The following is a 53,968-nucleotide window of genomic DNA, read 5'->3' on the forward strand; positions in this document are numbered from 1 at the left end:
TTCCTGGCCCATGTTCAGGAACGCGGCGAGTACGAGACCGTGGAAGAAGCGGACCGTGTGGCCCGTGTCGTCCTTGCGCTGCTGCGCGCACTCCGGCCCGGGTCAGGCGGCACCGGCCCGGGTCAGGCGGCAGCAGGCTCGGTGTGCGCCCAGCAGCGCAAGGACGACACGGGCCACACGGTCCGCTTCTTCCACGGTCTCGTACTCGCCGCGTTCCTGAACATGGGCCAGGAACGCTTCCCAGCGCCTCGACATCACGTCACCTCCAGCGGGAGGGGTGAAGGGTCACAGGGGGGTGCGGAGGGCGGGGTGCCGGAGGGATTCGGCTCTCCCCCGCCCTCCTTGACCGGCTGATGCTGGAGGACTCAGCCGGAGATCTGCTTGCGTCCGTCGGTGACGCCGATGTTGATCTTGCGGGGCTTGGCGCGCTCGGCGATCGGGATCCGCAGGGTCAGCACACCCGCGTCGTAGTCGGCCTCGATGCGCTCGGTGTCCAGGGTGTCGGCCAGAACGACCTGCCGGGAGAAGACACCCAGGGGCCGCTCGGAGAGCTCCACCTTCACGGAGTCGGCCTTCGCCGCGGGCCGCCGCTCCGCCTTCACGGTCAGCATGTTCCGCTCGACGTCGATGTCGATCGCTTCGGCGCTCACCCCGGGGAGATCGAGGGCGATCACGTACTGGTCACCCTCGCGGTAGGCGTCCATCGGCATGACCGACGGCTTCGACCAGGTCCCCGACGTACCCGACAGCTGCTGGACGATCCGGTCCATCTCGCGGAACGGGTCAGTGCGCATCAACATCGCGAAACACCTCCAGTTGGTTCGGGCAGAAACTGCCAATGCGCTTCAACGTGCATCCGTTGTAACATGTCATCCAAGCGATGACAAGTAAAGAGTCATCTGGAGGATGACGAGACGACGGAGCATTCCATGACCGAGCCCACCCCGCCGACCACACCGGTTCCCTTCCCCGCCGCCGCGGCGGCACTGAAGGCCATCGACCAGTCCGTAAGGGACGCCCAGCAGCCCTCCGCGCGCACGCCCGCCGCAACGCCGCCCGCGGCCGGATCCGGCCCGGACCCGGCTCTGGCCGCGCTGTTGACGCTGCGCGAGGTCCGCAAACAGCTCGCCGGCTGGGAGAGCGGCCTGATCGAAACCGCCCGCGGCGAAGGGGCGAGCTGGGCCGAGCTTGCCGGACCCCTCGGAGTCGCCAGCCGGCAGGCCGCCGAACGCCGCTACCTGCGCCTGCGCCCCGGGACACCCGGTTCCACCGGCGAAGAACGCGTCCAGGCCACGCGTGACACCCGCGCCGCAGACCGAACCGTCACCGCCTGGGCCCGCGACAACGCAGCCGACCTCCGCCGCCTCGCCGGCCAGATCACCTCCCTCACCCACCTCCCCGCCAGCGCCCAGGACGCCCTCGGCGCCCTGAACCGCGCCCTCGCCGACCACGACGCAGCCCGCCTCCTCCAGCCCCTGGCCGACACCCGGCCCCACCTGCGCCCCGAGGACTCGGCCCTTGCCGATCGCATCGAAGCTCTGGCCCGGCATGCCGACCGGCTCCGCCAGGACAGCCGCGACCAGCGCACCGCCTGACCGCTGGGGGCGGGTCAACGGCAGCGACCGGGGCGGGGCCAGCCTTCATGGGCGCTCATGTCAGGCGGAAGTGACTACCGACGTTCGTGACTCCCCCGGCCCCTGACGGTCGCCCGGCCGAAGAGCGGCCACCCCTCACCCATCGGGGTCAAGGCTTGCGGTCCTGCTCGCCTGCTGCGAGATCGGCAGCCTCTCCGAACATCCCCTGCGCATCGTCCGGGTACATCCGGAGAGCGACCAGCTGCAGGACTGTGGCGCGGGGGGGGCCGGTCTCCGCTACCGCCGCGAGGGCGGCGGCATCATGCTGCACCGGCCCGGCATGCCGGGCCGGATTCAGGTGACCCGGCCCAACCCGCCGCGCCCTTCCTCCCAAGCCGTGCGGTCCGTCGGGAAGACGACGGGGAGGTCGGCAAGGGCCGGCCGAGCCGCGGGGCATTCGGCCGCGGCTGGACCGGCCCGGCACTGTGGGCCTGCATCCGGCTCATGTGCCCACCGCACACGGCGCCTTCTGTGATGAGAACGTGCTCGGTGACCTCTTCGCGGACGATCCGACCTGACCTGCGCTCGTGATGGGCTGGTGCCGTCGGGCGACATGGCCGCGGAGTGACGGCGCCGGCCCGACTGCATGCTCGACGCCTCCGGCCTGTCCGGGCCGGGGGCCCGGAGTCGGTGGGCCGCTCGCGGATCAGCCGCGGCGGGTCTTGCGCCAGCCGAAGGGGCCGGGCAGGTCCATTGAGGTCGTTCGGCGTCCGGTGCTGCTGTGGGTGCGGCGGGGGCCGTGCTTGCCGCCGCCGGTGGTGATCGACCACGACTTGCGGTTGATGTTGAGCCGGACACCGGGCAGGATCCTGAAACTCTTGCGAAATGTCAGCGGCATGTCGTCTCACTCCTCGGTGCGTCTACGGGCGGGCGGCCAACCCTGTCTGCATCCAGACCGGTTGACGTACCGGCCGTATATCCGACGCGCCTCGTTCCATGCGCCCGCCGTCCTGAGTCCGCCATGACTGACGGGGGCCGTCGCCCTGAAGGCCCGTGTCAACCGAGGGCAGCGTGCCGATCCTCGTCACCGGAGTGCGGGGCGAGGGGCAACGCGGTGGGGCAAGCGCCGGGCGTGGCCCGTGGCGACCCGGGTGGACGTGGCACCGCAGTGTGCCGGTGGGAGGGCTGCGAGGCCGGTACGGGTCAGGGCCCCTTCCGTCCACCCGGATTCCCTTCCCCGCCTTCGCGGTGCGTTGAGAGTGGTGATCGCCACCGGAGAGCGAGACGCGAACCCGGTCGGCGCCACCGGAGTACACGACGTCGCGGTCGTGGATCCAGAGTCCGACGCGACTCACCCGGTGCGGACGACCGACCACGACAGCCTGGGACTACAACGCGGGCCGCTGGAACGGCGTCTGGACCCAGATCGCCGCTTCTGGTCTGACGAACGTCACCAGCGTCACCGCCGGTACGACCGTACGTGTGTTTGCCGTCGGCGACGGCCGTGTCTACGGGCGTGACCTCAACACCCAAAACGGTTCCTGGACCAATTGGGGCGAGTTGCCCGGTGGCGCCGTGGGTGTCAAGGACATCGCCGCCGGCCTCGTGGGCAACAACGTCGAACTCCAGATCGTCGGCGTCAACGGCGGGCTGTGGCTCCAGTAACGACGCCGGCCGGTGGAACGACGCCTGGTTCGATGCCGGCGGTACCGGCCTCACCCGGGTGACCAGCACCGCCTCCGGGAAGAACGTCCACGTCCACACCGTCGGCGCCTCGGGCAAGGCCCAGGGATCCACCCTGGTCAGCGGCCCTGGCACGTTCACGGCGTGGAAGGAACTGCCGGGCGGCCTTACGGGTACGGTCGACGTCACGGCGACCAGCAGGTAAGCAAGAACACGGCGGTTCCGGCCCGCGAGAAGCCCGCCCCCGAACAAGCGGGGGCGGGCTCAGGTCGCCTCCGGTGAGGCGGGGGGCGGACCCGTGCGTGATCAACGAGTGCCGGCCCCGGGTCAACACCCCACATCAAACACCGACCCTCACCCATCGACAGACCGCACGCCCCCGTCGTGCCGGTGACGCCATAGCACCGCTGTCGCCCGCCCCACCCGCACCGCGCACCGCACCGCGCGCCGGCCATGGATGACCCTCACGACCCGGCGAGATGTACAACACGGGCGGGAGGGGGTCAGAAGAAGAAGCCGGCCCCACCCACCAGGGCCATGAGACAGCCGATCCCGATGACGGCCCTGCGACTCATGTCCTTCAGCGGGACACCCCCGGGAGCCATGCCCCAGGGCTCACCTTGGTAGGCGTTCTTGTATCGGGTTCCCACCGTGGCGAAGAACAACCCGAACACGATGAGCACCACACTGACTACGACCGGCATCCCACGCTCCTCTCCCGCCAACTTTCCGTGCCGTCGGTGCCGAGAAATCACACTTCTTGCGGGTGGCCACCGTCCCCCTCGACCACCAGGCGGTCGATCCCTGGCTCTTCAGCGCGTTCGGCGATGGTGACGTCGATCCGACCGTCACCGGTCGTATCGAACTGGTAGAGGTCGGCCTTCCCGTCACCGGTGGTATCGGTCATCCAAACATCTGGTTTCCCGTCACCATTGGTGTCAGCACTGAGGACGACATGATGCTCGTCGCCCTGAGTCTCGATCACTGCTCCGCCGGCATCTGTTGTGATGTCCATGGCGACCGGATGCCCCCGAGCGAAAAGACGAAACGAGCACGGGCCGCCCGCCCCGGCGGCGGGCGAGCCGCATAACTGAGCGGGTTCGGGCACCTGCGCCCCACACGGTCCCGTTCCTCCTACTGGTCGGGATCACCGAAGTGCACCACACGGCCCATTAGGCCGCGCGGCAAGCACTGACCGCGGGCGGCGTGCGGCGGGGCCGGTACCGCCCCCGCGGTACCGGCCCCGCCGCATGCTCGCGCTGCCCGCTCGGCTCACGCGGCGGCGGGCTCGGGCCGACGCAGTTCGGCCTGGCCGAAGAGGAGGGCGTACCCGTCGGGAAGCTTCTGGAGGATGCGTGCGAGGAGGTCGGGGCCCGCGAGGCGCGTCACGACGGCGAGGACGGCGCCGGTGTCCCAGCGGGCGACGGCCGGACTGACACCGGTTCGCGCGGCCAGGTCCTTGACGAAGCCCCAGCCGGTGAGGTGTTCGGTGTCGGGGATCTGTGCGGTCAGGGTGAGGGCCGCTTCGGTGGGCAGGCACTGGGCGAGGTCGATGCGTTCGTCGCCGGTGAGCCGGCGGCCGAGGGCGGCCAGGACGTGGTGGACGGCTTCCGCGGCGCGTTCCCGGGTGGGGTAGGCGCCTTCGTAGCGCACGCGTTCCAGCACCTGGTCGAACGTCATGGCGGGGGTGGCTCGGTTCGCTCGAGGCTGGTCGTACATGGCTGCGGTTGCCTTTCTGCGCGAAGGATCCGGGTTCCGGTCGGTGGAGACAGGTGGTCGGGTGGTCGGGTGGTCGGGTGGTCGGGTGAGTCTGGGGGTCAAGTGGTGGGCGGGTGGCCGAGGAGGAGCTCGTAACCCGGCGGCAGCTGGAGCAGGACTTCGCGGGTGAGAGCATCACCCGCGGCGGCGGCCGCGGTGGACAGGACCGCGCCGATGTCCCACAGGGCTGTCGTCTCGGTGGCTCCGTCGATCCAGGCCGCGGTCGCCCGGACGAACCGTTCCGGTGAGAGCGGCTCCGCGGCCTGCAGGGGGTTGAGGAGGATCAGGGCGTAGGTCTCGGGGAGGCGGGCGGCGAGCTCGGCCCGCACCGTGCCGACCAGATGCGCGCCCAGTAGGGCCAGCACGACGCGGGCAACGCGGTCGGCCTCTTCGAGGGTTTCGTACTCGCCGCGTTCCTGGACGTGGGCCAGGAACGCCTCCCTGCGCATCGACATCACGTCACCTCCGGAAAGGAATGAAGGGGTGAAGGGCGAATGGGGGACGGAGGGCGGGGTGCCGGAGGGGGAATCGGTTGTTCCCCGCCCTCCGCTGCCGGCTGGTGCTGGAGGGTCAGCCGGAGATCTGCTTGTGGCCCGCTGCGCCGCCGATGCTGATCTTGCGCGGCTTGGCCCGCTCGGCGATCGGGATGCGCAGGGTCAGGACACCCGCGTCGTAGTCGGCCCGAATGTGTTCGGTGTCCAGGGTGTCGGCCAGCATGACCTGGCGGGAGAAGACGCCCAGGGGACGCTCGGAGAGCTCCACCTTCACGGATTCGGCCTGCGTCGTGGGACGCCGTTCGGCCTTGACCCGCAGCATGTTCCGCTCGACGTCGATGTCGATCGCCTCGGTGCTCACACCGGGAAGGTCGAAGGCGATGACGTACTCGTCGCCCTCACGATAAGCGTCCATGGGCATGACGGACGGCTTCGACCACGTACCCGACGCGCCCGAGAGCTGCTGGGCGATCCGGTCCATCTCGCGGAACGGGTCAGTGCGCATCAACATCGCGAAACACCTCCAGTTGGTTCAGGCAGAAACTGCCAATGCGCTTCAACGTGCTTCCGTTGTAGCATGTCATCGAAGCGATGACAAGCGAGGGAGTCGCACGATGGATGACATCTCAGGAACGATGGACGAAGACCCGCCCGGCGGCCGTCCACCTGTCTCACCGCCGGCTGCGGCCATGGCCCTTCAGGACATTCGCAGCACGATCAGCGAAGCGACCAAAGCCCGCGATGACGGCGACGAAGACCCCGCCTCCCGGGAGGCTCTGGACTCGCTGCGACTCCTGCGGGAGATCCGCGAGGAACTCTCCGGCTGGGAGAGCGGCCTGATCGAGGCCGCGCGGGAAGACGGCGCCAGCTGGGCGGACCTCGCCGGCCCGCTCGGCGTCGCCAGCCGCCAGGCCGCCGAACGCCGCTACCTGCGCCTGCGGCCCGGAACCACCGACACCACCGACACCACCGGGGAGCAACGCGTCCAAGCCGTCCGCGACCGACGGGCCGCCGACCGCACCGTGGCCGCCTGGGCGCAGGAGAACATCGGTGCGCTGCGCCAACTCGCCGGACAGATCATCGGCCTCACCGACCTCCCCGCCGGCTCCGACGGGCGGATCAAGGACCTGACCCATGCCCTGGGAGAGCCCGGAGCCGCCCGCCTCATCGACACCCTGACCGCCACCGGCCTCGACCTGGGCACCGGCACGGGTACCGCGGAGCTCGCCGAACGCGTCGAGAACCTGCGCGAACAGACCCAACGCCTGCGCGACGACAGCGACGAGCAACGCAGAGCGTGACGTCCGCCCCGGACCTGCCGGGGCATCGGCCCCACGCAGCCCCTCGTCCGAGTCGCCGACTCCCCGTCGACCCCGATCAGCAGTGAGGAGCGACTACTCATGATCACCAACCGCGTGCCTGACATCGCCACGGACGGTTTTCCAGTGGAGGTGACCGACCACACGGTCACCGTCCGCGTCAGCGGCGAGATCGACCTCCTGACGGGCGGCGGCCTGCACCGGTCCCTGACCAAGGCACTACGCCACGCCACGGCGAACCGGCCGCTCGTCGTCGACTTCCACCGGGTCACTTTTTGCGACTCCGCCGGACTCAACGCCCTCATCACCGCACGCATCACCGCCGAGAAGAAGAAGGTCGCCATCCGGTTGACCGGCCTCAACCACCAGACCCGCCGTCTCCTGGAGGTGACCGGCGCCCTCCCCCTGTTCACCGTCACTTGAGGTCTGTCCCGCGAAGGGCTTCGGCCTCAGGGTGTCGGCCCAAATTCTCTGGTGGGTCGCCATCGCCGTCCTCGTCCTGTGGCTGGTCGGCTTCGTGGCTCGCCCCAAGGGCAGCAGTGGCCGCTGGCACCGCTGGTAGCCGCACGACACACCCCCGCAGCCCCGGACGCTGCATGCGGTGGCCTGGTCCCGGTCGGGAGGCCAGGCCACCGGCATGTCCGCGTGCCGAGCGATCGGCCGGGGTAGGCCTTTCTACGGACGCACATCAGACTGGGGAAACTCGGCTTCCGTGGGCTGGTCGCCCCAGCCATCCGCAAGCAGTCCGCCAGAGTCCGGATTGAACGCCTCCGAACGCACCACCACCACCACCGGCGCGGCGGCGGCGGCTCGACCACTGCTCTGCTCGACGTACGTTCTTCAACACCCACTCGCTGGGGTCAGCCGGTCGGCAGCCCCAAGCCGTAGTACGTGACGTGGTAACCGTCCACGTAGTCGGCCTCCCCGCCGACGATCAGATCGGTCGGCTCGGCCACCCCCACCGCCTTGGCCGTCGCCACCAGCATCTTCGCGAGTGCGTGGCCCTTCGGTTCGCCCGGGCCGCCCGCGTCCACGCACCACACGCGGGCGTCGTCGCCCCAGATCGAAGCCGCGTTCGGATGCTGAGCCACGGTGCCCCACCCGAATGCGGCCGCATCGATGCCGTCCGGGGCGAAGCACCGGATGGCCAGCCGGTCGCCGTCGCACGCCACGTCGAACAGGATGGGCGAACCGGCGCCGGTGCGCCCGTAGAACGGCATCCCGATGGTGATGCCGAGAGCATGGGCCTCGGCGGGCAGCACCCCCAGGAAGTCCCCCAGCGAACTGGTGACGGTCTCCCAGCTCCGGGCCCGCCAGCCGCCGGGGAATCCGAGGCCGGCGTTGGCAGGGTCACGATTGCTGCCGAAGAACCCGCTGATGGAGTGCTCCTCGCCGACACCCTGGCGCCAGAACCAGTTCTCCGCGGGGTCCGTGGGCTGAAGGACGAGTTCGGGTCCCGACTTTCCGGCGCGTAGTTCCAGGGTGTTCGGCCTGCCGCGCCAGCGCACGAAGGGGGCGCCCCAGAGCGGTCCGCTGTCGTAGAAGGGGCCCATCTCGCCGTGCGAACCCATGACGGAGGGCTTGCCCAGCGCCGCGACCAATTCCTGCCTGGCGGCGCCGAACGCGGCGGCCTGCGCCGCTGCGTCGCTCTCGACGGTCCCCAGCGGGACCGCGAGCTCCACGTACGACTCGCTGTCGACGTAGCGTTCCTCGTGGGCGCCGACCGGCCGCAGTCGGGCGTTGCCCGACGCCAGGCCCGTGACCAGGACGGGCTGGTCCGAGGCGCCGCTCCAGGCCCAGCCGAGCCTCTCCGCCAGTGCCTTCGTCCCGTCCGGGGTCCAGCCGCCGGCGTCCGCCGCGACGAGTTCCCGGGCGAGATCCGCAATCGATTGTTCTTCCGTACTTCCCCGTTGTGCGTTCACCCGCCCATCCTCCCGTACCCCGAACCGACCGTTTCCGGCGGCGCCGGGCTCCCGATGGGACCTGGCATCGCCTCCGTGGGCGAGGGGAAGTTCGCGGGGTGCGTCGATCGCCCACGTCCGGCACGGTGTATCGGGCATCAGGCCGCCCGGCGTACCGTACTGTCATACGGAGGGGGCAACCATGGCTGAGCAGGGCGGCAGTGCGTCGGGGAACCTCGACGATGCCTCGGGAGTCGGGGTCATTCGTGTCGTGGGGGACCTCGACCAGGACACCGCGTCCGTCCAGGGACTCGACGCCTCGCTGTGGCGGGCCGTCAGCCACCCCGACGCGCCGCCCGAGATCGTCGTGGACGTCAGCGGCCTGCGGTTCTGCGATTCCACGGGCCTGAACGTGCTGCTACGTGCCAGGGCGAACGCCGTGCTCCGGGGCCGTACGATCCGCCTCGCCGCACCCAACACCCAGCTCGTACGGCTCCTGCAACGGACCGGCGCCATCGTTCTGTTCTCGTTGGGCACCGCGTCCTGACACCGCACCCCTGCGGACGAACGCCGACCGGCCTCGCCCGGGCCGAGCGGTTCAGCCTGCCGCGCGAGAGCCGGCCGACTCGGCCACCGCGTGCTCGCGCCGGTACTCGGCGTTGATGCGCTGGGCCTCTTCGAGTTGGTCTTCGAGGATGACGATCCGGCAGGCCGCCTCGACCGGGGTCCCCTGGTCGACGAGCTCGCGGGCGCGAGCGGCGATGCGCAGCTGATAGCGGGAGTAGCGGCGGTGACCGCCGGGCGAGCGGAGCGGGGTGATCAGGCGGGCTTCGCCGATGGCGCGGAGGAAGCCTTGGGTGGTGCCGAGGAGTTCGGCGGCGCGGCCCATGGTGTAGGCGGGGTAGTCATCGTCGTCGAGACGGCCGTCGAGGATGGTGTCTGCGGTCATGGAACCTCTCTGGTTCAACGCGTGGAGGGGCCCGGGCGCACTCCGCGCCCGGGCCCCGAAGGAACTGTCACACCATCTACCGACCCTGATACTGCGTCGGCCTTTTGTTTCCACGCACCCGACCGGTACTGCGTCGGGGTCGCGGGGATCGCGGTTGCTTGACCGGAGACCACCTCACTCACGATGTCCTGCGGTACCCGGACTCGCGTGGCGTCCGGGCGATCCTGATGGCGCCCAATCCCTCCGTTCATCCCTCTGGATCGATCACTTACCCAACGGGAACTGCTGGTACTACGGGTGCTGCGTACTGCGTACTGCGGGTACTGCTTCACTCGATACCGCTGGTTGAGCAACTGCGGGTACTGCTCGCGGCCTGACCAAGCGCCACGCCTTCGGCAGCCAGCCCCGTCGCCCATCGTGCGTCTGCCCTGGCTTGGAACCCCACTGCCGAACTTCCCGATGCGCGCGCCGCAGCCGACGCCTTCACCGAGGTACTGCTCCCTGCACTGCTGGTACTGCTGCGGTGGCCCCTGATCACTGCGGGCCACCCGGTCCGGTCGTCAGTCCCGTCGCCATCCCGCAACCACTCCGGCTTCGACACTCCACCACCGCACCGCACTGCTGAACTGCACTTACCTGCACTGCGTACTGCTGCCCGGCAGTTCGTCTCTGCCGGGCCTTGCGGTCTCTCTGGCTACGAGAGAAACCATAACCACACCACCAGCCAATGTCTACTCCCGCCACGACAGATTTTCGCGTGCTAGGTGATGAGGAAAATGAGCCCGCTCATATCGACCTCGTTCGGCGGAGGGTCGGGCCGTGACGTTCGGAGCCCGGGGAGGCGCCGCACCGCATCGCGACGGCGCCCCCGTCGTGGGCGGCGGCGACGGCTACGACCACGACCAGCGTGCGCTTCATCTCGCGCGGGTGCTCCGGCCACGGTCCTGCGGGCACAGCCGGCGGTTCCACACCGACTTGCTCCATTCGGGTTCGATGTCGCGACTCGCTCCGGACCACCCCTGCCGCTTGCGCGCCGGGCCGGGCCGCCCCGTCACCTTGTACGTCGACCTTGGTGCGAAGGACGTGCCGTTTCATCTGGTGGGCTGTCGGGGAACGGGACGTCCATGGGTGACTACGACACTTCGATCAGCGTGGCAGTGCCCGCAGCCACGCTCTTCCGCTATCTCGCCGATGTCCAGAACCTTCCCGCGTACATGCCGCGGCTGACCTCCGCCAAGCCCCACGACGGTGACCGGGTCACTGTCACCGCCCACATCGACCCGCCCGGCCAACCGGAGCGAGACGTCACGAGCGAAGCGTGGATTCGCGTGCTGGAGGAAGGCAAGTCTCTGGAATGGGGCGCGCCGGGCCCGCACGACTACCGCGGCCGGCTGCACGTGGCGGCCGGGCACGACGTCGACCACTCGCGGCTTTCGGTGGAACTGCACACCGACCGCGTCGAAGGTGCCCAGGTCGATGACGGGCTCACCGAGGCGCTGCGGGGCATCAAGGAAGCTGTCGAGGCGGCGGAGGCCCAGCGGTAGTCGGTCTCCCTGCCGTCGGTTCTCCCGACAACGCGTCTGCGGAGCGCGAAGGCGACGGAGCAGTAGGAGGTCTCCGCAACCGTCCGCGAGGAGCAGGTCCGATACGACCGGGGCGGGGAACGCCCCCCACGCAGCAAGAAGCAAGGTTCCACTGGATCTCACTCGCAGAAACGAAGGTCACCGAAGTAGTCGATGGATTTCCCTGGGCTTTCGAGCCGATTGCCACGCGCCCCCCAGGCGATGGCTTGAAGATCCATGGTGGGCGGCACTGGATACCTAACAAAACGTTGAAGGTGCAGACCATGTGAACAAGTCCACACGCATGCACCCACGTCGGCCGGGCAGACGGACCCGTCAACCGATGTTTATGACGCACAGACAGGTCTTCCATGCCCCTGTGGCTCACCGCCCTCACCGCCCTCACCGGCTGGGTGCTCCTCGCCGGCGCCCTGGGTCTCCTGCTCGCCCGTCACATCCACCGCACCCCCCGAACCCCGCACCAAACCCAAACGGGACACCACGCCGCCACGCCCCGGGCATGCGTCCAATGCCGGCCACCTACACACGCGGCCGCCGGAATCGAAGCGGCGGCTTAGGAACCGGACGACCCTCGCATGCGCCGGTCAACCCCCGCGCCGGATCCGTATCCCGCCCATCCACAAGCCCGGGGAGCTCACGGCACACGGAGGTGTCAGGCCATGGCGGCGACGCCGACGCCGATTCCGACGGCGGGGCCGGATGGTTCAGCAGGCCGTGGTTCGCCGCTCGGGCTCCTTCTGATCGCGTTCGATCTCGGCGCGTTCCTGCGCGATCTCCCGGGTGAGGAAGAAGTTGAGGACGGTACGGATGGCGGCGATGGCCGCCAACTGGCCGATCTCGGTGAAGCTGGGCGCGACCGCCGTGCGCAGGACGTCCCCCGCCAGCTGGAATTCCAGTCCCAGGACAAGGAAGCGGCCGAGGCTGAGACGGATCTTGTTGAACTCTCCGATGAGGGACCGTCGGCGGAGGCCGGTCGTGGCGAACCGGGTGAAGGCCCAGACGGCGCCCGCGAAGATGATCAGTGCACCGGCCGCCTCGATGATGTGGGCCAGCGCTCCGATCAGCTCTTGCACTCCGGCTTCGGACACGAGTTCCCCTGACAGGTTCATGAGGCTGCTCATACCCCCGTCCGCGCCACTACGCGGGCCGGCCCGAGTGTCTCCCACCACAGGGCGGCGCGCATGAAAGTGCGCCGGTGAAGCATGCGCGGGGGATGGAATGTGTCATGTACGACCAGGGATCGGGCCGGTCGGAGCAGGTTGAGTGCGAGCTGCCGGACGACGCCTGCCAGTTGGCCCTCAAGCAACTGCGGGGCTTGGGCGACGGCGAGTTCGCCTGGGTACGGCTCGCGGACCCCTCGCAGAGCGACCTGGCCCAGTTGACCCAGGAGATGGGCCTGCACCCGTTGGCCGTCGAGGACGCGCTCCACGGAGAGCAACGTCCGAAGGCCGAGCGGTTCGGCGACATGCTGGCGGTAGCGCTGAAGACCCTCCGGTACGTCGACGAGGAGACCGCGGTGGAAACCGGCGACCTCATGATCTTCGTGGGGAGCCGCAGCGTTCTTACCGTCCGCCACGGACCGATCGACCCCTGCCCGGAGGCTGCCCGCAGGCTCGAGGCGGATCCGGACATGCTGCGCCTCGGCCCCTGGGCGGTTCTGCACGCGGTGCTGGACGTCGCCGTCGATGCGTACAGCGACGCGGCCCGGGGGGTCCGCTCCACGCTCAACCGGCTCGAGGACGCGGTGTTCTCCACCTCTCGCGTCGATCACACGCAGGGCATCTACTCCCTCAAGCGGGAGGTGCGCGAGTTCCGCGACGCCGTGCAGCCGCTGGTCCCGGTGGTCCAGGGCCTGCTGGGCGGTCCCGGCAAGGAGGGCCACGGGCCGGAGATCACCCCGTACCTCCGGGACGTGGCCGATCACCTGCACCGCACCGATATCGAGGTGCGCACCCTGGACGAACTGCTGGATTCGGTCCTCGGTGCGCAGCAGGCGCGGGTGGGCACCTGGCAGAACGACGACATGCGGCGGATCTCCGCCTGGGCGGCGATCTTCGCGGTCCCCACGATGGTCGCCGGCGTCTACGGCATGAACTTCGAACACATGCCCGAACTCGGCTGGACCTACGGTTACCCGCTCGCCGTCGGGCTCATGGCGATCGCGGCAGGCGCGCTCTACCGTGCCTTCCGCCGCAACGGCTGGCTGTGAGCAGTCGACTCCAAGCCCACGGCGCACGGCCCCCGCCCGCGTGACGCCCTGTCCCGGCACCTCGCCGGGGGCACAGCGCCGCCCCCGGTCCAGGGAGCCGCCCGGGCCCCAGGCCCCCCGATCCGAAGAACGCGACTACTCGGGCGACCTGACTGACATGAGTGACGCCGCTCGGGAAAGCCGCAGGGTATGACACGTACACCGAATCCGGACCCGGGCCGGAAAGACGAACGCGGCGAGATCGATCGCGAGAGCACGGTCGGGCCGGATCCGCAGGTGGAGGAGCGGGCACCCGACCAGCTCACCGAGCTGCCGAAGCGGTCGTGGAAGGCGGTCCTGCGCGGCACCGTGAAGGAGTTCAAGGACGACGAGCTCGCCGACCGGGCCGCGGCGCTCACCTACTACGGGGTCCTGGCCCTCTTCCCCGCACTCCTCGTGCTGGTCTCCCTGCTGGGCATCGCGGGCGAGTCCGCGACGAAACAGGTCCTGGACAACCTGCAGAAACTCACGCCCGGCTCGGCCCGGGACGTGGTCAGCGACGCGGTGCAGCAGCTCCAGGGCAACGCGGGCGTCGGATCGCTCCTGGCGATCGTCGGCCTGGTTGTCGCGGTCTGGTCGGCGTCCGGCTACATCGCGGCGTTCATCCGCACCTCGAACGCCGTCTACGACATGCCCGAAGGCCGCCCCGTGTGGAAGGTGCTCCCGCTGCGCCTGGCCCTCACCGTCACGCTGATGGTCCTGGCCTGCGCCAGCGCGCTCATCGTCGTGTTCTCCGGCTCCCTCGCCCGGCAGGTGGGAACCGCCCTGGGGATCGGGGACACCGCACTGACCGTGTGGTCGATCGCGAAGTGGCCGGTCCTGGTCCTGCTCGTCACGATCATGATCGCGATCCTGTACTGGGCTGCCCCGAACGCCAAGGGGCGCGGCTTCAAATGGGTCACTCCCGGGAGTTTCCTGGCCCTGCTGATCTGGATGATCGCCTCCGCCGGGTTCGCGTTCTACGTCGCGAACTTCGCTTCGTACAACAAGACGTACGGCACCCTCGCCGGCGTGATCATCTTCCTGGTGTGGTTGTGGATCACCAACCTGGCCATCCTCCTCGGGCTGGAGTTCGACGCCGAGATGGTGCGCCAGCGCGCGATCGCCGGCGGAATGCCCAAGGACGAGGAGCCTTATGTCGAACCCCGTGACACACGCAAGTGGAGCGATGATGACCGCCGCCGCATGGAATGAGGGGCCTGTGGAACGGGCACGGGCGACCAAGCGGCGCAGCCGGGAGATCCTGGCTGCCCTGCGCGGCGGTGATCATCGGCTGACACGCCGGATGGTCGCGTGGGACTCGGCCTGGGCCCGCCTGGTGCTCCCTCCGGTCGAAGAAGCCGCCGAGCACACGAAACTGTGGTGGGCGGCCGCCGCGATCATCGCGGCCGTCGGGGGCCGGCGCGGGCGTGGGGCCGCAGCCGCCGGCATCGCTTCCATGGCGGTGGCGGAGTTGCTGTCGAACGGGGTCGCGAAACAGCTCGTGGAGCGGAGCCGGCCGCCCAAGGAGTGGATTCCGCACGATGACGTCGAGGACCGGCCCGACAGTTCCTCCTTTCCCTCCGGGCACACCGCCGCCGCCGTGGCCTTCACCGCGGCCGTCGCGTCCTGCCGGCCGTGGGCCGGCGCGGCCTGCGCCGTCCCGGCCGTGCTGGTTGCCCTTGAGCGGGTGCACAGCGGCGCGCACTACCCCTCCGACGTCGCAGCCGGAGCCGGCGTCGGGCTTGCCGCAGCCGCCCTCGTCCGGGCGGTACCACGCTTCCTCGTACGCCACCTGCGATGACCACCCTTCGCAGGCGGGTGACCGGGTCCTTGAGGGGTAAGCGCGCCGTGAACAGCGTGCACATCAAGGGGGCCGCCCGCCGGCACGGCCTCCGACCGACCATACGAGCGGCGGCCGTCGCGCCGTAACGGACGAACCAGGCGAAGAAGGCGAAGAAGGTGAAGAGCAGATGAGCGCCGTTGAACGCCACCCGGACCATCGCACCCCCGACGACTCGGTGGGCGACCTCGTCTCACGGGCGTCGCGGCAGATTTCGGAGCTGGTCCGCGAGGAGATGCAGCTGGCGCGGGCGGAGATGACCCAGAAGGGCAAACGCTTCGGCGTGGGCGGCGGCCTGGTCGGCGGGGCCGGCCTCGTCGGCTTCCTGGCCGCGCAGGCCTTGGTCGTCGCCGTCATCGCGGCCCTGGCCCTGCTCCTCCCGGTATGGGCCTCGGCCCTGATCATCACCGCCTTGCTCGCGGCCGTCGCAGCCGCGGCCGCCGCGGCCGGGAAGAGGCAGATCTCCAAGGCCGGCGCCCCCGCACCGGAGCAGACCATCGACAGCGTCAAGGCCGACCTGGCCGAGATCAAGGAGGCAGCACACCGATGAGTACCCCCTCCCAGGGCAACAAGGACGCCACGCCCACTCCCAAGGAACTGCGCGAGCAGGTCGAGCCCACCCGCGAGGAGGCCGAGCACACCCCCGAGGAGGTCGGCCAGAACGTGGAGGCGCCGGCAACGGGGGCCGACGTCACGGCGCAGGCCAAGGAGAAGGCGGGCGAAATCCAGGGCCGGGCCGCCGAGAAGGCCACCGTGGTGAGCGACCGGATCCGCGACAGGACGTCGCAGGCCGCCCAACTACTCAAGGACAAGGCACCCGATCCGGTCCTGGACAAGGCGGCCCGAACAGCGACGCAGGTCCGCGAGGCCGCGGCCCGAGCCGGGCAGTTCGCTGCCGAGAAGACACCGGACCCGGTCCGCGAGAAGGCCGAGTCGGCCCTGACCGTGGCGAAGACCAACAGCACTCCGCTGATGGCCGCGGCTGCCGCGTTCGTCGTCCTCCTGCTCGTGCGCCGCAGCCGCAGGGGCCGTTGAGAGCGTCCCGGATCGGCCAAGACGACGAAGCCGGCCGACGAGCACTTCGGCGGGAAGACCTGATCGCCGCAGCTCTCCAGCAAGGCTGGATCCTCGCCGTCGTCAAGGTCGCCGTCGACCGGTCAGGTGCCGCCGTCACCCGGCGCCTGACCAGCACCTGGCCCGGCTGAACCGTCCAAGGGCGGCGCCTGCCTCGCCTTGAGGACGGGCGCCGCCCAGCCCCTGTGGAACACGATGGAGGAAGCCGTGGCCACTCACCACGGGCTGCATGCCCTCACCGCCGCCGCTCTCGCCGCCGCCGTGCTGCTCGCCCGCCGGCGAGCCACCCGCGCGGTACGTGACACCCACGGCGCGAGCGCCGCCAGAGCCCCCTGGCGCCGCACGACTCCCCGACCCGACAGCGCGGACACCGCCCACGCTCGCGTGGCCGAACTGCACATCTCGTTCCTGGACCCGACCCTGCGGGAAACCGACGCCCATCTTGAGCAGTACTGGAACAAGCTCACCTCGCTGTACGCGCACCGCGACGGCGAGCGCCGTCACGGGTAGGAGCCGGGCGTCGCCCCGCGGCCCGGTCAACTCGTACGGTCCGACATCTCATCGGCGACGGGCGCTCCGCGGGCTGACACCCGGGGCGGGTATCGCACGCCGCGCTGGGCACACGAGACCCCATGCACGGACAACACGCGCGCCCCACGAGCACGGTGTTCGGCCCGGCCCCCACGGCCCCGACACCGCCCCCGCCCCCGCCACGCGGGCAAGTCGGCGCCAAGCACTCCCGCCGAGTCGGTTTCACCAGCCGCCTGCGCCGCCGGCTCCTCGCGTACCGGGCGATCGACTTCCTCTCCACTCACATCCCGGAGCACTCCGGGCCGGGCGAGGAATGCCTGCTCCTCGTCCACGTCCGCCAAGTCGTCGGCCAAGTCCATTACCGGGCCTGCTCCGACTGCGCCCGGGGTGTCATCACCGCCCTCGTCATCGACGAGCGTTTCCGCAGCTCGGGGCTGGCCAACCGGGCGCTTTCGCACCTGCGCTCCCGCCACCCGGGCCTCTCCTGGTGCAGCACCCTGGACCTGCGGACCACTCGGGACCTCCTGCGCCGGATGAGCATTCCCACCGTCCCCGCGGCCCCCCACTGTTCCCACGCCTTCCCGGCCGCTGCCTGACCCTTGTCAGCCCCCGGCAGCGCGCAGCGCGTTCCGTCCGTCGACATCGAAACCTCAAGGAGTGAGAAGGTGAAGGGCTTCCGCAGCTTCATCCTGCGCGGCAACGTGGTCGACCTGGCCGTGGGCATCGTCATCGGGGCAGCGTTCACCGCCGTGGTGAACGGCTTCGTCGGCGCCTTCCTGACACCGCTGGTCGGCCTGGCCACCGGCGTCACCGGCGACATGAACCGCAAGACGTTCACCGTGGGCGCCACCCAGTTCCCCTACGGCGCCTTCATCAACGCGGCGATCAGCTTCGTGCTCCTGGCCGCCGCCCTGTACTTCCTCGTCGTGCTGCCCATCAACAAGCTGCACGAGCGCCTCGCCCCGCACCATGACGTCCAGGCCCCCAAGCGGGACTGCCCCGAATGCCTCACCCCCGTCCCGGCGCAGGCCCGGCGCTGCGCGTCCTGCACCGTCCCCCTGCCCGCCGTACCCGCCCAGGCCGGAGCGATCACCCAGCGTGCCGGATAACCGCCTCCACGAAGGGAGGCGGACCGGCTGGCGGTGTCACGTACGGCGGGCAGGAGGCGGACGGCGATGGCCATGGCGGGGTCGGGCAATCCCGATGAGGCGCGCTCAATCGTGCACCGCCTGTCCTTCGCCCTTCCGGGTTATCCGCAGCCTCCTCGTGGCTACTTCGGGAGCGTTCGGGGCACACGGGTGCGGGGTGACGCACGTCGCCCCGCACCAGCGGCGTGAGGAAGTGCCATGGACGGAATCGTGTTGCTCAAAGAGGACCACAAGACGGTGGAGAAGCTGTTCAAGGCGTTCGAGAAGGCCGGGGACACGGCACACGGCGAGAAGCGCAAGATCGTGGACCAGGTGATCGAGGAGCTCACCACCCACACCTGGATCGAGGAGAAGATCTTCTACCCGGCCGCCCGTGAGGCCGCGCCTGACACCAAGGACCACGTTCTCGAAAGCGTCGAGGAACACCACGTCGTCCTGTGGATGCTGTCCGAGCTCAAGGGACTCGACGCGGCCGACGAGCGGTTCGACGCCAAGATGTCCGTCCTCATGGAGAACGTCCGTCACCACGTCGAGGAAGAAGAGAAGGAGTGGTTCCCCGACGTCCGCAAGGCCATGGGCCGCAACCGCCTGACCGAACTCGGCGAGGAGATGGAGACGGCCAAGAAGACCGCCCCCACCGACCCCCTCGCCGTCCCCAGCGCGGACCAGTAGGCCCGGCCCAGGCCGACGAGCACCGGCGCTCCTCCCGCATCCGCGACGGAGCGACCGGGGCCGTGGTCGGTCGAGAGCGTGAGCTCTCGGCCAGATGGCCCGTACTGGGCTCCGGCCGGCCCGTACTGGGGCGAAAAGTGGGATACCAGACCAGATGCCGGGTAGCGGGACCGCATGGACACCACCGAAACCACCCCGTTGCGCGCCGTCGCGCTGGTCTGCACGCTTTCCCCTTCGCCGAAGCCGTCCAGCTCACAGTTGCTGGCCGAGCAGACGATGGCCGCCCTCGCCGAGCACGGCGTCACCGGCAAGGTCATCCGGATCGCCGACCATGACGTGAAGCCCGGCGTGGAGACCGACATGGGGGACGGTGATGCCTGGCCGGAGATCCGCGACACGATCCTGGGCTGCGACATCCTGCTCCTGTCGACCCCGATCTGGCTCGGACATCCTGCCAGCACCTGCCAGCTCGTCCTGGAACGCCTGAACGCGGAGATCTCGGAGAGCGACGACGAAGGCCGGATGCTGACCTACGGCAAGGCCGCCGCGGTGTGCGTCGTCGGCAATGAGGACGGTGCCCACCACGTCAGCGCCGAACTCTTCCAGGGCCTGAACGACTGCGGCTTCTCGATGGCGCCGAACGCCGTCACCTACTGGGTTGGCGAAGCCATGCAGGGGACCGACTACCAGGACCTCGACAAGACGCCGGAGAAGACCGCCGCGACCACCAAGACCCTCGCCGCGAACACCGCGCACCTCGCTCGCCGCCTGAAGGCCGCGGCCTACCCGCCGTCATCCTGACGGCAGCCGCACCGAACCGGCCAGGACCGACCTGACCTGACCTGACCCGACCCAACCCGACCCGACCCGACCCGACCCGACCCGACAAGGACGGTGCACCCCCCGATGACCTCCTCCCCCCACGCTCAGCGCCTCGCCGATCCGGTGCACCTGTACCCCAGGCCGCCGTTCCCCGACCAGAACCAGGACCATCCCGGCTCGACCGAGGCCATGGACCCGCGCCCCGACCACGGCGAGGACTCCTACCGCGGTCATGACCTACTGGCCGGCCGCAAGGCGCTCGTGACCGGTGGGGACTCGGGCATCGGCAGGGCCGTCTGCCTCGCCTTCGCCCGGGAAGGAGCCGACGTCGTCTTCACCCACCTGCCCGAGGAGGCGAAGGAGGCGGAGGAGACCGCACGGCTCGTCCGTGAGGCGGGCCGCACCGCGGTTTCGGTCGTCTGCGACATCCGCGACGAGGCCCAGTGCACCTCCCTGGTCGAGCGAACGGTGCGCGAGCTGGGCGGACTGGACCTGCTGGTCAACAACGCGGCCTACCAGATGTCGCAGCCGGACGGGATCGAGGCGATCACCACCGAGCAGTTCGACCGGGTCATGAAGACCAACCTCTACGGCATGTTCTGGCTCACCCGGGCGGCGCTGGCCCACCTTCCGAGCGGCGGTTCGGTCATCAACACGGCTTCCGTGCAGGGCTACCAGCCCAGTCCCCACCTGCTCGACTACGCCATGACGAAATCCGCGATCATCTCCTTCACCCACGGCTTGGCCCAGATGCTGGCCGAGCGCGGCATCCGGGTCAACGCCGTCGCACCCGGCCCGGTCTGGACCCCGTTGATCCCCGCGACCATGCCCGACGCAACGAAGTTCGGCCAGCAGTCGCCGCTCGGGCGGCCCGCGCAGCCTGTGGAGATGGCGCCCGCGTACGTCTTCCTCGCCTCGCCGGCGGCCAGCTTCATCACCGGTGAGATCGTCAACGCCACCGGCGGGAACCCCCTTCCCTGACCGGCGGTGTGGGGGCCGTCCGGATGCGCGCCGGGCCGGATGCGCACACGATGGCCTGGCCCCCTCCCCCATCAGAAAGGGCAGCTCATGCCTCGCGGATCGAGTCCCAAGCGTGAACGGCAGTACGAACACATCAAGGAGTCCGGCGAGGAGCGCGGCATGTCCGACTCCCGCGCGAAGGAGATGGCCTCCCGCACCGTGAACAAGGAACGCGCCCGTTCCGGGGAGAGCAAGACCACCGGCCGCAGCTCCACGCCGAGCAAGTCCGCCTCCCAGCGCGGCGGCCAGAAGTCGGCGGGGTCCTCGGAGCGGACCAAGGACGACCTCTACCAGGAGGCGAAGAAGCGCGGCATCGAAGGCCGTTCCACGATGACCAAGCAACAGCTCAAGAACGCCCTAGAACACTGAGCGGTCTCCCCGGGCCCGCACGCCCCAGCGGCCGACAGCGCCGCCCGTACCGTGGCGTGCGGGAAGGGACCATCGCGATCGACGTGGGCGACACGACGCACCCGAGCAGGTCTTCGACGGGCTCCTTCATCGACTCGACGAGCAGGCTGGGTGACGACGTCACGGGGCGGGACGCCAGAATCCGGTGTTCCGGTATCGCCACCAGTAGAGGACCGTCCGGTCGTCAGGCCAGGCGGCCAGCGGTACGCCCTTGGGCTCGAAGCGGTCGTGGGCGCTATCGATGGGCCGCCGGCTCGGGTCCAGCGGCTCGTCGTCCTCGGGACGCCTGACGGGCGGCGCGCAGCTCTACAGGGAACGTGCGGCTTCCACGCCGTCCACGAGGGTGAACAGGGATGCGACCTCGGTCATGTCGAAGAGCCGTTCCAGCCGGGAGGGAACCGGCCCGGCGAGGACCAGGCGGCCGCTCCGGCATGTCCTGAGCAGCACGTAGAGGACCGAGGAATCGGCGAACGTGACCGTCGAGACGTCCAGGACGAGGCGGCGTACCCCCGGGTCGTCGAGGGCCTCGTGGGCGGCCACGTCCAGCGGCCGCACCGTGTCGGCGTCGAACTCGCCGACGCAGACGATGACCCGAACACCGTATGCGTCCGGCAGCACCGCACCGACGTCGGTGTCCTCACCGGTCACTCCTCGACATACGACGAAATTGGTCCAAACCAATCACCACGCTGCCCGCCCTCACCCCCGGACACAACCATCCGCTCATCAAGATCACACCAACCCGACTCCGCCCTCGGTGCCGTGGTGCCGGGCGAGCCGGTCGCAGGCCCGGCAGTCGGTGTAGGGGAGGACGGCGTCGCCGGGGCCGGGGCGGAAAACGGTCTCCGCGCTTTCGTGGTTGGCCGGACGTTGGGCGAGGGAACCGCGCGGGCAGCGAATTCCATTGCCCGCCTGCACCGATAAGAAGAAAGTAAGTTCCGCACGCATGGTCTGGCAGGTGCCGGACAGAAGGCGTCTCGGAGGTAATAACTATGGTTCCCCTGCTTCTCGTTCTTCTGCTCGCCCTGATTCTCTTCGGTGCCGGATTCGCGGTGAAGATCCTCTGGTGGGTCGCCATCGCCGTCCTGGTGCTGTGGCTGGTCGGCTTCGTCGCCCGCCCCAAGGGAGGTAGCGGCCGCTGGTACCGCTGGTAGACGGGCTGAGCGGCGCGTCATTGTGGGTCCTTCCCTCGGGAGGGACCCACAGTTATGTCCGGATCTCGCCCGTCAAAGCCAGGATTTTCGGGGCATCCGAACCATGGCAGGGGTGGTTGCCGCGACGCGGTCGGGAACCGGCTACCTCCAACGGAGCGGCAGCCACCCCCGCTCCCCCGATCTGCAAGGATCGAATTCGGGGAGACTGGAGAACCTCTGCCGGGGCAGTCGAGTTTTCGCCGGTGCCGCGTTCCAGCGCCGCGACGCGCCGAGTCCGGCTTCGTCGCCACGCATCAGGATGTCCGTGCCGCCCCCTCGCCCGGATGGGTCGGATCACCGGCCGCGAGGCGAACCTGCCGCCAGGCCGTGGTCGCCAGGTAGGTCCCGTACCCGCCTCAGACCTCAGGGACCGGCCCCCATCGAACACCATCGGGGGCTGCAGCAGATCTGCTAAGGGGGTAGTCGCATACCAGCGTGGTGTCGTCACGCCAGAACGCCGGTTCGCAGTCCCGTTGGTGGTTCTCGCCCAGTCCCTGGACCAGGCACACAGAGAAGATCAGAGCAACCCACGGGATGTCGCACATCCCCGGGCTTCCCCGGGGCGGTTGCGGCCGAGCGCCGGCCGGACGGCCGCGCACCCGAGGGAGGAGGCCGGACGCGCCCTCGCCCCGGCAGACTCGGCGAGTCTGCCGGGGCGAGCCGGAGCACGGGGGTTCCCGTGCGGTCGTCGGGTGGTAGGTCATGCCCCCCGACGACCGCGCGACCGCGCTACCGCACGACGGCACGTCGGCACAGAACGTCGCGGTCAGGAGGAGCTCGGGTCAGCGGACCTCGGTGACCCGGTGCTCCTTGCGCGCGCCACAGTTGGAGTTGTACACCTGCACGTGCACGTTGCTGATGCCCCCGCCCCAGTCCACGCAGTGGCCCTTGCCGTACACGTAGGCCGGGCCCGCGTACGACGTGTACCGGCCGTAGTCCTCGCCTCGCGCCGAGGTCGCGTTGACTTCGATCCACAGGGCCATGTCCACGGCCGCACCCGGGTTGTTGCGGATGGTCGCGACACAGTTCTTGCCGGTCGAGGCGTTGTACGTCAGGTAGACGGTGCCCAGCGAGCCGATGGCAGCCGAGTTCACGGTCTTGTAGGCGCTCCCGCAGACCTTCTGCGGCGTGGTGTTGGGCGCGGCGCTGGCGGGCGCCGCCAGCGCGGTCGTGGCCCCGAGGGCCAGGGCGGCGAATGCGGTGGTGGTAACGACGGGACGGGTGAATTTCATGTTTCCCCCTGGTGGTGGTCATGGGAGTTGGTCGCTCCTGCATGCTGGGACATGCGGGACGGCGCAACGGTTGCGCATCGTTCGCAAAAGATGCGACCACGCCGCCGACCGCCGCACGTAAGGAGCCGCACCCGCTCGGCGAGCGGCTCCCGCGACGGTGGCGTGCAGCCGCTCGTCCGCGACCGCCCTCACCTACGACACCTGCCGGGCCGGCACGCTCTCACCCCCAGGAGTAGCACCCGGTTGCTCCTTGTCGGGGCGATGGCGATCGAACGCTGCCGTACCGGCCGAGAGCTCCGCCGTCCGGCATGGGGACGACGCATCCGCGTCCGGGCTGTCCGCCAGTCGTGTCAGCGTTGCGCCGACGTGCTCCAGGAGGCGTGCGTACGGGGCCAAGCCGGTGATGCCGGGAGCCGGCACATGGGGGGATGGGCTCGCCGGCCGTCGGAAGCAGGAGGAGGTCGCGGACCTCCGTGCACTTCTGCGCGGTGACCGTCGCGGCCGGGAACTTCCGAACCTCGCCCGGCTCGCGGATCCTGGCCGTCCGGACCCGTCAGGTCGCCGCCGGCTCCGGCCGGCACAGACGGCGTCGTAGCACCCCGGTGAACGGGGCCGTGGCTGCGGACCCCAGCGCGAGGCCGCCGCCGGTGAAGATGGCGGCGTTGATCCAGCTCGGCACCTGTTCGGTGGCGTCGGGGTCCCCCGGGTACTTCTCGCAGACGACCGACACCGGGAGCACCGACCGGGTGACGAGCCGGCTCTCGGGCGTCGACGGGTCCCGAAACATCCGGCTCACCTGGCTGTTGCAGACCGCCCAAGGATCGGGGGGGTTGAACCCGGTCATGTGCCCGGACACGAACGCGAGCCCCGCGCAGAACAGCGCGGCGACGGCGACCTGCGTGAACACCCAGGCGTGCAGGACAGGTGCGGCCGAGCGCAGCCGCACGGCCGTGGCGGCGTGGATGGCGAGCGATATCAGGGAGCCGAATCCTGCCAGCGCCAGCGTCAGCGCAATGATGATGATCACGAGCAACAGGGACGCGGGATCGCCCTGCTGCGGTTTCCGACCTGTCCGTCGGTCGACGCGCCCTGGGTTCTGTCTCGTCGGTCCGCGCCGGGCCGGGATGAGGACGTCGGCGAGGCGGAGTGCGGCCCGGTAGGCGATTGGCGAGCGTGTCGGTTCGTATGGCCGGGCCGCCCCATTGCTTGAGGGCGACGTACAGGTCAGGTGAGGGACTGGACGGCGTACAGCGTGCCGATGCCGGCGGCCAGGAGGCCGAGGAGGTAGCGCAGGAAGCGCTCGGGGAGGTGGGGTTGGAGGTGGGCTCCGAGGTAGCCGCCGGCGAGGCCGCCTATGCCGCAGGCAATGCCGAGGGGCCAGTTCGGGGCGATGGATCCCTCGGTGGTGAGGGAGAGCAGTGCGTAGGTGCCGGCGCCGACGACCGAGGTGACGAAGGTCGAGGCGAGGGCGGCGGGCGCGACCTGGGCGACGGGTAGTCCGCGGCCGGCGAGGACGGGGCCCAGCAGGGAGCCACCGCCGATGCCGTAGATCCCGCCGACGGTCCCGACCGCCAGCGAGAGGGCCGCGGTTGCCCGCTCCGACAGGGGCCGGGCCGCCCGGGCGGGTGGTGCCGGGCGCAGGGTGCGCCAGCACAGCCAGAGACCGAGCGGCAGCAGGAGCAGGGCGATGAAGGCCCGGAACACGGCGGGGCCGGGGACGGCGAACACCCGGATCAGCGCGCCGAGGATGACGCCGGGGACAGTGCCGACCAGCAGGAGACGGGTCAGCGGGCCGCCGAGCCGGCCGCCGCGGGCGTGCCGGATCAGCGCTCCGGGCCCGGCGACCACGTTGTAGAGCAGGTTGGTGGGCGTCACCGCCGGAGAGGGGACGCCGAGGAAGCTGACCTGGACGGGCAGCAGGAACACCGCGCCCGACACGCCCGCCGGGGCCGTCACCACGGAGATCACGAGCCCGGCGGCACATCCCAGCAGCGCGGACGACCAGTTCACCGTTTCCCCCTCCGGCAGATCATCGGGACAGCAACGCTATCGGGTGATCGGGACGGCGAGTTCGGCCAGGAGGGTGCGTACCCGGCGTCCGATCTCGTCGGGGGTCGGGTGAAAGGTGGCTGATGCAGGGGGTGGCGCGGGTGGCCGCCGCCCGTCGCTCTTCGGCGAACCGCGCCGTGGGGGCCGCCTTTGGGTGGCGGCGGTTCAGGCGGGCGATGTTGTTGCACCTGTCGTAGCGGCATGTGATGTGGTCGAGGTACTCCCGCTCGAAAGGCTCCGTCCGATGCACCCCTTCATCGCGCCTCCCCGTCAGGTCAAGATCGGTGATGCGGCCGCGTTCGCCGACACCACCCCACGTGCCATCCGCCACTACCACGAGATCGGCCTGCTGCCGGAGCCGGAGCGAGGCGGGGACGGCCGCCGCCGCTACGGCTACAACGACATGATCCGCCTGCTGTGGATCCGCAAGATGACAGCGGTCGGCATCAGCCTGGACGACATGCGGGCCGCCTTCGACGAAGCGGGGGACATCGAGGAGATCCTGAACAGGCTGGAGGAAACCTTGGCGGCGCGAGAGGCCGAAATCAAACGCCGGCGCGCGGCTGTCCAGCGGCTGCTGGCGGCGGGCAGCCCACTGGGACTGCTCTCCGAACTGGTCACGAACCGGCTCGGCCACCTGCCCCCGGGCGCACTGCGCCCCTCCGACCTGGAAGCCTTGCTGCTCACGGAACGGGTCTTCGGTCCGCTGGGCGCCGCCGTCCAAGCCGGCGTGTTCATCGTGCTGGCCACCCACCCCGATCTGAGGGCCGAGGACGACCGTCTCGACGCCGCCGAGGCCGCCCTCGACGACGGCGTCGATCCCGACGACCCACGCGTCGAAGAAGTCGCGGTACGGCGATGCGCCCATCACATGGCCTTGGAGCGGGCCGGCGAGGCAGCTGGGCTGGATGCGGAAGAGGAGCAGCTATTCGAGATCTACGACGCCGACCTGAAGGGGGAGGAGGACAAACGGATGAGCGTCTGCGAAGCGATCACCAAAATGCCCTACGACTTCTCCCCCGCCCGGATGCGCTGTGTGGAACTCACGGCACAACTCCTCGCGGACGCCCTCTCGGCGGACTGTTGACGGAGACGAGGGTGCGCCGGAGCAGCGGCGCCCGGGCGCTCATCCTCCGGCCTTCACGGGCACGGCGGGAATCCCCAGCAGCGCGGACGGCGGGGCCAGGGCCTCGGGCAGCACCCAGTAGTACACCGTCGTAGCAGTCCTCGGCCCGCGGCCAGTCCTCCTCGTCGACAGCACGTTCCTGCTCACCGAAGAGCGGACGGAACTCTTCGAGACCGGGCAGCGCGTCGACTCGGCGTGCCTCCACGGCATATCGACGCCGGTCACGGCCAGCCGGGCAATCTCCTGGTGCGGTTCTTCCGACGGCGCGTGCGCGGGCTTCCGCTGGGCTACCGGGCGGTGCGCCGGCGGCGGGCGCGCTCGAACTCGGCGACGTCCGACATCCAGGGACCGTGCTGTTCGAGTGCGGCGCAGCCGCCGCGGGCGAAGGCGCTCACCAGGTTCCGGTACCCGCCGATCCCGTCGACCAGGGTGTACTCGACCCGGTACTCCGGATCCGACGTGCCGTCGCCTTCGCGCAGCGTGGTGATCCGGGCGAGGGAGTCCGCGTAGAAGTGGAGCTGGATCCCTTCGCCCCTCTCCTCGTCCTCGATGGTGAACACCTCGTTGTCCGCGGCGGAGCGATCGCCGACGAACTCCCAGAACTCCGCGGCGGCACTGCGGGGCCCGTCCCGTCGCCACTTCTTCTCGACGCCCTTGTCGTCGGTGAACGACAGGGCCGTCTTTCTCGCGCTCCCGACGGAGTCGGCGTGGTGGTGGCCGGCCGCGCGCTCGTCGTCGTCCTCCATGGGTGTGTTCCTGGAACGGTCCGCGGCCTCCGAGCACATCAGGAAGCTCACGGTACGCACCGCGTCATCGGCGAGTTCGGGGTGTGCACGGCGCACGGCCGCTTGGACCGTCGTCTCCATGTGCGCCCAGTCGCGCTTGTCCGTGGCGCGTTTTCCCCGTCGCGGATCGCGACCGATCCGCAGGCCGGCGCACGCCCGCTCCGCAGTGGCGATCACCCTCATGACCTCGGGCAGCAGCGCCGGATCGACGGCAGCGGGCAGTCGCCTCGGAACCGTCGCGCCGTGCGCGTACTGGCCCGTATACCTCAGGATCGCGGCGTCGAGTGGACCGAGTACGGTTCCGCGCTCGGCACGCCGGCGGTCCGCGTGGTACTCCTGAGCGCGCTTCCCGTTCGACGTCTCGGTCGCCGCGCGCATCGCCGCGCACACCTGACCGCGCTCCAGGAGAGCGATGTCGGCCCCGTGGGCGACGAGCCGGCTCCTGTCCCAAGGGATGCGCTGGAAGAGCGCGTCGACGTCGGCGGGCGCGGCAAGGAGGATCGGGTCCAGGAGCGCGACGGCAGCGTTCTCGTCGAGCCGGCCCCGGGTTCCGGCGGCGTCGCACAGCGGGAGGACAGCACTCCACAGCAGTAGGTGTCTGGCCAAGTCCTCCCGGATCACCGCGAGATGGGCTTCGCTGATCGGGAACGTGAACGTGCGTGGCTCGTGGTTGGCGTCGGCCCCGGCGCCGAGCGTCAACTTCAGCTCGCCGTCCTCGCGGACCACGTTCGGGATCCAGCCGCTCCGCCGCGTGAAAACGATGTCCTTCACGGGCTCAGGCTCCCCCGACACGGCGACGGCCGGCATCACGGCGATGGCGCGGCCCCGTCCCGCAGCCTCTGCTCACGCAGTACACGCAGTACACGCTGCTCACGCAGTTCACACAGCTCATGCAGTACACGCTGCTCACGACCATCGTGCGCATTCGGCGTCGAGGCGTGCGTCGGTGCGCACCCAGACTTCGCCCTCGGCGGCCTCGGCCGGGGCGTCGACCCGTTCGACACCGAGGAACTCGAGCAACTTGAGCAGTACGGCCCGGTCGGCTCGGTCGTCGTCGACACCGCGCGAGTCGAAGAAGACGTAGTACTGGTCGCTCGGGTCCACGTAGCCCGAATCCGCCCAGATCCGGGCGATTTCTTCCATCGCCGCTGCTTCCGTCGTGATCGTGGCGGCGCGGGCGGCGCCGCGCACCTCCGGTGACGCGTCGAGGTCGGCGAGGTCGGAGAACCACTGGCCGAAGCGGTCGAGGCCGGCGTAGCCGTTCTCGAAGAACAGCATCGCGCTCGGAAGGTAGCGGTTGCCCCTGTCGACCTGGAGGTGTTCCGACCGGGGCGGGTCGGCGTCCTTGATCCGGGAGATCAGGCCTTGCCCGGGCATGAGGACCAGCCTCTGCCCCGACGGTTCGTCGCTGATGGTGTAGGCGTCGGCGTCTCGACCACGGAAGAACGCGGAGAAGGCTACGTAGGCTTCTTGAGGGTCGCCCACGGAGACCTGTTCGTCGTTGCCATCACCGACGGCGAAGACGAACTGTTTCGGTCCGGGTTTGTAGGGGCGAGCCATGTGCGTCCTTCGTTCACGTGCGATAGCTCCACCAGCGTAGTCGCACGAGAGCGGACGCCGGCCGGCCGTCATCGCCGACGAACGGGCGGCGGAACCGGCAGGTGGGCCGGCCCCCGCACCCCGCCGGCCTGCGCACCCCGCCGGCCGTCGCGGCCGTGGGGCCCGCCTCGTAGGGGTGGCAACACCGCGGGAGGAGGACCTGTCCCGCATGGAATCCCTGGTCAGAAAGGCTGCTCGCCGTACCTGTGGGGCTGATCCCCACTACCGTGACCAGGGGCCGGGAGGAATTGTCGTCCACCGCCGGAGGGGGACCTGCGAGCAGACCGCCAACCATCGGACGGACAGGTTCTACCGTCGCCAGGCGCATCGGATACGTGCTGACGCGCCGGACGCTCGGTCGAGCTGGGGGTACCGCTGCTGCTTCCGTCCCGGCCCGTGGCGGCGGAGCCCGAGCGGCTCGATGAATCCCCCCGTCGCGGGTCCCTTTCGTGTGTGCAAGGAGCAACCGTGCCCTCATCCACCTCCACCATCCCGGCCCTTTCGGCTCGGGAGTTGCGCTACCAGGTCGCCGGTCGGACCCTCCTCGACGGCCTCTCCCTCGATGTCGCTCACGGTACGAGTGTGGCCGTGACCGGGCCCAGTGGGTGCGGCAAGTCCACCCTGTTGAACTGTGTTGCCGGCATCACCCTTCCCACCGGCGGGAAGGTCGTCATAGCGGGACACGACGTCACCGCGGCCTCGTCCTCCCGGCGTGCCGCTCTGCGGGTGGCGCACGTCGGGATGGTCTACCAGTTCGGCGAGTTACTGCCCGAACTGACGGCGTTGGAGAACGTGGCCCTGCCCGCTCTCATGTCGTCAGCGCCGCCCCGGGAGGTGTATGCGCGTGCCGAGTCGCTGCTCGGCGAGCTCGGCCTCGCCGGCCTCAGGGGTTCGCCCACCGCCACGCTCTCCGGTGGCGAGCGGCAGCGGCTGGCCGTGGCCAGGGCGCTCATCGGCTCTCCGAGTCTGGTCCTGGCCGACGAGCCGACCGGGTCCTTGGACGGCAAGGCCGCCGATGCGGTCGCCGAGCTCCTCTTCGCCGTACCCGCGGAGCGGCCGTGCGCGCTGGTGGTCGTGACCCATTCCCCGTCGGTGGCCGAACGCGCGGACGTGGTACTGGAGTTGGCCGGCGGCAAGTTGGAAGGTGCCCGGTGAGGTCCACGGCTGGATCCGGCACGCGTCTGTTGTGGTCCCTGGGCTTCCGCATGGCCCGTACCCGCGGCGGATCGCCGCATCGGGCAGCGCTCCTCATGGCCGCGCTGCTCGCGCTGACGACGGTGTGGGCCGTGGTGGCCGCGCACACCGTTCACGACCGGCGGGACGCCCGCATGACCGCCCGCAACCCGGTGCCCGTGGCGGCCGCCGAAGCCCGGGCCCGCTGGTGGGAGCGGCCCGACGAGGTGGGTGAGCGTGCCGTCTCCGTGGTGTACGTCAGACCGCTCGGGTCCGCGATCGCGCCTCCGCCCGGCCTCCCGCGCTGGCCCCGGCCCGGGGAGGCCTACCTGTCGCCCGCCCTCGCCGAGGTGGCTCCCGGCCGGTACGGGCAGCTCGCGGGCAGGATCGCGCCCGCGGGTCTCGCGGACGGCGTCGAGTTGGTGGCGTACGTCAACCCGCCCCTGGACGGCTTCTTCGACGAGGTCGACGAACCCACGTCCTTCATCGGCGCGTTCGGTGCCCGTCAACACGGCTCGTTCTTCGTAGCCTCCCACCAGTTCGACCGGGGGATCGCCGAGCTCGACCTGATCGTGGCACTGGTCGCGGGCCTACCGGTGATGGCGCTCGTGTTGGTCGCCGCCCGCAGCCGCTCAGAAGTACGGGAGCGGCGGCTGCTGCTCCTCGACGCTCTCGGCGTCCCGGTACGGGGCAGGGCCGTGGTGGTGGCGGCGGAAGCGGCCCGGCCGCTCGGCTACGGGATCCTGGCCGCCTGCGTACTGGCGGCGACCGTGTCGGTGACGTCCCTGACGCTGCCGTTCACCGGCTACCGCGTGTGGGCCGAGGACCTTCGGGCGGCGCTCGGATGGCTTCCGGTGTGCGCGCCGGGGACGTTCCTCGTACTGCTCGCGCTGAGTGTGGCCGGCTGCCTCGTGCACCGTCGGCGTACGGGGTCGACGCCGGCCCGTTCGGGCCCGGCGACCGGTGGCCGGTGGCCGGGTGTGGTGTTCGTGGGCGCCGTCGCGGTGGCCGCGTGGGGGTCGGAGCACCGCGGGACGGTGGGGAAGGTCGGCTTCGCGGTCGGGGCCATGGCCGCGCTGATCGTCCTTCCCTACGCGACGGCTCGCCTGGCCCGGGTCATCGGTGCCCGGCTGGCCCGTAGTGGTGGCCGACGCGGGGACCCGGCGATGATCGTCGCAGGCCGATGGCTCGCCGCCCGGCCTCAGGCCCTGGCCCGACTCAGTGCCGCGCTCGTCGTCGGCCTCGGGATCGTGGTCATCGGACAGGTGATCACCACTCAGTTCGCCGGCCCCGCCGAGGCGGCCCGGGCCCGCTTCCACGCCGGGGACGGCATGCTGGTCCAGGTCAGGTCCCGCAACGTCCCCGCCACCGCCGAAGGGTTCGTCGCGGCCGTCGGCGCCGAGCGGGTGGTGCGCTACTCCCCCGAGCCCGGCCGTCAGGGACTGCGGGTCACCGGTACCTGCGACGCGCTGGCCGCGTTCGGAGCCATGATCCGGTGCCCCCTCGAACCCGTGAGCGTGGAGGGAGTGTTCACCGGCCTGTCCCCGCTGGGGCGGGAGGTGTTCGGTACGACGGAGATGCTGCCCGGCCCGCCGGTCACGGTGTGCGCGTGCGCCGCCCCCGCCGAAGGGGACAGAACACTGTTCGGATTCCTGGTCGTCAACCGTGACGGAACGTCAGGGGTGCAGGCGATCGAGCAGGCCGGCTACCGGCATCTGATCGGGCCGATGACCGCGCGGCCGGGGCAGTCCTGGTATCTGGGCTCGGCCGCCCAGGCGGCCCAGGTGCGATGGCTGCTGGACTTCGCGCTCCTCGGCATCGCCGCCCTGGCCGCGGCGGGCGCCCTCGGCGCCGCCGGAGTGTTCATCGAACAGTCCCAGGCCCTCGGCCCGTTGGCCGTCCACCAGACCGGGCAGGGCTTCTACCGGCGGATCGCCCTGTACAACCTCGCCCTGCCCCTGGGCGTCGTCGGAGCGGTCGGATCGGGCGTGGCAGCCCTGCTGGGCTCCTTGATGATCAACCTGGGCAAGGGCGGCTGGATGTCCACCGCCCTGCTCGGTACGGGTGTCGCCGTGGTCGCCGTATGCGGTGTGGTGGTGGCCTGGTCCTGCGGACGCACCGCCTCCGCACATGCCGCCGCCTGGGCACCACGAGCCGACTGAGCGTCCCGGGTGAACGGCCCGAACCCCCGCGCCGGTGCGCCGTCCTGAGGCGGCTGCCGGCGCGTGTGCGTCGGATCGTACGGGAAGCCTTCTCACCGACCGCAGCGCCGGCCGATCCCGCCCTCCCGTCGGGGCTGCGGGCACAGAGGTGTGCGGAGGCGTGGACCCTGTTCAGGGCGCTGCGTCGCCCGACTCCTCAGCGAGTCGATCCGTGGAGCTCCGTCCGCCAAGGCTCGCAGCCCTGGATGTCGTCCGGGCAGCCCTGCACGTCCGGTGGTGCGAGGGTGCTGAGGTTCCACACGATGACGCCGCTCGGTGGAGGATCGGTTTCGATCGAAGGGACCTCGGCCACGAAGGGCTGTCCTGCGGGTACGTTCAACCGTACGGCTTGACTGCCTCCGCAGCGGACTTCGAAAGTCCGTGTGGTCCCGCCGCGTGTGAGCGTCAGGTTGATGGTCGGCACGCTGTTGCTGTCGCAGACCATGTCGAAGCGGTAGGGCTTCTCACCAGGGGTATCGAGGGTTTGGTCAATCCCGGAAACGACGAACTTGGACGCCTCGGCAATGAGGGTGGTGTCGGCGTCATCGGCGTCCAACGCTCGTTGGACCCGTTGGAGCGCGTCATCGGGTTCCCACTCCCCGGTCCGGCTGCTGCCGTCCTGGGTGCAGGCTGCGGCGAGGGCGGCTGTGGCGAGCAGAACAGCAAGGACACGGGTTGGCCGCATGGCAGCATTCTAAGAGGACGGGGGGCGCGCGACGTTGCCGTGGGCCCGGCGGTCCCGGTCTGCGAGGACACCGTCACCAGCCGGTGCTTCCGTCTTCGGGCAACGGTGCGACGGGGCAACGGCGGGCGGGCTGTTGGGGAGTCCATGCCGCGCACCTCGGGTACAGCAGGAACGATCTCATTGACGTGATCAGGGGGCTTTCGTGACTGACCGTACGAAGCGGACGAGGGGCACGCGGTGGGGAGCGGCGGCCTGGGTGGTGGGCGTGCCGGCCGTGTTGGCGGGGCTTCCGCCGGCCGCGAGCAGCCGGCTGCCGGGGCGCCTCGCCACCCACTGGGACGGCGAGGCTCCCGACGGATCGATGCCCCTGTGGGCGGCTGCCGTGTTCCCCGCGCTGGTCTGGGCGGTTCTGGCGCTCTCCATGGCCCTGGTCGGCCGGCGTGGAGGTGCGCCCGCGGCGGCGGGGGTCGGGGTGTCCCTGCTGTCCGGGGGCGTGTCTCTGGCGGGCGCCCAGGCTTCGATCGTCCGCGCCAATCTGGACCGGGCCGATTGGCGGGATGCCGGTTCGGTGGGCACGGGGATGGCCGTCACGGCGGTGGTCGCCGTCGCCGCCGGCGTGTTGGGATGGTGGGCCGGACGGCGCGTGGCACTCCCGGTCCACGCCGAACAGGGCGTGAGCGGCGAAGTCATGGAGGTCCCGGAGGGTGCGCGCCGCGTCTGGCTCTCCCGTACCGCGAACCCCTGGCTGCAGCTGACAGCGGCTCTAACCGGCCTCGTGGCCGCGGCCGCCCTACTCGCGGGCGCGGGTGGCCTCATCGGCCTGCGGTGGGCGCTCATCGCCCCGTTCGCGATCGCCTCGGTTCTCGCGTTGTCGTGCGCCTCGGTACAGGCGCGGGTGACGGAGTCCGGGTTGGAGGTGGCCTTCGGTCCGCTTGGTCGGCCGGTGCGGCGCTGGGCGGCTCAGGACATCGTTTCGGCGCGTGCCGAGAAGCGGACCCCGGCGCAGGTCGGCGGTTGGGGCTACCGGATCAGCGGCCTGGGCACCACCGTGATGCTCCGGGCCGGCGAGTGCCTGGTCATCCGTCCGACCAAGGGCACGGAGTTCGCCGTGAGCGTCGATGACGCGGAGACCGGCGCCGCGCTGCTCAACGCCCTTTCGGCCCGCCACGCCGGTCGATAGATCAAGCCGCCGTTCCGGCGAACCCGTGCCCGTCTACAGGCGGTCGGGGGCCCTGGTAGAAGATCACTTCGGGGCTGGGGGCTGGGGGCTCGGGGGCTCAGGGCTCAGGGTCGGGGCTCGGGTCGCAGCGGGGATGGGGGCTCGGGGCCTGTCCCATGAGGTGACGGGTGCTGGGCGGGCTGTGTGACACTCCCTCTGAATGATCACTCGGGGGGAGTTCCGCGTTGAACGCGTTGTTGAAGAGGGTATGGATCGGGCTGGCCACGACCTTGATCGTGGGGATGGCCGCCGTACTCCTGCCGAACCAGGTCCAGATCAACGATGACGGGCGGGTCCACCTGGGCGCGCCCGTGCCCACGCCGTCCCCGTCCGTTGAGGCGCCCGTACCGGAGTCCACGTCACCGCCCCTGACCCGGGACGCCGTGGACGAGGTGATGCGAACCGCGATCAGCGCGGCGGGCCTCGACCCGGCGCAGGGTCGCCCGACCGTCGCGGCCGACGCCGCCGCGAACAGGACGGGCTGGATGGCCGCCCGCGAAATGGCCACCGTGCAGGCGGAGATGAACGCGATCTGCGCCGACCTGGAACGCCAGGGCTGGACGCTGAACCCGAACGGCGACCGCCCGAACCCCTCCGATTCCCGCAGCTACCGGCGCGGGGGTTGGTACCTGCTGGTGCACACGCGCGGGAAGGCCCAGGCGCCGTCCACCACCTCCGCCTTGACCGACTCGCAGACCTACCTGACCCTGACCGGGCTCCAGCTGGACCTCTCCACCATCCCCCTCCCCGCGGTCACCGTCCGCGTCGGATGACCTTCTCGGAGCGGGAGAACCGACCGCGACGGGGCTCGCCGCGCGAGAGGCTGTCCGCGGTGGGGTAACGGGCGCGCGCACAGGGGCCGGGGCGCGCGGGCTCGTCACCCCCCGCCGCGACGCGGCGGGTGTGCGCCCTGATCAAGGGCTGCGTTTCGCGGCGCCTCCCACAGCCCTTTCGTCCTGGTCCTGGTCCTGGTCCTGGTCAGGAGATCGCGTCGGGTGCGGCCCGGATCAGTGTCAGCGGGACCGAGGAGGGCGGCAAGGGGGACGAGGGTCTCGTGCGCGTTGTCGGGGAGCCGGCCGAGGTCCGGGCAGGCGTTCAGGGCGTCCACGACGCCCGCGCCCAAGTGGTCGGTGGAGGTGACGGCTGCGGCGGCCCGCGTCAGGTGGTCGGCCGCTTCGGGGAGGGAACGCGGTCTCGTGACGGTCTGCGGCCTGTTGGATCAGCCGGCGGAGGGAAGCGAAGGTGTCCGCCATCGCGTTCACCTGGGCGAACAGGGCGGAGGCGACCACGGCAGCCTGCTGCGGGGTGTAGACGGCCCGGTCGGCTTGCGTGGCGTCACGGAGGCCCTCGGCTGCTTCCGGTCCGGCGAGGGCGAGGGCGATCGTGGTCGTGGTCGCGGGCTCCGGGCTGTGGTCTCCCGTGAAGAGCCGGATGCCGTCGCAGGCGTCCCCGACGGCTCCCCGGTCGTCGGGCTCCTCGTATTCCTTCCAGAGCGTGCGTCACGGCTCGGTGCCGGTCACGGATCCATCTCCTCGTGCCGGCGGCGGCGTAGGTCTCGCGTGCGCGGCCTACGGCACTCACGACCGGCCGGCGCGGTCCCGCGCCGTGTCCAGTCGCTCACGGTCGATCGGTAGCATGCGGCACCATGATGCGCGCTTGGGTCCTGCCGATACTGCTCGTGCTCTGCGGCGCGGCCGTCGCGGCCGGTCAGGTCCTCCGGGGGAGCCTCGGCCCGGCCGCAGCGCTCCTGCCGGCATTCCTGGCGCTCGCCGCCGTGACCTCACCCCTGCTGTTCCCGAGGTCGATCGGTGCGCGGGAGGCACAACGCCGCAGCGCGGTCGACGGTCGACCGGTCGTCTTCTGGCGGCCGGGTTGCACGTTCTGCATACGCATGCGCATCCGGTTGGGCCGCAGCGCCCGCCAGTTGCACTGGGTCAACATCTGGCGCGACCCGGCAGGAGCCGCGGCGGTGAGGGCGGCCAACGACGGCGACGAGACCGTGCCGACCGTCTTCGTGGCGGGCCGACCCCACACCAACCCCGATCCCGCATGGGTGCGCGAACAACTCCCCCCGTCGGCGTGATCGGAGGACGCGTCCCACGGAGGACACCCGCGGACACAAGAGGATGGGGGCCACGGGGCATGCTCAGGGCCCTCCTCGACTTGGTCGCGGGTGTGTCAGCCGTTGCGCCGGCCGTCGGCGGCGGTGTGCGGCACGGCAAGGCCTCGGTCAGGCGGAGATGCCGCCGTCGATGACCAGGTCGGTGCCGACGACCGAAGCGGCGTCCGGCGAGGCCAGGTACAGCACGGCTGCCGCGACCTCCGCGGTGGAGGAGACCCGACCCAGAGGCACCTCACGCTTCATCCGGGCGGCCCGGTCGGCGTCGGTCTCCCCGGGCCGGAGCGACATGGTGGTGGCGGCCGGGCCGGGGCTGACCGCGTTGATGCGGATGCCGTCGGCGACGTGGTCCAGGGCGGCGGCCCGGGTCAGGGCGGTGACGGCCGCCTTGGTGGCGATGTAGCCGGCCACGCCCGGGATGCGGGTGTGCGTACCGAGGTTGGAGGAGATGTTGACGATCACGCCGCCGGTGGGCTGGTCGCGCATCCGGGCGACTTCGGCCTGGAGGCTCAGCAGGACACCGGTGACGTTGATGTCGAGCAGGGTGCGCCAATCCTCCTCGGGGAGATCGGCGATGGGTGCGCCGCCCCGGAAGACACCCGCGTTGTTGACGGCGACGTCCAGGCTGCCGAAGTGTTCGACGGTGCGTCGGACCAGGGCCCTGACCTCATCGGAGCGGGTCACGTCCGCGGTGACGGCGGCTGCCGTGCCGCCCTCCTTCTCGATCAGGGCGACCGTCTCGTCGAGCGGGGCGGCCGTACGTCCGGCCGCCACCACCGCGGCCCCCTCGGCGGCGAAAGCGAGGGCGATGGCCCGGCCGATGCCGGAGCCCGCGCCGGTGACGAGGACGGTCTTACCGGTGAAGCGTGCGTTCATGGTGATGACTCCCTTGGTTGGTACGCGGTTGCGCGGTTGCGCGGGTTACTTGGTGCGGGTGCTGAGGAGAGCGGCGGCGGCGAGCGTGGCTGCCGTCGCGGCGAGTGAGGTGGCGTCGGAGCCGAGGGTGAGCAGGGCGGCGAGTACGACGGTCGGGCCCAGTTCCATCGCGGTGTTCATGACGCCGCCCGCGAGCCCGGTCCGGTGCGGCTCCACCCCGTCGGTCGCCAGGACGGCGGCCCCGGCGAACGCGGCGGCCGCTCCGGCCGGCAGCAGGAGTAGGCCGGGGAGCAGCCCGTACGCGTACGGAGCGTGCGGGGTCAAGCCGGTGAGGGCGAGCAGCACGAGCCCCGTCGCGGCGATCGCGAGCCCGGAGGCGGTGACGGCCGGCGCCCCGTACCGGGCGATGAGCGGGCCCGCCGCGCGCCCGGAGACGAGCAGGGCCACCGCGAACGGGACGAAGGCGGCGGAGGTCTGCAACGCCGACCAGCCGCGGTCCTGCTGGAGTTGGAGGGAGAGCAGGACGAACGTCATGGCCGTCCCGGCGGCGGTCAGGCCGATGGCGGCGAGCGCGAGCCCCCGGCGGCGGTCCCGGAGGAAGCCGAGCGGGAGCAGCGGGTCCGGGGCGCGGCGCTCGGCGAGCAGGAACCCGATGAGGAGCGCGGCTCCGGTGAGGAGGGGGATCAGGACCGCGGCGGACCCCCAGGGGTGGGCGTCGGTGAGGACGAGGCCGTAGCCGGCCAGCGTGATGCCGGTGGTGGCGAGCAGCGCACCCGGCAGGTCGAGGGAACGGCCCGTGCCGGCCGGGGTCGCGGGCAGCAGCCTCGGGGCGAGAACGAGCGCGAAGGCGGCCACCGCCACCGGGAAGGCCAGGGTCAGGCGCCAGGGCGCGAGCGCCGAGATGACCCCGGAGAGCAGGTTCCCCGCGGTCGCGCCGAGGACCGACAGCCCGCCCCAGGTGGCCATCGCCTTTCCGTACGCGGCGGATCGGGGGAAGACCGCGCGCAGGACGGCCATGGCGGCGGGTGCGGTGAGCGCGGCGCCGGCCCCTTGCGCGAAGCGGGCGGTGAGCAGTGTCTGCGGTCCCGGGGCGAGCAGCGCGGCGAGGGACGCCGCGGCGAACACGAGCAGCCCGGCGCGGAGGGCGCGACGCCCGCCGAGACGGTCGGCGACGCGGCCGCCGAAGAGCAGCAGCCCGGAGAAGGTCAGTCCGTAGGCGGCGCTGAGGAGGATCAAGTCGTCCCGGTCGAGGCCGTATTGGCGACCGATCCGGGGCAGGGGCACGACGAGCGCGGTGAGCGTGAAGATCAACGACGTCTGCACGGTGCCGAGCAGCGCGAAGGCGGGGCCGGGCGCGGGGCCTCTGGCGGCGGCTTCGATCGTGGTGTCACGGCCCTGCGTGGTGGTCACTTCTCCCCCTATATTTGACTGAACGTTCCATAATTCGGTCATGACGAAGCACCCCTCCCCAGGGGTGACGTTCAGTCCAGCAGCCCCAACGCCTGCTCGGCGGCGTCCCGCACCCGACCCGGGTCGCTCGACGCCTTGCCGACCACGCGCAGGCCTTGCATCAGCACGAGGAGCATCCGCGCGAGCGCGCGCGGATCGCGGTCCTCGGGCAGCTCGCCCTGCGCGCGGGCCCGTACCAGCGCCGAGTGCAGCAGGGTCTCGACGTGGTCCCAGCTCGACTCGACCCGGCGGGCCGCCGCCGCGTCGTGCGCGCCGAGCTCGGCGGCCGCATTGGTGACGAAGCACCCCTTCAACCGCCGGTCGTCGGCGTTCGCCTCGGCGGCGAAGCGCCGCACCAGCGTACGTACGGCGGGCAGCGCGGGACCCGGCTGGGACAGTTCGCCCAGCAGGGTCGCGTCACGGTTCTCGTTGTACCGGTCCAACGCCTTGAGGTACAGCTCGTGCTTGTTGCCGAAGGTGGCGTAGATGCTGGCGCGCCCGATGCCGAGGTGCTCGACGAGGTCCGCCATCGAGGTCGCCTCGTAGCCGCGCCGCCAGAACAGCTCCAGGGCTGCTTGCAGCGCGGTTTCCGGGTCGAATTCCTTGGTTCTGGCCACGCTCGAACTCTAAACGATATTGAAACGATCGGTCAAATATTCGCGAGCGCCCACCGGGTCGGCGGGTCAGAGCACGGCGAGCCGGTCCACCAGGAGCTCCACCCTCTCCCCGGCGGCCTCCGGCGGCAGCCGTCCCGCCCTGGCCAGGGTCGCCAGGCCGTGCAGGGACGCCCAGAACACCTCGGTGAACAACCCCGGGTGGACGCCGTCCCCGGCGACCTCGCCGAAGGTCTCCAGCAGGGCGGCGAAGGCGTCCTTCAGCGGCTCCGGGGTGTCCTCCCGCGCGAAGGGCAGCCCACCGTCGAGCTGGAAGATGGCGTCGTAGAGCGCCGGGTTGCGCTCGGCGAAGTCGAGGTAGGCGCGGGCCAGGGCGGCGACCCGGTCGCGCGGGCCGGGTGCGGCGGAGGCCGCGCCCCGGACCGCCGCGGCCAGCTCGGCGGCGCCCTCCAGGGCGACGGCGCCGATGATCTCCCGTTTACCGCGGAAGTGGCTGTAGAGGACGGGCTGGCTGTACTCGATGCGCTCGGCGAGCCGACGGGTGGTGACCGCGTCCCAACCCTGCTGCTCGGCGAGTTCGCGCGCCGTCGCCACGATGAGGCGCTCGCGGTCCGCCCGTTCACGTGCCTTGCGTTCCTGTACCGACATGATTCGATCCTAGCACCGCTAGACAAGCAAGCGGCAGTAGGGCTAGCGTTGCATCAACACCTAGCGGCACTAGATTTCCGAAGGGGTCGTCATGCTCAACGCACTTGGGATCGTCACCACCGTGGTCGTCGGCGTCATGGTGGGGGTGGAGTTCTCCGTCGCGTTCGTCATCAACCGGATCCTCGGCGCCCTGCCCGAGGACAGCGGCCAACTCGGCCGGGCCCACGGGGGCCGGATGCTCGGCGCCGTGATGCCGGTCTGGTACATCGGCTCGCTCGTCCTCGCCGCGATCTGGGCCGTCGCCGGATGGGACCGCCCCGGCGCCGGCCTGGTCGTCACCGCCGGCGCGTTGCTGATCGTCAGCGTGGTCATGTCGATCCTGCTGCTGGTCCCGATCAACAACCGGACCAAGAAGTGGACCCCCGAGAACCGGCCCGCGGACTGGAAGGAGCAGATGAACCGTTGGGACCGCTGGCACTACGTCCGCGTCGCCGTCATCATCGTTGCCTTCACCCTATTGGTCACCGCCCTCGCCTGACCCGCGGGTCGGCGCGACGCGGGTTCTCTCCCATGTCGACAAGTCGGTTCCTCCGCGCGACTGAACCGCCTCGGGAGCCCGGGCGGTGGGGCGTGCGATCGAGCCAGGTGAAACGATCGTTTCATTGCGGAGCCGACCGTTTCCGTGATCTAGTTGCCTCCCGCAGGTCTCGGGCCCCACCGGACCACGTGTTCCCCTTCCATCCCGTCCGGAGGGTCCATGAACGACGGGTACGAACAGCTCGCCGAGACCGTGAGTGAAGTCGAAGTGCTTCGGCGGGAGTCGGGGCTCGACAGAGCGTCCGCCTTCAACCTGGCGGCCCTCTCGTTCCACACCTCCCTCGCGGAGGCGGACATCCGGCGACTGCTCGACGGCGAACCCGTCGCGTCGCCGGTGAGCGGGCCGGCCGAACTGGCCCGTCGCATCGCGTTCCTGAGGGAGACCCGGCTGACCGTGGACGGGGACACCGGCAACCGGCGTCAGTACACGACCGCCGAGATCGCCGCCGGCAGTGGGATGACACCCCAGTGGCACGGCAAGCTCCTGAACCGGAGCACGCCGAACATCTGGCACGGAGCGGGTCTGGCCCGGTTCTTCGACGTCCCCATGGAGTACTTCACCCACACTCCGCCCGAGGCGCTGAGGCGGGTGCTGGAGAGCAAGGTCATCCCGGAGCTCACGGCGCACCTCAGGAATCCTGCGCACGCGGTAAAGAATCGTTACGCCTTGCAGATCCAACTCCGTCTCGGCGACAAGGAACTGCCACCGAACCTGGAGACGGCGCTGATGGCCTTCGTTGACGCGATCACCCAGGAGAGCTCCGCCCCTTGAGGCCGGGGCGGGAACCCGGGCGGGCGGCCGACCCGGACCTTCGGTCCCAGCACCACAGCACCACAGCGCACAGCACCACAGCGGAAGGCGGGCGGCCGCGGCTCCACCGCCCTTCGGAAGGAACGCAGAGTGAGGGCATTCGGATGAGCGAGCGGCAGAGGGCGGACCTTCCCACAGGGGTGTTCGCGGCTCTCGGGAGGGCGATCCGCCCCAAGAGCCTGCTCGTCGCGCCGAAGCACCACCTCACGCGACGGTCGACGGAACGGAAGATCGCGAGGCTCTGCGACGAGATCCTCGCGGGTCTGGAACGGCCGATCCCCTCGGATCCGGACCAGTTGTTCGAGGTACTGAGGGCCGACGTCGAGCGGCGGTTCAACGCGGACCGCGACGAGCTGCCGTACCGTCCGGTCCTCCTGCGCTTCCGCGAGTTCCCCGAAGAGACGGCCAGCGGTCTCACCGCCACCTTCGACGACCGAGTCGTCATCATCATCGAGAGTAAGACCACTACGTTGCACCAGTTCGTCATTTTTGCCCACGAGATCTGGCACACCCTGATGGGTGGCTGCCTGTCACACGGAACCCACGGATCAGACGGAACACAGGGATCACACGGATCACAGGGATCACACCGGATCCACAGTGACGTGGCCACGGCTGCCGCCCGGTCGCTCGGCGGTGATCTGGCCGGTGACGACCTGATGGCCATGGCCGCGAGGAGCCACGTCAACACCGAGGAGGAGAGCGACGCGGAGAACTTCGGGCTCCAGCTCGGATCCCGACTGCGGGAGTACCTCCAGGGTGGCGGCGCCGTACCCATCACCGGTCTGGCCGGCCGGATCCAGTCGAGCCTGGGCAGAGGCTACTGAGCATGACCGGATCGGACTACTACATACCCGCCGCCGTCCTGGCGATCGCCCTGGTGGTGAAGTCGCCCTCGTTCTGGCACACCTGGCACTCGCCGATGTCGAAGTCGATCCTGGTGATCCTCGCGTGTTCGGCGGCCGGCTTCGTGTTCGGCGCTCCGCCCACGATCGAGCGGGTCAACCGGATCACCGGTGTCCCGAACATCTCGGCGCTCATCGTCTACTGCATCCTGTCCTGCCTGGCGTGCGGGTCGCTCGTGCTCCTCATCCACTGGCGCGGTGGGGCCGAGGAGACCGTCCGACGGCACACCAGGCTGTGGATCGCGGCGACCGGCGTGGTGATGGCGACGTTCTGCGTGCTCTTCTCGCTCAGCGACGTACCGATCGAGCAGCAGCGCGACTTCGACACCTTCTACGCCAACACCCCGTACGTCCGGGAGATGATCGTTCTCTACCTGACCTCGCACACCGCCACGAGTCTCGTCGTGGCGACGAAGTGCTGGCGATGGGCGCGGGAACTGCGCGAGCTCCAAGCGGCGTGGACCCACTGGGGTCTGGTCATCCTGGTGACCGCGTTCGGGCTCACCCTCTCGTTCGCCCTGCTCAAGTTCCTGGCCGTGGGTGCCCGCTGGGCCGGGACGGACGCCTGGGACGCGCTCAGCACCGACATCGCCCCTCCGCTGGCGGGACTGGGCGCGGCCATGACCACGGTCGGGTTCCTGCTGCCGGTCGTCGGGCCGCGGCTGGGGTCGATGTGGGTCTCCTGGCGGGCCTACCGGGCGATGGAGCCCCTGTGGCGTGCGCTCGAACCCTTCTCGGGGCCGGGGAAGCCCATGCGCATCCGTCGCACCGCGTCGCTGGAGATCCGGGCGATGGCCCGGTCCACCGAGATCGCCGACCGGCTGCTCAATCTGGCGCCCCACCTGGACACCGGTCGCCGCCAGGCCGCCGAGCGCTACGCCTCTTCGCACGGCTGCACGCCGGACGCCGCGATCATCTTCGCCGAGGCGGCGACGATCCACGCGGCCCTGGTCGCCGCGGAGGCGGCGGAGGCCGGGGCAGCGGTGACGGCCGGGGCGGGGGCGAACGCGGCGGTGGAGGTCGCCGCGGTGCGGACGTCGGGGCGGATTCCGGTGACCGCCGACGGGAACTCCGCGATTCCCACCCGCGTCTCCGGAACGAACGGTCTGGCCCGACTCAGCATCCAGTTCTCCAAGATCCACCGTTCCGGCTCCCCCGTCGGCGCCGACCGCTCGGAGAGCAACTGATCATGCCCATTCCCCTCGACGCGGCGCAGGGCAGCCCTCGGTGAACGCGGGAACGGCGTACCTGTGCTCGGCGGGCGGTCTGTTGATCGCGGCAGCCATCAAGGCGTGGGCGCTACGGAAGAACCCGCGCGACCCGCTGCTGAGGGCCGTCACCGCGACCCTCGTCGTCGGCGCGCTCCTGTTCGTCACCGCCGCTCCGCCCCACCTCGCGGCCATCAACGCGCTGTTCGGCGTACCGAACATCGCGGCGCCCATCGTCTACTCGATCCTGACCGCGTTCGACGCCGTCACGATCGTGTTGCTGATCCACTGGCGGGGGAACGACGAGGCGCGCGTCACCCGGCGGCAGACCCGGTTGTGCCTGACGACCTACGCCTTGGTCGTCCTGGCGATCTGGACCCTGTTCGCGTGGGGTGACGCGCCGGTCGAGCGGCTCCGTGACCTGGACACCTACTACTCCAGCACCCTCTGGATCCGCGAGATGGTCCTGCTCTACCTGGCGGCGCACAGCGTGGCGGCCGTCACCATGATGGTGCTCAGTTGGCGTTGGTCGCGGCAGGTCCCCGGCACCCTGAAGGGCGGGCTGCTGCTCATCACCGCGGGCGCGGCCTGCACCTTCGCCTACGACCTCTTGAAGTACACGGCGATCGTCGCCCGCTGGCTCGGCCACGACTGGGATTGGCTGAGCACCCAGGTCGCCTTCTCCATCGCCGGTTTCAGCGCCTTCCTGATCGCCGGCGGATTCGTCCTGCCGCCCCTCGGACAGGGCGCCGGTTACCGGTGGCGGGCTCTTCGCCGCTTTCGCCGGCTCCAGCCACTGTGGTCGGAGATCCGTCCGGAGATACCTCGTACGAGCCCGCCGCCCATGGCCTGGTGGCAGCCCGTGGAGCACCGGCTGATGCAGCGTGAGAGGGACATCTTCGACGCGGTGTTGCGGCTGACGCCCTGGTTCGACCGGGCGACCGGCGCGAAGGTCTACGCCCTCGCCATGGCCGAGGGCTCCGAGAGCGGGCGGGCCCGCAGCGAGGCCGATGCCTGCGTAATAGCCCGGGCGGTCATCGGGAAGGGGCGTTCGGCGCCCGCGGTCGCGCCGGAGCTTCGGTGGACGGTCAGTTCCATCGAGGACTCCGACGATCTCCTCGACATGTCGGACGCCATGCTGCGCTCCTCGCGGGTGGAGGTGACGCGGCAGTCGGCAGCACTCGCCGAGCCCCGTGCATGACACCGGAGAAGGGGCCGCGAGCCCGCACCACGTCCGCCGCTCAGAGATCCTCCACAGAGAGACAGCCATGACCACCACACCCCCGGAGCACGTCGAAGCCCTGATCATCGGTGGGGGGTACGCGGGCCTGCTGGCCGCATCCGTGGTCGCCCTGGCCGGCTACGACGTACTCGTGCTCGCGGGCCGCTCCGACAGCGGGCCGAAGGCGGCGGAGGCGACCGGGGCAACGGAGGCGACCGCGGCGGCGGCGACCGCGCCGGTGCGGGAGCCGCGGGCGGTGGGTGCCGCGGCGGCCGCCCAGCACGGCGAGGTGCTCCACATCGGTGGCATGTGGGACGTCAACGACCTGGCGTACGGCTCGGGCGCGATGCTGCGGCGCCGCGGCGCGCGGACGTTCCCCCTCCCCGCGGCGGGCGCCCACCTGTCCCGCACGCGGCCGCGGGCCTGGGGAACCCGCGAGGTGCTGACGTGCAGCCGTGACCTCCTGACCGAGGTGCTGCGCGAGGTCGTGGTCGCCAACCCCGCGCACGAGCGGAGCACCGCCGTACTCGATGACGCCCGGGCCGTCGGGCTGATCGGCGACGAGTCCGCGGTGCTGGGGGCGCGGGTCCTCTTCGACGACGGGACGGAGCGGGAGGTCACGGCGCAGCTGGTGGTCGACGCGAGCGGCGCCGACGCGCTCACCACGACCTGGCTGGGTGAGCTCGGGGTGGCCGCCGTACCGGTCACCACGCGCGGCACGGCCGGGTTCATGGCCAGCCGTAGGTACTGGGCACCGGAGGGGCAGGAGGACGTCGCCCTCACCTCCGTCGCGGACGGAGCGCGCAGCGCGGTGCTCGTCCCGATCGAGAACGGCCTGTGGACCGTCACGCAGACCGCCCCCGATCGAGAACGGATCACCGGCGGGGACGCGTTCGCCGCTGCCGCGCTGGCCCTGTCCGACCCCGGCGTGGGCCGGCTCATCGCCGGGGCGGAGCCCGCCGGCGAGGTCGTCGTCGCGCCGACGTCGACGCGCTGGCACCGGTACGAGCGCATCCGCGGACCCCGCGGCTTCGTCGTCATCGGCGACGCCCTGGCGACATTCAGCCCCCTGGACGCGCGGGGGCAGTTGGCCACCGAGGCCGCGGCCAGGTCGCTGCGCGTGGCGCTCGGACGCGGCATCAGCCATCCGACGGCATCCCGACGGGCCCAACAGGCGATCGCCGAGGAGGTCGCCCAGCTGTGGTCCGATCCGCAGACGGGGCCCATGGGCGGCAGCCAGCTCAAGCCCGTCACCCCGAGCCTCGCCGCGCGTCTCGCCCGCGTACGGACGGCGGCGGGTCGGCTACTGCGGCTGCGGGACCGATGAACCGGCGCGGTACCGGTGCGAGCCGGGCGCGGGCGGCGCGGGGCGAACGGGGCGAGGCGCGAACCGGACGGGACGCGGTCGAGCCGGGCGCGGCTCGGGCGGGACAGGACAGGGCTCGGGGGCGAGCCGGACAGGGCTCGGGCAGGGCAGGACAGGGCCCGGGGCGAGCCGGACAGGGCTCGGGCAGGGCAGGACAGGGCCCGGGGCGAGCCGGACAGGGCTCGGGCAGGGCAGGACAGGGCTCGGGTCGGGCAGGACTGGGCTCGGGGCGAGTGGCGCGTGGGCCGGGCTTCGAGGCCGTACCCGCGGGCCACCCAGGGACTTCACGTGACGACATCCGGAGGAAAGATTTCATGCACCTGTCCACACCTCTCGTGCTGCGCAACGGCAGCCGGATCGCGAACCGGATCGCCAAGGCGGCCATGGAGGAGAGTCTGGCCCGTCAGCCCGGACAACTGCCCGGGCCGGAGATCGAGGAGCTCTACCGCAGTTGGGCGCGCGGCGGGAGCGGGCTGATCATCACCGGAAACGTGATGGTGGACCGTCGGGCCCTCACCTCCCCGGGAACGATCGTGCTCGACGCCGGAAGCGACCTGGCCCCGTTCCGCCGCTGGGCGGCCGCCGCCGGTTCGGGGGGCTGTCAGGTCTGGATGCAGATCAACCATCCCGGTCGGCAGGTACGGGCGGACCTGCCCGGTGTCGCGTGGGCCCCGTCCGACATCGGTGTGAACCTCGGCAAGCACACGCGCGTCTTCGCCCGGCCGACGGCCATGACCGAAGCGGACGTCCAGGCGACGATCCAACGGTTCGCGACAACGGCGCGCCTCGCGGAGGAGGCCGGCTTCCACGGCGTCCAGATCCACGCGGCCCACGGCTACCTCCTCAGCCAGTTCCTCTCCCCCTTGGTCAACCGCCGCACCGACCGGTGGGGCGGCAGCCTGGAGAACAGGGCCAGGCTGCTGCTGAGCGTGGTGCGCGCCGTTCGCGCGGAGGTGTCGGACGGCTTCGCCGTGAGCATCAAGATCAACACTGCGGACTTCCAGCGCGGCGGCTTCGACGTCGACGAGGTGGAGCAGGTGCTCGCCTTCCTCAAGGACCTCGACGTGGACCTGGTGGAACTCTCGGGCGGCAGCGTGGAGAGCGCCGCGACCATGGGCCGCACGGCCGACGACAGGACGCTCGGCCGGGAGGCGTACTTCCTCGCCATCGCCGAGCGGCTCGTCGCGTCCGCGCCGATGCCGCTCATGCTGACGGGCGGCATCGGGCGTCGCGCGTCCGCGGAACGGGTCCTGGCGAGCGGGTTCGCCATGGTCGGGCTGGCCACCGCTCTCGCCCTGCGGCCCGACCTCCCCGCGCGCTGGGAGAAGGGCGAGGACATCGAGGTCGCCGCGCCGCGCCTCACGTGGCGTGACCGGGACATCGCCAGCGCCGGCGTGTTGGCCCTCGTACGGAGCCACATGAGCCGCGTCTCCCGGGGCCTCGCACCGCGCGCCCGCACCTCGGCCCGCCTCGCCTTCGTCCTCGACGCCCTGCGCAACCGGGGGTTGACCCGCGCGTACGGGCGGTGGTTGGCGCAGCACCCGGCGCCGGAGCCGGCCACGCCCCGGGAGCCGGCCGGCGACCCGGCGTCGGGCGGGGGCTCGGGCCCGGTTTCGGGCGGGGGCTCGGACGGGGGCGCTGTCGCGGTCCCGGCTCCGGTCGCGGGCCCGGAGGCAAGTGCCGTCACGGGCCCGGTCCCTGACGGGGACGCAGGTGCTGTCGCGGCTCCGGTCCGGCAGACGCCGCCGTGAACCGCGGCGTGGTTCAGGCCGGATCCGGGAGGTCGCCCTCCCGCACTTCCGGGGCCGGCACCCAACGGTAGACCGCCACGCCGTCGTCGTCGGGGCCCCGCAGGTAGCGCCCGATCTCGCGACTACCGCTGTGCGCAGCCAGGGCCACCTCGGTGGCTTGGATCCCCTCGATGCCCGCGAGCGGACCACCGACGAAGCGGGCACTGATCATCATCGGATTCTAGGGCTCACCATCAAAGCCCACTCGACTTCCGCCATACCGGCCAATGCCGGGGCAGAAAGCAGACCCGCATGGCCGGTAGGCCCCCCTCTCGCGCCCGAGTCCTGATCCTCGGAGGCGGGCTGAGCGGCACCCTGGCCGCCGCCGCGCTCGCCCGACACGGTGCCGGTGGCGGCACCGCTGCCGACATCGACATAGACATAGACATAGACATAGACATCGTTGAACGGCACGCCCTGCCGGACGGGCCGCGAACGCGCCGTGGACTGCCGCAGGCCCGTCACGCCCACCTGCTCTGGTCGGGCGGGGCCGAAGCCATCGAATCGCTCCTGCCCGGGACCACGCAGATGTGGTCGGACGCCGGCGCGCACCGGATACCCATCCCCAACGGCATGGTCTGCCTCTCCCCCGGCGGTTGGTACCGGCGGGCCTGGCCCGAAACCCAGTACCTCATCAGCGCCGGCCGCGACCTGGTCGACTGGGCCGTGCGCACCCGCGCCCTGGCGCTGCCGGGGGTCCGGCTGGTGCCCGAGGCGGAGCCGGTACGCCTCCTCGGCACCCGTTCCCGGGTCACCGGCGCGGTCATCCGACACCGGGACGGTACGGAGGAGGTCCGTGAGGCCGATCTGGTCATCGACGCCACCGGCCGCTCCTCGCGCGCTCCGAACTGGCTGGCCGAGCTGGGGATCCCGGCCGTTCGCGAGACCGTCGTCGACGCGGGGGTGACCTATGCGAGCCGCCGCTACGACGCGCCCGTCGACACCGCGGGTTGGCCTGTCATCAACATCCAGGCCGACGCCCGTCAGGCCGTGCCCGGGACGGGTGGCACCGTCCTTCCCATCGAGGGGGGCGAGTGGCTGGTCAGCCTCTCCGGCACCCGCGGCGGCCAACCCACCAGCGCGGATTCCGAGTTCCTGGAGTTCGCCCGGCACTTGCGGAGCCCCCTGATAGCGGAGTTCCTGGACCGGGCCGAGCCCCTCGGCCCGGTGACGGTCAACCGGAACACGTCCAACCGGCGGCGCCACTACGAGAAGTCCCGCGTCGAAGGCTTCGTCGCGCTCGGGGACTCCGCCACCGCGCTCAACCCGGTCTACGGACACGGGATGTCCGTGGTGGCCCAGGGCGCCCGGGCGCTGCGGGACCTGGCGTCGAAGAGCGACATCACGTCGAAGGGGTTCGCACGGCGCGCACAGCGTGCGATCGGCCGCCCGGCGGCCGCCGCCTGGCTCCTGGCCGCCGGCCAGGACGCCGCCTTCCCGCACTCGGTCGCGAAGGAACCCCACTTCGCCGACCGCCTCACCGCCCGGTACGTCAGCCGCCTCATCACCACCGCCTGCTCGGACTTCACCGTCGTCAAGGCCCTGACCGACGTCATGACCCTGCAGGCGGGCGGCGCGGTCCTGGCCCATCCCCGGGTCCTCCTGGCCGCCTTCCGCGGCCCCCGTCTCCCGCCCCTGGACGGCCCGGCCCTCACCCCGGCGGAGCAGGCGGTCCTCCTCGGACGCCCCACCCCGACGCACACGACCTGAACACCGCGGGAGGGTCGGGGCGGGGCGACTCGAACCGACTCGCCTCGCCTACTGCACGGCGCGGACTCGGGACGTCGGCGCCGTGGGACGGGTCACGACGCCGAGGGACGGGACGTACGGTCACGGGGGGTCAGGTGTTGAGCAGGCGCAGGGCCGCGGGTGCGTAGCGTTCTCCCGACACCTCGGTCGCCGGGAGGGCCTGCTCCAGTTCGTGCAGCTGGGCCGTGGTGAGGTGCAGGTCTGCCGCGCCGGCGTTCTCCTCCAGGTAGGTGATCCGCCGGGTGCCGGGGATCGGAACGATCTGCGGGCCTCGGGAGAGCAGCCAGGCGAGGGCCAGCTGGACCGGGGTGCAGCCGATGTGGCCGGCCAGGGACCGGACCCGCTCCACGAGCGCGAGGTTGCGGGTCAGGTTCTCTCCCTGGAAGCGGGGGTCGTTGCGGCGGTAGTCGTCCGGTTCCAGTTGGTCGAGGGAGGTGAGGGCCCCGGTGAGGAATCCCCGGCCGACCGGCGAGTAGGGCACGAGTCCGATGCCGAGCTCGGCGGCCGTGGGGGCGATGTCGCTCTCCACGTCCCGTTCCCACAGGGAGTACTCGGTTTGCAGGGCGGTGATGGGATGGGTGGCATGGGCACGGCGCAGGGTGTCGGCGTTGACCTCGGACAGGCCCAGGTGCCGGACCTTGCCGGCGGTGACGAGTTCCGCCATGGCGCCGACGGTCTCCTCGATCGGGGTGTCGGGGTCGCGGCGGTGCAGGTAGTAGAGGTCGATGCTCTCCACGCCCAGCCGGGCCAGGGACGCGTCACACGCCTGCCGGGCGTAGGCGGGGCTGGAGTCGATCACGGCCCCGCCGGCCGTGCCGCCGGGCCCGACGCCGCGGATGCCGAACTTGGTGGCCACCACCGCTTCGTCGCGGCGCCCCTTGAGGGCGCGGCCGAGGAGTTCTTCGTTGCGGCCGGCGGCGTAGGCGTCGGCGGTGTCGAAGAACGTCACTCCGGTGTCCAGGGCGCGGCGGATGGTGGCGATCGACTCCGTCTCGTCGCTGGTCCCGTAGTAGGCGGACATGCCCATGCAGCCGAGGCCGATCGCCGAGACCCGGAGTCCTGCGGTGCCGAGGGTGCGGTGGTCCATGAGGGGCTTCTCCTGTGTTCGAGTGGGGGTGTGTCTCGGGTGCGCGCGGCAGGGCGGGGGGTCAGCCGCTCGTGGGGGTGGGGGACGGTACGCGCTCGCGGCTGCGCGTGCCGCGGGCGGAGAGCAGCAGGGTGAGCAGGGCGCAGACGGTCAGCGCGGCGGCGACGGCGGTCACGGCGCGCGGTCCGGCGGCGGAGTCCACGAGCAGTCCGCCCGCGAGGGATCCCACGGCGATGGCGCCGTTGAAGGCGGCCACGTAGAGCGATGAGGCGGCGTCGGACTCTTCCTTCGCCAGTTGCAGCACCCAGGTCTGCAGGCCGACGGGCAGGGCCGCGAAGGCCAGGCCCCACAGGACGAGCAGGGTGATCGCCGCGGGCTGGGAGTCGCCGAAGGCCCACAGCAGGGTGAGCGAGACGGTCATCAGGACGAGGGCGCCCGTCAGGGTGCCGTGCACCGAGCGGCCGACCACGGCCCCCGCGAGGAAGTTGCCGGCGAACCCGGCGGCTCCGAAGACCAGGAGCAGGACGCCGACCATGCCTTCGCTGATCCCCGTGATCTGTTCCAGGTAGGGGGCGATGTAGGTGAAGGCGAGGAAGTGGCCGATCATCACCAGCGCGGTGACCGCGACGGCGACGCGCAGCCGTCCGTTGCGCAGGACGCGCGGCAGGGCGGCGAGGCTTCCGCTGCCCTGTGCGGGGAGGTTCGGCAACAGGAGCAGCACCGCGACGAGGACGACGAAGCCGATCGCGGCGACGGCGGCGAACGCGGTGTGCCAGCCGGACCGCTGACCGATCATGGTGCCAAGCGGGACGCCGAGCACCGAGGCCAGCGAGATCCCGCCGAGGACGAGTGCGGTGGCCCGAACGGCGTGCCGCTCGGGTACCAGTCGGACCGCGATGGCCGCGGCGATGGACCAGAAGACGCCGTGGGCGAGGGCCACCAGCACCCTGGCGGACAGCAGGGCGCCGTACGAGGAGGCGACGGTGGCCAGCAGGTTGCCCACGACGTACATGACGAGCAGCCCGGCCAGCAGCCATTTGCGGTCGACGCGCCCGCACAGGGTGGTCAGCGGCGCCGCGGTGATCGCGGCGACGGCGGCGAAACCGGTGACGAGGAAGCCGGCGGTGCCGACGGAGACGTCCACGCCCGCGCCGATCGACGGCAGCAGTCCGATGGGGAGCGTCTCGGTGGTGACGAAGGAGAACGTGCCCAGGGAGAGGGCGATCACGGCCAGCCAGGCACGCACCGGTGAGGTGCCGGGGCCGGGAGCGGCCGCGGCCTCGGGGCGTTGCCTGTCCGGGGTGAGGGTGGAGGAGCTTTGTGTCATGGCTACCGGTCTCCGTGGTCGAGGGTGGGGGCGGACGGGCCGCCCGTGGGAGCGGGGGTGGGGGTGTCGGTCCGGGCTCCGGGGCTCCAGCCGTGGGTGCAGGGATCGGCGTCGAGGACGTCGCGTCCCATCGACCAGTGGGCGACGGCGCATCCGGGCACCGCGCACAGCGCGTCGGGCACGGGGACGGAGCGGAACGCGGAAGCCGGGACGGTGACGAGTCCGTTCATCGGGCCACGCTCCCGACGAGCTGCGCGGAGTGCGACGGCCCAGCCGGGTGACGGGGCGGTGTGGCGTCCCAGCGGACCAGGGCCGTGCCGACTCCCATTCCGCCGCCGAAGCCGGCCAACAGCACCAGGTCGCCGTCCCGTAGCGCGCCGGAGCGGTTGGCGTGGTCGAGTGCGAGCGGTATGGAGGCGGCACCGGTGTTGCCGTGCAGGTCGACGGGCAGGTGGGCGTGGGCGTTGGGCAGCCCGAGGTGGGGGATGACCTCGCCGACCATCACGCCGTTGGCCTGGTGGGGTACGAAGTGTTTGACCTCGGCCGGGTCGACGCCATGGGCGGCGAGCACTCCCTGGACGGCGGCGGGCAGGCGCTCGTTGACGAAGTCGCGGACCTCCCTCCCCCGCATCCTGAAGAAGTGCTGCCCGTCGGCCAGGGTGCCCGCGGAGGCGGGGTGGCGGCTGCCGCCGGCCTGGACCCCGATCAGGTCGTGGAGGCTGCCGTCGGTGCTGGTGCCGGTCCCGACGATGCCGAACCCGGGGCGGGTCGGGCCGAGCACGACGGCTCCCGCGCCGTCCCCGAACAGCACCGCGGTCTTGCGGTCGCTGTGGTCCAGGATCCGCGAGTAGACGTCCGCGCCGATGACCAGCGCGTATTTGGCGTCGGTGTCCTCGCTGATGCCCGCCAGCAGTTGCGCACCGGTTTGCAGGGCGAAGACGAAGCCGGCGCAGACGGCGTTGATGTCGAAGGCGGCGGCCCGGGTCGCGCCGATCTGGTTCTGCACGAGGCAGGCGGTGGCCGGCTGCGGGTAGTCGGGGGTGGAGGTCGCGACGATCACCCAGGCGACGTCGCGCGCGTGGATCCCGGCGTCGTGCATCGCGGCGCGCGCGGCGGCGGTGGCCAGGTCGGAGGTCGCCTCGTGGGGCGCGGCGCGATGCCGTTCCCGTATGCCGGTCTTGCGCACGATCCACTCGGCGGTCACTCCGGCCAGTTCCGCGACGACGGAGTTGGGCACGATCTCGTTCGGGAGGTACGAGCCGGATCCGATGATGCCGACGGCGGTCGTGGCGGGTGAGTACACGGTCATCGCTGGTGCTCCAGAGGAGTGGGGGAAGGCCGGGCATCGAGCAGGGCGCGCAGGGCGGGGTCGTCGCCGACGACGACCGGGTGCCCGACGCAGGCGAGCATCTCCAGGTCGGACGGGTGGTCGCCGTACGCGTAGCAGTCGCGCGGGTCGATGTGCGGACGGTCGGCGAGGAAGCGGCGTACGGCGACCGCCTTGTGCGGGCCGATCATCGGGGTCTCGATGAGGCCCGTGTAGGTACCGGCGGTCCCCGGGCCGGCCGGGTCCGTCTCGACGAGGGGACGGCTGCACAGCAGGTGCCCGGCGCCGACGGCCCGGGCCACGGGGTCCAGGCAGGCGGGGAACGACCCCGAGACGAGGACGAGTTCGGCGCCCGCCTCGCGGTGGGCGCGCAGTGCGTCCCGGGTCCCTTCGATGAAGAGGCCGTCCGCGGCACGCTCGGCGAACCAGCGCTCGCCCCAGGCGGCGATGGTGGCCTCGGACTCGCCGGCGTACGCGGCGTAGTAGGCGCGGTTGATCAGCTCGCGCGGGGTGCCGGCCGCTGCGGCCTGCTGGAAACCGGCGAGGAGCCGGTCGTGCTCGGCGGTCCCCGCGGGCCCGTGCCGGCCGGTCAGGTGGTAGTGGAG

At 71.0% G+C, this 53,968-nt stretch carries 62 protein-coding genes and 1 pseudogene (1 of these 63 cut by a window edge); 36 read left to right on the forward strand and 27 right to left on the reverse strand.

Annotated features, from left to right (window positions below; translation table 11 throughout):
• A pseudogene (locus AB0D46_RS29695) lies at positions 1-354 on the forward strand (hypothetical protein); the annotation flags it as partial.
• A gap of 11 nt (positions 355-365) precedes the next feature.
• Here AB0D46_RS29695 and AB0D46_RS29700 read toward each other — a convergent pair.
• A complete protein-coding gene (locus AB0D46_RS29700) occupies positions 366-800 on the reverse strand; it encodes an Hsp20/alpha crystallin family protein (RefSeq protein ID WP_362881969.1) in 435 nt (144 codons plus the stop codon).
• A gap of 129 nt (positions 801-929) precedes the next feature.
• Between AB0D46_RS29700 and AB0D46_RS29705 the strand changes: the two genes are divergently transcribed.
• Positions 930-1,595 carry an HSP18 transcriptional regulator gene (locus tag AB0D46_RS29705; protein WP_362881971.1) on the forward strand — a complete coding sequence of 222 codons (666 nt, stop codon included), beginning with the start codon at positions 930-932 and terminating at the stop codon, positions 1,593-1,595.
• A 685-nt stretch (positions 1,596-2,280) separates the two neighbouring features.
• Here the strand turns inward: AB0D46_RS29705 and AB0D46_RS29710 are convergent.
• Positions 2,281-2,472 (reverse strand): DUF4236 domain-containing protein, encoded by a 192-nt coding sequence (locus tag AB0D46_RS29710; protein ID WP_319729828.1) that lies wholly within the window; start codon positions 2,470-2,472, stop codon positions 2,281-2,283.
• Between the two features lie 584 nt (positions 2,473-3,056).
• Here AB0D46_RS29710 and AB0D46_RS29715 point away from each other — a divergent pair.
• Entirely contained in the window at positions 3,057-3,239 is a 183-nt protein-coding gene (locus AB0D46_RS29715) for a hypothetical protein (protein ID WP_362881973.1), read from the forward strand.
• A gap of 58 nt (positions 3,240-3,297) precedes the next feature.
• Positions 3,298-3,462 carry a hypothetical protein gene (locus AB0D46_RS29720; protein WP_362881975.1) on the forward strand — a complete coding sequence of 55 codons (165 nt, stop codon included), beginning with the start codon at positions 3,298-3,300 and terminating at the stop codon, positions 3,460-3,462.
• Between the two features lie 298 nt (positions 3,463-3,760).
• Here the strand turns inward: AB0D46_RS29720 and AB0D46_RS29725 are convergent, their stop codons facing one another.
• The 5 genes from AB0D46_RS29725 to AB0D46_RS29745 all read right to left on the reverse strand — a co-directional run bounded on the left by AB0D46_RS29725 (position 3,761) and on the right by AB0D46_RS29745 (position 6,020).
• Positions 3,761-3,961: a hypothetical protein gene (locus AB0D46_RS29725; protein WP_362881977.1), complete on the reverse strand. Its 201-nt coding sequence runs from the start codon at positions 3,959-3,961 to the stop codon at positions 3,761-3,763.
• A 47-nt stretch (positions 3,962-4,008) separates the two neighbouring features.
• On the reverse strand, positions 4,009-4,272 hold the full coding sequence (locus tag AB0D46_RS29730; RefSeq protein ID WP_362881979.1) for a hypothetical protein: 264 nt from the start codon (positions 4,270-4,272) through the stop codon (positions 4,009-4,011).
• Between the two features lie 257 nt (positions 4,273-4,529).
• Positions 4,530-4,976, reverse strand: a complete 447-nt coding sequence (locus AB0D46_RS29735) for a DUF2267 domain-containing protein (protein ID WP_362881980.1) — start codon at positions 4,974-4,976, stop codon at positions 4,530-4,532.
• 98 nt (positions 4,977-5,074) lie between these two features.
• Complete coding sequence (locus AB0D46_RS29740) at positions 5,075-5,470, reverse strand: DUF2267 domain-containing protein (RefSeq protein ID WP_362881982.1); 396 nt, start codon at positions 5,468-5,470, stop codon at positions 5,075-5,077.
• Between the two features lie 115 nt (positions 5,471-5,585).
• Positions 5,586-6,020 carry an Hsp20/alpha crystallin family protein gene (locus AB0D46_RS29745; protein WP_362881984.1) on the reverse strand — a complete coding sequence of 145 codons (435 nt, stop codon included), beginning with the start codon at positions 6,018-6,020 and terminating at the stop codon, positions 5,586-5,588.
• A 103-nt stretch (positions 6,021-6,123) separates the two neighbouring features.
• Between AB0D46_RS29745 and AB0D46_RS29750 the strand changes: the two genes are divergently transcribed.
• The gene (locus AB0D46_RS29750) at positions 6,124-6,810 is read left to right on the forward strand and encodes a hypothetical protein (protein WP_362881986.1); all 687 of its coding nucleotides are present in this window, start codon (positions 6,124-6,126) and stop codon (positions 6,808-6,810) included.
• Positions 6,811-6,909: 99 nt separating this feature from the next.
• Positions 6,910-7,251: an STAS domain-containing protein gene (locus tag AB0D46_RS29755; protein WP_362881988.1), complete on the forward strand. Its 342-nt coding sequence runs from the start codon at positions 6,910-6,912 to the stop codon at positions 7,249-7,251.
• Positions 7,252-7,688: 437 nt separating this feature from the next.
• Here AB0D46_RS29755 and AB0D46_RS29760 read toward each other — a convergent pair whose 3' ends face one another.
• Positions 7,689-8,750, reverse strand: a complete 1,062-nt coding sequence (locus tag AB0D46_RS29760) for a hypothetical protein (protein ID WP_362881990.1) — start codon at positions 8,748-8,750, stop codon at positions 7,689-7,691.
• Between the two features lie 181 nt (positions 8,751-8,931).
• Here AB0D46_RS29760 and AB0D46_RS29765 point away from each other — a divergent pair, with 181 nt between their 5' ends.
• Complete coding sequence (locus tag AB0D46_RS29765) at positions 8,932-9,276, forward strand: STAS domain-containing protein (RefSeq protein WP_362881991.1); 345 nt, start codon at positions 8,932-8,934, stop codon at positions 9,274-9,276.
• 51 nt (positions 9,277-9,327) lie between these two features.
• Here AB0D46_RS29765 and AB0D46_RS29770 read toward each other — a convergent pair whose 3' ends face one another.
• Positions 9,328-9,678, reverse strand: a complete 351-nt coding sequence (locus AB0D46_RS29770; RefSeq protein WP_362881993.1) for a MerR family transcriptional regulator — start codon at positions 9,676-9,678, stop codon at positions 9,328-9,330.
• A 1,124-nt stretch (positions 9,679-10,802) separates the two neighbouring features.
• Between AB0D46_RS29770 and AB0D46_RS29775 the strand changes: the two genes are divergently transcribed.
• On the forward strand, positions 10,803-11,222 hold the full coding sequence (locus tag AB0D46_RS29775) for an SRPBCC family protein (RefSeq protein ID WP_362881995.1): 420 nt from the start codon (positions 10,803-10,805) through the stop codon (positions 11,220-11,222).
• A 743-nt stretch (positions 11,223-11,965) separates the two neighbouring features.
• Here the strand turns inward: AB0D46_RS29775 and AB0D46_RS29780 are convergent.
• Complete coding sequence (locus tag AB0D46_RS29780; RefSeq protein ID WP_362881997.1) at positions 11,966-12,370, reverse strand: DUF1622 domain-containing protein; 405 nt, start codon at positions 12,368-12,370, stop codon at positions 11,966-11,968.
• Positions 12,371-12,486: 116 nt separating this feature from the next.
• On the opposite strand from AB0D46_RS29780, the gene AB0D46_RS29785 reads away from it, so the two are divergent.
• From AB0D46_RS29785 to AB0D46_RS29845, 13 genes are all read left to right on the forward strand, one after another.
• Positions 12,487-13,470 carry a magnesium and cobalt transport protein CorA gene (locus AB0D46_RS29785; RefSeq protein WP_362881999.1) on the forward strand — a complete coding sequence of 328 codons (984 nt, stop codon included), beginning with the start codon at positions 12,487-12,489 and terminating at the stop codon, positions 13,468-13,470.
• A gap of 189 nt (positions 13,471-13,659) precedes the next feature.
• Positions 13,660-14,703: a YhjD/YihY/BrkB family envelope integrity protein gene (locus tag AB0D46_RS29790; RefSeq protein WP_362882001.1), complete on the forward strand. Its 1,044-nt coding sequence runs from the start codon at positions 13,660-13,662 to the stop codon at positions 14,701-14,703.
• A gap of 7 nt (positions 14,704-14,710) precedes the next feature.
• On the forward strand, positions 14,711-15,292 hold the full coding sequence (locus tag AB0D46_RS29795; RefSeq protein ID WP_362882003.1) for a phosphatase PAP2 family protein: 582 nt from the start codon (positions 14,711-14,713) through the stop codon (positions 15,290-15,292).
• Positions 15,293-15,461: 169 nt separating this feature from the next.
• Positions 15,462-15,881: a phage holin family protein gene (locus tag AB0D46_RS29800; RefSeq protein ID WP_362882005.1), complete on the forward strand. Its 420-nt coding sequence runs from the start codon at positions 15,462-15,464 to the stop codon at positions 15,879-15,881.
• Complete coding sequence (locus AB0D46_RS29805; RefSeq protein ID WP_362882007.1) at positions 15,878-16,366, forward strand: hypothetical protein; 489 nt, start codon at positions 15,878-15,880, stop codon at positions 16,364-16,366. Before AB0D46_RS29800 ends, AB0D46_RS29805 begins: the two co-directional genes overlap by 4 nt.
• A complete protein-coding gene (locus AB0D46_RS29810) occupies positions 16,363-16,536 on the forward strand; it encodes a DUF4235 domain-containing protein (protein ID WP_362882009.1) in 174 nt (57 codons plus the stop codon). The genes AB0D46_RS29805 and AB0D46_RS29810 overlap by 4 nt, the downstream gene beginning before the upstream one ends.
• A gap of 76 nt (positions 16,537-16,612) precedes the next feature.
• Positions 16,613-16,915: a hypothetical protein gene (locus AB0D46_RS29815; protein WP_362882011.1), complete on the forward strand. Its 303-nt coding sequence runs from the start codon at positions 16,613-16,615 to the stop codon at positions 16,913-16,915.
• Between the two features lie 122 nt (positions 16,916-17,037).
• A complete protein-coding gene (locus AB0D46_RS29820) occupies positions 17,038-17,532 on the forward strand; it encodes a hypothetical protein (protein WP_362882012.1) in 495 nt (164 codons plus the stop codon).
• A 69-nt stretch (positions 17,533-17,601) separates the two neighbouring features.
• A complete protein-coding gene (gene mscL, locus AB0D46_RS29825) occupies positions 17,602-18,045 on the forward strand; it encodes a large conductance mechanosensitive channel protein MscL (protein ID WP_362882014.1) in 444 nt (147 codons plus the stop codon).
• Positions 18,046-18,282: 237 nt separating this feature from the next.
• Entirely contained in the window at positions 18,283-18,756 is a 474-nt protein-coding gene (locus AB0D46_RS29830; RefSeq protein ID WP_362882016.1) for a hemerythrin domain-containing protein, read from the forward strand.
• Between the two features lie 174 nt (positions 18,757-18,930).
• Positions 18,931-19,557 (forward strand): NAD(P)H-dependent oxidoreductase, encoded by a 627-nt coding sequence (locus AB0D46_RS29835; protein ID WP_362882017.1) that lies wholly within the window; start codon positions 18,931-18,933, stop codon positions 19,555-19,557.
• Between the two features lie 105 nt (positions 19,558-19,662).
• The gene (locus tag AB0D46_RS29840) at positions 19,663-20,559 is read left to right on the forward strand and encodes an SDR family oxidoreductase (protein WP_362882019.1); all 897 of its coding nucleotides are present in this window, start codon (positions 19,663-19,665) and stop codon (positions 20,557-20,559) included.
• Positions 20,560-20,646: 87 nt separating this feature from the next.
• The gene (locus tag AB0D46_RS29845; RefSeq protein WP_362882021.1) at positions 20,647-20,967 is read left to right on the forward strand and encodes a plasmid stabilization protein; all 321 of its coding nucleotides are present in this window, start codon (positions 20,647-20,649) and stop codon (positions 20,965-20,967) included.
• Between the two features lie 345 nt (positions 20,968-21,312).
• Here AB0D46_RS29845 and AB0D46_RS29850 read toward each other — a convergent pair whose 3' ends face one another.
• On the reverse strand, positions 21,313-21,654 hold the full coding sequence (locus AB0D46_RS29850; RefSeq protein ID WP_362882023.1) for an STAS domain-containing protein: 342 nt from the start codon (positions 21,652-21,654) through the stop codon (positions 21,313-21,315).
• Between the two features lie 344 nt (positions 21,655-21,998).
• Here AB0D46_RS29850 and AB0D46_RS29855 point away from each other — a divergent pair, with 344 nt between their 5' ends.
• Positions 21,999-22,160, forward strand: coding sequence for a hypothetical protein (locus AB0D46_RS29855; protein WP_053676175.1), 162 nt, complete (start codon positions 21,999-22,001; stop codon positions 22,158-22,160).
• An 821-nt stretch (positions 22,161-22,981) separates the two neighbouring features.
• Here AB0D46_RS29855 and AB0D46_RS29860 read toward each other — a convergent pair.
• From AB0D46_RS29860 to AB0D46_RS29870, 3 genes are all read right to left on the reverse strand, one after another.
• Positions 22,982-23,431: a spore-associated protein gene (locus AB0D46_RS29860; RefSeq protein WP_362882025.1), complete on the reverse strand. Its 450-nt coding sequence runs from the start codon at positions 23,429-23,431 to the stop codon at positions 22,982-22,984.
• A 553-nt stretch (positions 23,432-23,984) separates the two neighbouring features.
• On the reverse strand, positions 23,985-24,458 hold the full coding sequence (locus AB0D46_RS29865) for a hypothetical protein (RefSeq protein ID WP_362882027.1): 474 nt from the start codon (positions 24,456-24,458) through the stop codon (positions 23,985-23,987).
• A 197-nt stretch (positions 24,459-24,655) separates the two neighbouring features.
• A complete protein-coding gene (locus AB0D46_RS29870; RefSeq protein WP_362882029.1) occupies positions 24,656-25,441 on the reverse strand; it encodes a sulfite exporter TauE/SafE family protein in 786 nt (261 codons plus the stop codon).
• Between the two features lie 283 nt (positions 25,442-25,724).
• Here AB0D46_RS29870 and AB0D46_RS29875 point away from each other — a divergent pair, with 283 nt between their 5' ends.
• Positions 25,725-26,567: a MerR family transcriptional regulator gene (locus tag AB0D46_RS29875; RefSeq protein WP_362882031.1), complete on the forward strand. Its 843-nt coding sequence runs from the start codon at positions 25,725-25,727 to the stop codon at positions 26,565-26,567.
• Between the two features lie 326 nt (positions 26,568-26,893).
• On the opposite strand, the gene AB0D46_RS29880 is transcribed toward AB0D46_RS29875, so the two are convergent.
• Together AB0D46_RS29880 and AB0D46_RS29885 are read right to left on the reverse strand one after the other, a co-directional pair.
• Entirely contained in the window at positions 26,894-28,162 is a 1,269-nt protein-coding gene (locus tag AB0D46_RS29880; RefSeq protein ID WP_362882032.1) for a DUF6357 family protein, read from the reverse strand.
• A 135-nt stretch (positions 28,163-28,297) separates the two neighbouring features.
• A complete protein-coding gene (locus AB0D46_RS29885) occupies positions 28,298-28,951 on the reverse strand; it encodes a hypothetical protein (protein WP_362882034.1) in 654 nt (217 codons plus the stop codon).
• Positions 28,952-29,458: 507 nt separating this feature from the next.
• On the opposite strand from AB0D46_RS29885, the gene AB0D46_RS29890 reads away from it, so the two are divergent.
• Both AB0D46_RS29890 and AB0D46_RS29895 read left to right on the forward strand, forming a co-directional pair.
• The gene (locus AB0D46_RS29890) at positions 29,459-30,145 is read left to right on the forward strand and encodes an ABC transporter ATP-binding protein (RefSeq protein ID WP_362882035.1); all 687 of its coding nucleotides are present in this window, start codon (positions 29,459-29,461) and stop codon (positions 30,143-30,145) included.
• Positions 30,142-32,325 carry a hypothetical protein gene (locus tag AB0D46_RS29895; protein ID WP_362882037.1) on the forward strand — a complete coding sequence of 728 codons (2,184 nt, stop codon included), beginning with the start codon at positions 30,142-30,144 and terminating at the stop codon, positions 32,323-32,325. The genes AB0D46_RS29890 and AB0D46_RS29895 overlap by 4 nt, the downstream gene beginning before the upstream one ends.
• Before the next feature lie 196 nt (positions 32,326-32,521).
• Here AB0D46_RS29895 and AB0D46_RS29900 read toward each other — a convergent pair whose 3' ends face one another.
• Positions 32,522-33,049 (reverse strand): hypothetical protein, encoded by a 528-nt coding sequence (locus AB0D46_RS29900; protein ID WP_362882039.1) that lies wholly within the window; start codon positions 33,047-33,049, stop codon positions 32,522-32,524.
• Between the two features lie 202 nt (positions 33,050-33,251).
• Here AB0D46_RS29900 and AB0D46_RS29905 point away from each other — a divergent pair, with 202 nt between their 5' ends.
• From AB0D46_RS29905 to AB0D46_RS29915, 3 genes are all read left to right on the forward strand, one after another.
• Entirely contained in the window at positions 33,252-34,229 is a 978-nt protein-coding gene (locus AB0D46_RS29905) for a DUF1648 domain-containing protein (protein WP_362882041.1), read from the forward strand.
• A 281-nt stretch (positions 34,230-34,510) separates the two neighbouring features.
• On the forward strand, positions 34,511-35,041 hold the full coding sequence (locus tag AB0D46_RS29910; protein ID WP_362882042.1) for a hypothetical protein: 531 nt from the start codon (positions 34,511-34,513) through the stop codon (positions 35,039-35,041).
• An 872-nt stretch (positions 35,042-35,913) separates the two neighbouring features.
• The gene (locus AB0D46_RS29915; RefSeq protein ID WP_362882044.1) at positions 35,914-36,351 is read left to right on the forward strand and encodes a glutaredoxin domain-containing protein; all 438 of its coding nucleotides are present in this window, start codon (positions 35,914-35,916) and stop codon (positions 36,349-36,351) included.
• Between the two features lie 147 nt (positions 36,352-36,498).
• Here AB0D46_RS29915 and AB0D46_RS29920 read toward each other — a convergent pair whose 3' ends face one another.
• From AB0D46_RS29920 to AB0D46_RS29935, 4 genes are all read right to left on the reverse strand, one after another.
• Complete coding sequence (locus tag AB0D46_RS29920) at positions 36,499-37,263, reverse strand: glucose 1-dehydrogenase (RefSeq protein WP_362882046.1); 765 nt, start codon at positions 37,261-37,263, stop codon at positions 36,499-36,501.
• Positions 37,264-37,308: 45 nt separating this feature from the next.
• Positions 37,309-38,643 (reverse strand): MFS transporter, encoded by a 1,335-nt coding sequence (locus tag AB0D46_RS29925; protein ID WP_362882086.1) that lies wholly within the window; start codon positions 38,641-38,643, stop codon positions 37,309-37,311.
• 101 nt (positions 38,644-38,744) lie between these two features.
• Positions 38,745-39,329 carry a TetR family transcriptional regulator gene (locus AB0D46_RS29930; protein ID WP_362882048.1) on the reverse strand — a complete coding sequence of 195 codons (585 nt, stop codon included), beginning with the start codon at positions 39,327-39,329 and terminating at the stop codon, positions 38,745-38,747.
• Positions 39,330-39,395: 66 nt separating this feature from the next.
• Positions 39,396-39,974 carry a TetR/AcrR family transcriptional regulator gene (locus tag AB0D46_RS29935; RefSeq protein ID WP_362882050.1) on the reverse strand — a complete coding sequence of 193 codons (579 nt, stop codon included), beginning with the start codon at positions 39,972-39,974 and terminating at the stop codon, positions 39,396-39,398.
• A 91-nt stretch (positions 39,975-40,065) separates the two neighbouring features.
• Here AB0D46_RS29935 and AB0D46_RS29940 point away from each other — a divergent pair, with 91 nt between their 5' ends.
• The 7 genes from AB0D46_RS29940 (at position 40,066) to AB0D46_RS29970 (ending at position 47,834) form a co-directional block, all read left to right on the forward strand.
• Positions 40,066-40,512: a DUF1772 domain-containing protein gene (locus AB0D46_RS29940; RefSeq protein WP_362882051.1), complete on the forward strand. Its 447-nt coding sequence runs from the start codon at positions 40,066-40,068 to the stop codon at positions 40,510-40,512.
• 219 nt (positions 40,513-40,731) lie between these two features.
• The gene (locus AB0D46_RS29945) at positions 40,732-41,343 is read left to right on the forward strand and encodes a hypothetical protein (RefSeq protein WP_362882053.1); all 612 of its coding nucleotides are present in this window, start codon (positions 40,732-40,734) and stop codon (positions 41,341-41,343) included.
• 143 nt (positions 41,344-41,486) lie between these two features.
• On the forward strand, positions 41,487-42,209 hold the full coding sequence (locus tag AB0D46_RS29950; RefSeq protein ID WP_362882055.1) for a hypothetical protein: 723 nt from the start codon (positions 41,487-41,489) through the stop codon (positions 42,207-42,209).
• A gap of 2 nt (positions 42,210-42,211) precedes the next feature.
• Positions 42,212-43,474 (forward strand): MAB_1171c family putative transporter, encoded by a 1,263-nt coding sequence (locus tag AB0D46_RS29955; protein ID WP_362882056.1) that lies wholly within the window; start codon positions 42,212-42,214, stop codon positions 43,472-43,474.
• A gap of 40 nt (positions 43,475-43,514) precedes the next feature.
• Positions 43,515-44,696, forward strand: a complete 1,182-nt coding sequence (locus tag AB0D46_RS29960; protein ID WP_362882058.1) for an MAB_1171c family putative transporter — start codon at positions 43,515-43,517, stop codon at positions 44,694-44,696.
• 67 nt (positions 44,697-44,763) lie between these two features.
• Complete coding sequence (locus AB0D46_RS29965) at positions 44,764-46,044, forward strand: hypothetical protein (protein WP_362882060.1); 1,281 nt, start codon at positions 44,764-44,766, stop codon at positions 46,042-46,044.
• A gap of 353 nt (positions 46,045-46,397) precedes the next feature.
• Positions 46,398-47,834: an NADH:flavin oxidoreductase/NADH oxidase family protein gene (locus AB0D46_RS29970; protein WP_362882062.1), complete on the forward strand. Its 1,437-nt coding sequence runs from the start codon at positions 46,398-46,400 to the stop codon at positions 47,832-47,834.
• A 13-nt stretch (positions 47,835-47,847) separates the two neighbouring features.
• Here AB0D46_RS29970 and AB0D46_RS29975 read toward each other — a convergent pair whose 3' ends face one another.
• Complete coding sequence (locus AB0D46_RS29975) at positions 47,848-48,045, reverse strand: hypothetical protein (RefSeq protein WP_362882064.1); 198 nt, start codon at positions 48,043-48,045, stop codon at positions 47,848-47,850.
• Between the two features lie 80 nt (positions 48,046-48,125).
• On the opposite strand from AB0D46_RS29975, the gene AB0D46_RS29980 reads away from it, so the two are divergent.
• Positions 48,126-49,583, forward strand: a complete 1,458-nt coding sequence (locus AB0D46_RS29980) for a pyridine nucleotide-disulfide oxidoreductase (protein WP_362882065.1) — start codon at positions 48,126-48,128, stop codon at positions 49,581-49,583.
• 130 nt (positions 49,584-49,713) lie between these two features.
• Here the strand turns inward: AB0D46_RS29980 and AB0D46_RS29985 are convergent, their stop codons facing one another.
• From AB0D46_RS29985 to AB0D46_RS30005, 5 genes are all read right to left on the reverse strand, one after another.
• The gene (locus AB0D46_RS29985; RefSeq protein ID WP_362882067.1) at positions 49,714-50,709 is read right to left on the reverse strand and encodes an aldo/keto reductase; all 996 of its coding nucleotides are present in this window, start codon (positions 50,707-50,709) and stop codon (positions 49,714-49,716) included.
• A gap of 61 nt (positions 50,710-50,770) precedes the next feature.
• Positions 50,771-52,036, reverse strand: a complete 1,266-nt coding sequence (locus AB0D46_RS29990; RefSeq protein WP_362882068.1) for an MFS transporter — start codon at positions 52,034-52,036, stop codon at positions 50,771-50,773.
• Between the two features lie 2 nt (positions 52,037-52,038).
• Complete coding sequence (locus AB0D46_RS29995) at positions 52,039-52,266, reverse strand: hypothetical protein (RefSeq protein WP_362882070.1); 228 nt, start codon at positions 52,264-52,266, stop codon at positions 52,039-52,041.
• Positions 52,263-53,345 carry a beta-ketoacyl-ACP synthase 3 gene (locus tag AB0D46_RS30000; protein WP_362882072.1) on the reverse strand — a complete coding sequence of 361 codons (1,083 nt, stop codon included), beginning with the start codon at positions 53,343-53,345 and terminating at the stop codon, positions 52,263-52,265. The genes AB0D46_RS29995 and AB0D46_RS30000 overlap by 4 nt, the downstream gene beginning before the upstream one ends.
• A protein-coding gene (locus AB0D46_RS30005) for an HAD-IB family hydrolase (protein WP_362882074.1) crosses the window boundary here: on the reverse strand, positions 53,342-53,968 show its 3' portion. Its footprint extends 75 nt past the window's final position; 627 of the gene's 702 nt are visible here — the last part of the coding sequence; the start codon falls outside the window, past its right edge — the gene reads right to left on this strand; the stop codon is at positions 53,342-53,344. The genes AB0D46_RS30000 and AB0D46_RS30005 overlap by 4 nt, the downstream gene beginning before the upstream one ends.

The organism is Streptomyces sp. NPDC048383, assembly GCF_040651775.1.
Taxonomy (GTDB): Bacteria; Actinomycetota; Actinomycetes; order Streptomycetales; family Streptomycetaceae; genus Streptomyces.

Coding starts and splice junctions, on each gene's coding strand:
- AB0D46_RS29700 (WP_362881969.1), bottom strand. CDS start 800: ATGTTGATGCGCACTGACCCGTTCCGCGAGATGGACCGGATCGTCCAG.
- AB0D46_RS29705 (WP_362881971.1), top strand. CDS start 930: ATGACCGAGCCCACCCCGCCGACCACACCGGTTCCCTTCCCCGCCGCC.
- AB0D46_RS29710 (WP_319729828.1), bottom strand. CDS start 2,472: ATGCCGCTGACATTTCGCAAGAGTTTCAGGATCCTGCCCGGTGTCCGG.
- AB0D46_RS29725 (WP_362881977.1), bottom strand. CDS start 3,961: ATGCCGGTCGTAGTCAGTGTGGTGCTCATCGTGTTCGGGTTGTTCTTC.
- AB0D46_RS29730 (WP_362881979.1), bottom strand. CDS start 4,272: ATGGACATCACAACAGATGCCGGCGGAGCAGTGATCGAGACTCAGGGC.
- AB0D46_RS29735 (WP_362881980.1), bottom strand. CDS start 4,976: ATGTACGACCAGCCTCGAGCGAACCGAGCCACCCCCGCCATGACGTTC.
- AB0D46_RS29740 (WP_362881982.1), bottom strand. CDS start 5,470: ATGTCGATGCGCAGGGAGGCGTTCCTGGCCCACGTCCAGGAACGCGGC.
- AB0D46_RS29745 (WP_362881984.1), bottom strand. CDS start 6,020: ATGTTGATGCGCACTGACCCGTTCCGCGAGATGGACCGGATCGCCCAG.
- AB0D46_RS29750 (WP_362881986.1), top strand. CDS start 6,124: ATGGATGACATCTCAGGAACGATGGACGAAGACCCGCCCGGCGGCCGT.
- AB0D46_RS29755 (WP_362881988.1), top strand. CDS start 6,910: ATGATCACCAACCGCGTGCCTGACATCGCCACGGACGGTTTTCCAGTG.
- AB0D46_RS29765 (WP_362881991.1), top strand. CDS start 8,932: ATGGCTGAGCAGGGCGGCAGTGCGTCGGGGAACCTCGACGATGCCTCG.
- AB0D46_RS29770 (WP_362881993.1), bottom strand. CDS start 9,678: ATGACCGCAGACACCATCCTCGACGGCCGTCTCGACGACGATGACTAC.
- AB0D46_RS29775 (WP_362881995.1), top strand. CDS start 10,803: ATGGGTGACTACGACACTTCGATCAGCGTGGCAGTGCCCGCAGCCACG.
- AB0D46_RS29780 (WP_362881997.1), bottom strand. CDS start 12,370: ATGAACCTGTCAGGGGAACTCGTGTCCGAAGCCGGAGTGCAAGAGCTG.
- AB0D46_RS29785 (WP_362881999.1), top strand. CDS start 12,487: ATGTACGACCAGGGATCGGGCCGGTCGGAGCAGGTTGAGTGCGAGCTG.
- AB0D46_RS29790 (WP_362882001.1), top strand. CDS start 13,660: ATGACACGTACACCGAATCCGGACCCGGGCCGGAAAGACGAACGCGGC.
- AB0D46_RS29800 (WP_362882005.1), top strand. CDS start 15,462: ATGAGCGCCGTTGAACGCCACCCGGACCATCGCACCCCCGACGACTCG.
- AB0D46_RS29805 (WP_362882007.1), top strand. CDS start 15,878: ATGAGTACCCCCTCCCAGGGCAACAAGGACGCCACGCCCACTCCCAAG.
- AB0D46_RS29820 (WP_362882012.1), top strand. CDS start 17,038: ATGCACGGACAACACGCGCGCCCCACGAGCACGGTGTTCGGCCCGGCC.
- AB0D46_RS29830 (WP_362882016.1), top strand. CDS start 18,283: ATGGACGGAATCGTGTTGCTCAAAGAGGACCACAAGACGGTGGAGAAG.
- AB0D46_RS29835 (WP_362882017.1), top strand. CDS start 18,931: ATGGACACCACCGAAACCACCCCGTTGCGCGCCGTCGCGCTGGTCTGC.
- AB0D46_RS29840 (WP_362882019.1), top strand. CDS start 19,663: ATGACCTCCTCCCCCCACGCTCAGCGCCTCGCCGATCCGGTGCACCTG.
- AB0D46_RS29845 (WP_362882021.1), top strand. CDS start 20,647: ATGCCTCGCGGATCGAGTCCCAAGCGTGAACGGCAGTACGAACACATC.
- AB0D46_RS29855 (WP_053676175.1), top strand. CDS start 21,999: ATGGTTCCCCTGCTTCTCGTTCTTCTGCTCGCCCTGATTCTCTTCGGT.
- AB0D46_RS29860 (WP_362882025.1), bottom strand. CDS start 23,431: ATGAAATTCACCCGTCCCGTCGTTACCACCACCGCATTCGCCGCCCTG.
- AB0D46_RS29875 (WP_362882031.1), top strand. CDS start 25,725: ATGCACCCCTTCATCGCGCCTCCCCGTCAGGTCAAGATCGGTGATGCG.
- AB0D46_RS29885 (WP_362882034.1), bottom strand. CDS start 28,951: ATGGCTCGCCCCTACAAACCCGGACCGAAACAGTTCGTCTTCGCCGTC.
- AB0D46_RS29900 (WP_362882039.1), bottom strand. CDS start 33,049: ATGCGGCCAACCCGTGTCCTTGCTGTTCTGCTCGCCACAGCCGCCCTC.
- AB0D46_RS29910 (WP_362882042.1), top strand. CDS start 34,511: ATGGCCGCCGTACTCCTGCCGAACCAGGTCCAGATCAACGATGACGGG.
- AB0D46_RS29915 (WP_362882044.1), top strand. CDS start 35,914: ATGATGCGCGCTTGGGTCCTGCCGATACTGCTCGTGCTCTGCGGCGCG.
- AB0D46_RS29920 (WP_362882046.1), bottom strand. CDS start 37,263: ATGAACGCACGCTTCACCGGTAAGACCGTCCTCGTCACCGGCGCGGGC.
- AB0D46_RS29935 (WP_362882050.1), bottom strand. CDS start 39,974: ATGTCGGTACAGGAACGCAAGGCACGTGAACGGGCGGACCGCGAGCGC.
- AB0D46_RS29940 (WP_362882051.1), top strand. CDS start 40,066: ATGCTCAACGCACTTGGGATCGTCACCACCGTGGTCGTCGGCGTCATG.
- AB0D46_RS29945 (WP_362882053.1), top strand. CDS start 40,732: ATGAACGACGGGTACGAACAGCTCGCCGAGACCGTGAGTGAAGTCGAA.
- AB0D46_RS29950 (WP_362882055.1), top strand. CDS start 41,487: ATGAGCGAGCGGCAGAGGGCGGACCTTCCCACAGGGGTGTTCGCGGCT.
- AB0D46_RS29955 (WP_362882056.1), top strand. CDS start 42,212: ATGACCGGATCGGACTACTACATACCCGCCGCCGTCCTGGCGATCGCC.
- AB0D46_RS29965 (WP_362882060.1), top strand. CDS start 44,764: ATGACCACCACACCCCCGGAGCACGTCGAAGCCCTGATCATCGGTGGG.
- AB0D46_RS29970 (WP_362882062.1), top strand. CDS start 46,398: ATGCACCTGTCCACACCTCTCGTGCTGCGCAACGGCAGCCGGATCGCG.
- AB0D46_RS29975 (WP_362882064.1), bottom strand. CDS start 48,045: ATGATCAGTGCCCGCTTCGTCGGTGGTCCGCTCGCGGGCATCGAGGGG.
- AB0D46_RS29980 (WP_362882065.1), top strand. CDS start 48,126: ATGGCCGGTAGGCCCCCCTCTCGCGCCCGAGTCCTGATCCTCGGAGGC.
- AB0D46_RS29985 (WP_362882067.1), bottom strand. CDS start 50,709: ATGGACCACCGCACCCTCGGCACCGCAGGACTCCGGGTCTCGGCGATC.
- AB0D46_RS29990 (WP_362882068.1), bottom strand. CDS start 52,036: ATGACACAAAGCTCCTCCACCCTCACCCCGGACAGGCAACGCCCCGAG.
- AB0D46_RS29995 (WP_362882070.1), bottom strand. CDS start 52,266: ATGAACGGACTCGTCACCGTCCCGGCTTCCGCGTTCCGCTCCGTCCCC.
- AB0D46_RS30000 (WP_362882072.1), bottom strand. CDS start 53,345: ATGACCGTGTACTCACCCGCCACGACCGCCGTCGGCATCATCGGATCC.